Genomic DNA, 57,671 nt, shown 5'->3' on the forward strand with positions numbered 1-57,671 from the left:
ACATGCCTGGTAGCGAGGCGTTAGCCCGCCAGTTTGTCGAGGGCAAACAATTCTTCATCGACGAGTTCGGAATCAACCCTCGGGAAGTATGGCTCCCCGACTCCTTCGGCTACTCAGGCGCGCTTCCCCAGATCGCGCGCGCTGCCGGAGCGAACTACTTCCTCACTCAAAAAATCTCATGGAACGAGGTGAACCACTTCCCCCACCACACCTTCCAATGGGAGGGCATCGATGGCACCCGCATCTTCACCCACTTCCCCCCGATCGACACCTACAACTCCACGCTCTCCGGAGGGGAACTGGCCCACGCCGAGCGCAACTTCCGCGACAAGCGCTACGCCAATACATCCCTTGCACCATTCGGATTCGGTGACGGTGGTGGTGGTCCCACCCGAGAAATGATCGCTGCAGCCCACCGCACCGCCTCGCTCGAGGGATCACCGAAAGTCGTTCTCGGAACACCCAAGTCGTTCTTTGAAACCGCCGAAGCAGAGTTCCCGAAGCCGCCCGTTTGGGCCGGCGAGCTGTATCTTGAGTTCCATCGGGGCACCTACACATCGCAGGCACGCACGAAGCGTGGCAACCGACGCAGCGAGCACCTACTGCACGAAGCAGAGCTGTGGGCAACAACAGCCGCTATTCGCCTCGGCGCCCGGTACCCCTATGACGAGCTCAAGACCGCATGGCAACTCGTGCTCCTTCAGCAGTTTCACGACATCCTGCCCGGTACCTCCATCGGATGGGTACACGACCAAGCCGTCGCCAACTACACCGACCTAGAGACGAAACTCGGTACGCTGATCGACTCATCGCTCTCCTCCCTCACCGCAGATCAGGACCCCAGCCAGCACGTTCTACTGAACAGCGCCCCGATGGAGATCGACGGCGTGCCAGCCTTTGGCGCGGCAACCATCACGGACAGTGATGGCGTCACCCTCACCCAAGAAGGGGGTGACTACATCATTGACAACGGACTGCTGCGCGTCGTACTCGACGAAAACGGATTGATCACATCCCTCATCGACCTGTCCAACCACCGTGAGACCGTGCCCCCAGGACAGAAATCTGGACTCCTCCAAATGTTCCGAGACACCCCCACCCAATGGGACGCTTGGGATGTCGACATCGAATACCGCCGATCAGGTAAAGACCTGGCGGCTGCCGACTCCGTATCGATCATCGCCGACGAGGCTGGTCGAGCGGCATTGCGTACGGTCCGTACCGCCGGATCATCCACCATCACACAGACAATCAGTCTTTGCGCCGGCCGAAACGCCGTCGACTACGAGACCCACGTCGACTGGCACGAGCGTCAACAGATGCTGAAGTTAGCCTTCCCCATCGATGTCCACACTGCCGCTGCTGCATCCGAAATCCAGTTCGGCCACATTGTGCGCCCCACACACACCAACACCAGTTGGGATTCCGCACGGTTCGAAACACCCGCCCACCGATGGGTACACGTCACAGATGCCACTTTCGGTGCCGGGATCGCGAACGACTCCACCTACGGCCACGACATCACCCGCCATGCACGCGACGGCGGCGGCACCTACTCGCTGGTACGTCAAACACTTCTGAAGGCGCCCCTCTTCCCTGACCCCGAAGCGGACCAGGGCGAACACACGCTACGGAGCGCCATCGTGGTAGGCGGCATCAATGAGGCCATCCGCCATGGCTACCGCCTGAATTTGCCACTACGACAGGTGGAAGGGGCGGCCACAGACAACCTCGCCCCTTTGATTTCCTCCGATAGTGACGCGGTGCTGGTTGAGACGGTGAAACTCGCCGAAGACCGCTCAGGAGACGTCGTCATACGCCTGTACGAGTCGCTCGGTTCACGAGCCAACGCTCGCATCCGTTTCCATTTCCCGCACAGTGCTGTCATTGAAACCGACCTGCTGGAAGAAGAAGTAGCCGCAGTGGCCATAGCGTCGGCCGACGACACAAGTGTCACCATCACCATGCGACCGTTCCAACTCGTCACTCTGCGCGTCACACCTGCATGACAGACAATCCAATGCCCACACTTCACCAGAGAGCAACCCATTCGGGTCTGCTGCACGAGCAGGTGACAGACTGACCTGCCCCACCGTTTGGGTGCCAGATTTCGTAGCTAAGTGGTGCCCTTTCCGAAAGGCTGTCCCACATGCCCGTCTGTATCCTCCGGAGTTCCGGGCCCGAGCGAATCACTATGGTCCGACTCGGCAAGCAGCAGGGCTCGGCTGTGCTGTCCGGCGAGAGAGTTCGGCTCTACCTCTGCGACTTCGAGTGAGGGAGCATCGCCGGAGCGGCGCCGGGGGCCATGGCGCCTGAGGCGTCGCGTCCCGCTCATCACTAACTAGCGCCCATGGACAGTTGCGAATGTCTTGGACTGGGCAGAAGGAGGCTGTCGCGACTGCATCACTATTGGAATCGCGGTGTGGTTGTGATCCCTAGTGCCTCAGCGCCCAATGGAAAGTACACCTCAGAATGAACGCTCAGCCTACAGGTCCGAAGCAGGCCGAGAGTCTCATGAACACGGGTGGCCACGCGCCTAAGCAAGGCGTTTCACCGAGCTGGTGGGGCAGGTCAACCTGACACCAAACCCTGCATCAGTCCCGGACGCTCACGTGCAGCCGCGCCTCCCGCTGGATAGCAAAGGTCCGTCAAGGGCGAACGGCGACACGCCGAGCGAGCTACTCAATGCCGGGGGCGCTGCGTGCTATAAGAGGGTGATAGGCGCAGACGCGCCTGCGCAGGCTGGCGTCTTCACCCGCCTAAGGCTGGAGGAGGTCGTCATGGCCGGAGTGGATTACCACCCTGGACGCACGCAGCACGCTTGCGAGTGCCGTGCACTCGCCGCACGCTACACGCACGTGACTTTGTTGAGCGACATTAACTCCGTGACTGTGCCACGACGGGACCGGTCTGGCCCTCATGGACGTCCGATGGGCCGCGAGCACCGTCAAGGGCAGACAGGCAGGACCCCATGACCCGGAAGGTCTTCACCCGGAAGAAGCAGCCCGCGGACACTCCTCCCCCGGAGTTCATCGAGGTCCCCGCCAACGTGCCCAACAACCTGATTCCCGTCGCCGAGGAGATCTCCCGCGTCGAGGAGAGCGCGCGACACTCAGCCCAGGTGCAGTTCGAGGCCGCCAAGTCCTGGCACTACTGGAACCTGTCGCTCGGCGTACCCGCCAGCGTCTTCGGTCTGCTCGCGGGCGGCGCAGCCTTCACCGAAGCGCTTCCCTCCTGGCTCATCGGCACGGGTGCGCTGATCGGTGCGGCACTCGCTGGCACCATGACCGTCCTCGGCGCCGAGCGACGCGCCACTCGGGCGAAGATCTGCGCCAACACGTTCCACGACATCCAGGACGACGCGCGGCGGCTACTGACCATCGACCTCGCAACCATGAAGCTGGACGAGGCGCACGCCGCGCTCACCTCGCTCTGCGACCGTTACAAGGAGACCCGCCAGACTGCGGATGCCCCGGCACGGAGGTTCTACCAGCGGGCCCTCCGCAACCTCCGCGAGGGGGGCCAGCAGTTCGCCATCGACGAGGCCAAGAAGAACAAGAAAGACTCGGCACCCACCCCCGTGGATCCGCCCGCCCTAGTCCCTATGGACCCAACCTACTCGGCCAACCCCAACAAGGAGAACTGACCATGGCTGAACTCGCCAGCAGCTTCGAGACCGCCCGGTCCAACATCGAGCCCAGCGACGACGACTGGACCAACGCCCCACAGTCGCACCAGGACATCGCCGACATCCTCGGCGCTGACAACACCCTCAACGGCTGGGGCATCAACCCCATCCTCATCGGCTCCTATGGTCGCCAGGTGTCAATCCGCCGGGTGTACGACGTCGACATGTTCTGCCGACTCGATGAGTACCCGGCTGGAGTCGGTGCTGACGAGGTCCTCAACTGCGTGTACGAGGTCTTGGTCGAGACCTACGACGAGAAAAGCGTCACCCGCGAGGACCGCTCCGTCACGGTTCTGGTCCCCGATGCAGACGGCCTCTACGTCGACGTGGTGCCCGCCCGGAAGTCGGGCATGGTGTGGGAGATCCCCACCGAGGACGACGAATGGATCGCCACCAACCCGGTCGAGATGACCGAGCTGAAGACCAAGAAGAACGAGGTGTTCGACGAGATGTACGTCCCGTGCGTCAAACTACTGCGCCAGGCCCGCCGCAACCTCCTGGGGAAGGACAAGCCGGGCGGGTTCGCCGTCGAGATGGCCCTCTACACCGCCTGCGAGGAGGGCTTAGTCACCAAAAACAACTCGATGACCCAGCTGTTCGCCTCCGCAATGGAGGGAGTCGCTGATGTCTTCCGCCGCATCGCCGACGACGGCTTCGCCGTTCCTGATCCATCCATGCCGGGCGAGGTCCTCAAGTTCGACGAGGACGCCGACTTCGACGCCGCCGCCGAGAAGTTCGAGTCTGCGGCTGCGGATGCCCGCAATGCGGCAGACATGAGCGACGACGCGGGCGGCAAGGCGGCGCTTCTTGTGCAGGGCGTCCTCGGGTCTAACGACGACTTCGAGAACGTGTTTCCGATGCCCGCCGGCTACGAGAGCGACGGCAACAAGCGTGCGTCCAGCACGCGCACCTCCGGCGACCGCAGGCCGACCCCGGGTGGGATGCGTTTTGGCTGACCCACCCCGACCTGACGAGGCCCAGGAGCCCGAGGGTTGGGCCGATCACGTCGCGTACATCCGCGAGACGTTCATCAACGCCCTGGTCGGACGAGGCTTCCGGCTGGTGCGCGACAACTCGCGCGGATCATGCAGCGACGCGGAACTGACCGACGGCCAGGCCAGCGTCCTGCTTGAGGACGGCTTTCCCTACTCGGCCCCTCTGGTCCGCACCGAAGTGGCCGTGCCCATGTCCTGGCACCGAGATTCCCTCGGCTTTCTTTGCCTGTACACCAGCCGTGACCACGACAATCAACCGTGGCTTGCGGTCGACGCGTTTCTCGCGCGCATCGAAACCTGGTTCGGAAAAAACGACGCAGGCTGGCCTGACGACCCGCCCGTCTTAGACCTCGAAGCCTACCTTCACCTTCCCGTCGACAAACGGTACGTCCTCTACTCGAGGCTTGATTCCTACACGGGCAAGTACCTGAAGCTGCGCGAGCAGGACGGCCAGATTCAGATCAAAGGCGTGGGCAAGGTCTCAAGGAAAAGCACCAAAGGTCTCCGCACCGGATACGTAGCCGACATCGGCCAAGTGGCAACTCCGCCCGTGAGTTGGGACGACCTCATCGAGAACTTGAACAGCACCCACAAGCTCCGCAGCGCAATTGAACGCGACCGGATCGACGTACTGTTCGTTCAGTACCAACGTCATGACCAGCGTGGAGCAGTAGTGGTGACCTTCCCGCCGACTACGGCTCGCCCCCGTGCCCGCAAGCAACGAGCGACCAACCAGACCACCCGCGTCCCTCACCTAGCGCTCTCGGCCTCTCTCGACGAGTCCGTGATGCGCTTCCGATCAGGCGTCACCGCGTCCGCGCTAGAGGACAAGCATGTCTACATCGTTGGCGCCGGGGCCCTCGGCTCCCACATCTGCGACGGTCTCGTTCGAGCCGGCATCGGCAGGCTGACGATCCGGGACTTCCAGCGGCTGACACCGGGCAACATGACTCGGCACCTCGTCGCAATCCTCGGCTACGCCGGGCACAACAAGGCAGATGCCCTCCAGTCGCTCCTCTCAAACAGGCCGTACAACCGGAGCAAGATTGAATCCGACTGGACCGGGCTTAGGAGCCCCGCAGAGGCGATCCGCGTTCTCCGGAGTCACGATTTAGTCGTGGACGCGACCGCGGACGGCTCGGTGCTCGCGATGCTCCAAGACGCAAGCGTGCTCACCGATTCTCGTTTCGTCACGACATGCCTCCAGAACGATGGCCGTTCGATGCGTGTTGACATCGTTCCCCCTCTGGACGGGGCCGACGCGATCCCTCCAACCGTCCTCAGACCCTCAAGCGCGCCGGAGGTGTTCGAGGCCGGGTGCGGCGAGCCAGTGTCTCCGACGCCGCCACACGCTGTGGCGGAGGCGGCCGCCGTAACAGTCAGGCACCTTGTCGGTCTCCTTACTGGAACTCCCGAGGCGCCAGCTGGCGAGCACCGCGACCTGGGTGAACTGCTGTGAGCGACACCGGGTCTGGATCATCGGCAGCGGCCTTTGTAACGATCAGTCCACAGGCACGCGACGCGCTCACGGTAGCCGCCAGGGCATCTTCGGAGAGAGAGCACGGCGGCATCCTTATTGGCTACCGCGACACCCATGGCATCACGATCGACGACATCATCGAGGTGACCGATACCACAGCGACCCGGACGCGCTATCTGCGGCGCGAGAACCCGGCACGACGGGCGTTGACTGCATACCTAGATCGACCGGGACTCGAGCCGACCCTCGGCTACGTAGGCGAGTGGCACACACATCCGGCGCCGGCTCCGCCCAGCTCCACCGATCACCACGCGATGCGCACCATGGTACGCCGCAACCGCCAGCCTGTGGCACTTGTCGTTGCCGCCCTTCAATCGGACCGCCGAAACGTGCACCTGTACGCGCTCATCAGCAACCCTGAGCGAATCCACTCACGGGTCTTCGGCCAGTTTGACCCCGCCGAGATCAAGATGACTGGGTCTCGTCCCTCAAGCTAGGCATCTTCCACGGATTAATGCTGGGTTCCGCTCATCGGCTCCGGATAGCCAACGGCCCCGCGTCACAGTGGGCGGTATGAGACTTGGTACCCCGTCTGGCGGGTACCTGAACGTCAACGCCACCGGGGTGTAGTTGTCATCTCGGGAGCCTCAGCGCCCAATGGAAAGTACACCTCAGAATGAACGCTCAGCCTACAGGTCCGAAGCAGGCCGAGAGTCTCATGAACACGGGTGGCCACGCGCCTAAGCACGGCGTTTCACCGAGCTGGTGGGGCAGGTCAACCTGACACCAAACCCTGCAGCAGTCCCCTACGATGTTGGGTATTCGGAGGAGTTTCGTTTTATTGCTTGATCGCGTTCCGCTTCAACATCCTGTCCGCGCGTGGGAGCGAACCCCGTTAGTCGACATCGTCGTGATTTTTGATCGCACTGCCGTCGCGGACAATGATGGTCTTCACACAGTCGTAGGCTAGGGGCCCGACCGGACTATGCACTGTCTGGATACGCGCCAGCAGCACCTGATAGTCCTGCTACTCCCGACGGGTCAACGCTCGGTAGCCGCGGCTCAGAAGATAGTGGACGTCGGTCGACGAACGATGACAAGTACAAGTACGAGCAATGCGAAGATCGCTGAGACCGTCGGTAGCCAGGCGAAGGATTGGCCGAGTATGAGTGCGCCGAGGGCTGAACCACTGGCGATGCCGATCTGGACTCCGGTGACGTACACCGCGGAGGCGCGATCGGCGTCTCGTTCTGCGATGCGCATGACGCCGGTCTGGAAGACCGGGCCGGTCGCGGCGAAGGCCACACCCCAAGCGGTAACGGCGATAGCCGCCAAAACAAGCGTGACGATGGCTGGAGCAGGGATCGGGGTCAGGGCGAGTATGACGAGCCCCGCGGTGAAGGTCGACATAGTGAGGATTTCTGCTCGCTGGGGACCCTTGTCGATGTAGCGGCCGATCAGGAATGTGCCGACGGCTCCGGCAATGCCGAAGAGCGTCAGGAACACTGTCTTCGGCCTCGGCGGCTTCGTCGGGAACCTGCTGATCGGCCTGCTCGTCGACAAGCACCTGCGGACCATGCGGCTGATGGTTCCAGCCCTGATCGCTAGCGGCATCGCCGGCCTGGCCGCCTTCCCCGGTTAGACGTGGCTCGTCGTCATCGCCGTCGGCGTGTGGGGGTTCGCGTTCGGTGCGTGGCTGATCGTCGCCGCGACCTGGATGGGACGCAACGCGCCCGAACGTATGGAAGCCGGAGGCGGGTTGCTGGTGGCGGGGTTCCAGCTCGCGATCACCCTGGGCGCCGGGCTCGGCGGTCTTCTGGTGGACGGCGGCGGCATCCAGCTGGCACTGACCATCGCTGTCGGCGCGAGCCTCGTTGGCGGGCTGCTGTTCGGCCTGGTCAAGGGACGAACAGACTCACCGCCCGCCAGCGCGTGAGCGTGCTCAGACGGCGGTCGCGACCGGCGGCACAGCACCGATGCGCCACTGGCTGGGCGTCGACCCGGTGTGGCGGCGAAACGCCCGACTGAACCCGGCCTCGGACTCATACCCCAGACGCCTCGCCGTCTCGGCGACACTCAACTCCTCGTGGACCAGCAGATCGGCCGCGACGTCCATGCGCACAGCGGCCAGGTAAGCGGCGGGCGACTGCTCCATCACGGCGCGGAACCGTCCGGCAAACGCAGAACGAGACATCGCAGCAACACGAGCGAGGCTATCGACCGTCCACGGCTCCCCCGGGTCGGCTTGGAGGGCGTCGAGCGCGCGGACGAGGTGAGGGTCCTTGGCCCGCTGCAGCCAACGCTGGGGGGCGCACCCCAGCTCGGACCACGAGCGGACCGCAGCCGACACGACTGTGAGCGCGATACGACCGCAGATCACGCCGTCTCCTGCCCGGGCAGGATCCGTGGCAAGCCACGGATGACGGGCCATGTTCTCAAGCAGACCGACCACGTTCGGCTCATGATTATCGAACCGCCGCACCACCAACCAGTCGGGCAAAATCTCCACCGACGGTCGCTCCCGAACCGACGGCGAGAAGGCGACGTTGAGCAGCTCGGCCTCGGCCAGTGCGCGCACCTGGTGCCGGCTCCCCCGGGAGAAGAACATCAAGTCACCTTCGACCACCGTTGTGGAGGCCGAGCCGACACGGATCTCAGCTGCTCCGTGGAGAACATAGGTGAAGCCTGCGCCCTCACCCGCAGCACTCAACTGCTCATCGCGGGCCAACCGATCTCGTCGCGCACCGCACAGGTGCCATTCGAGGGCGCCCAGAGCCCGATCGAGAGCGCCATCTACCATCGGAATGCGGCCTGAAGTCGTCAGCACATTCAGGTTGAACGCACAGGCCATTGGTGATATTCCTCAACTCGGAATCCTCGACACATACGTCACCCGTCACCTGTCACCCGTCAAGCCAGTGTGCCGCCGTCGACCCGCAGAATCGTTCCTGTCACGTAGGAGGCTCGGTCGCTCAAGAGCCACGCTGCCGCCTCGGCGATCTCGTTGGGGGAAGCAGCGCGACGCAGCGGAGTGGACGCGACGAGACTGTCGATGATGCCAGGTGAGGCCTCTTCCCATGATCCGAGCGTCTCGGTCGTGGTGGTGCCGGGAGCGATCGCGTTGACCCGGATGCCCTCTGGCCCGTAGGTGGCCGCTGCGGATGCGGTGAGGCTGTTGAGCCCCCGTTTCATCGCACCGTAGGCCGGGAGATCAGGATTGGCCATCAGGGCGCCGATGCTGGAGGTGTTCACGATGGCACCGGTGCCCGAGGTCGCACGAATTGCCGTGATCTCCGCGACCATGGCCAGCCACGGACCCTTGAGGTTGACGGCGTAGATGTGGTCGAAGTCGACCTCGGTCGTCGTATCCATCGGTCCCGGCGGGACGAGAGTGGCTCCATTGTTGAAGGCAATGTCGAGCCGCCCATGAAGCGCCGTGACGTGCTTGACGGCGGCGCTCACGCTTTCGGCGTCAGCGAGGTCGCACAGCACGTAGTCGGCGGTCCCGCCGGATGCCCTGACCTCCTGCGTCACCCTCCTCAGCTCGGACTCCGTTCGGGCTGCGAGCACCACTTTCGCTCCCTCGCGGGCGAACAAGTGCGCTGCGGCCGCGCCGATGCCGCGTCCGGCTCCGGTGATGAAGGCGACTTTGCCGTCGAGCAGGCCGAGGTGGGCAGATGAGCTATGTGCCGATGTCGTGGTCATGTCCTCCATACTCGTGTCGGGCCACAGACATAGGCAGGCACAGCCAGTACCTGCCTGCGACAGGTTCATCGGGGCACACTGGAGCAATGGACCGACTAGAGCTCGCGGACTTTTTGCGCACCAGGCGTGAGCGAATCACACCCGCCGACATCGGCCTGCCGGTCGGAACACGCCGCCGTACTCCCGGCCTGCGCCGCGAAGAAGTCGCACAGCTCGCCTACATCTCCGTCGAGTACTACACCCGACTCGAGCAGGCCCGCGCGCCACACCCGTCGCGCGAGGTGCTCACGGAGCTGACCAGGGCACTTCGCCTCAGCGATGCCGAACGCGACCACCTGCACCAGCTCACCGGCACTCCCCCTGCCCCGGCCCCTGGGCCCTCCCGCGTCGTGCGCCAGAGCATCCTCGACCTCCTGCAACGCCTTCCGCAGGTCGCCGCCATCGTGGTGTCCGCCGACTACGAGGTTCTGGCGTGGAACGATCTGGCGGCTGCCCTACTGGAAGACTTCTCCGCCCTCGCGAGGCGCGACCGCAACCTCATCAGGCGCTCGTTCCTGCATCCCCGCCCGGACGGCAAACGGTTGTATGGCGTGTCCAACGGCGACAAGTTCGCCCGTACCTCAGCTCAAAACCTACGAGTGACCGCCGCTCGCTACCCCCACGACCCAGAGGTGACCAGCCTCGTGACTGACCTCCTCGCCGCCAGCCAAGAGTTCGCCGAACTGTGGGCACAGCACGACGTCACCGCCGTCCCCACACTGTGCAGGACGTTCGAGCACCCCCTCGTGGGCCCGATCGCGGTCAACTGCGACGTCCTCGACATCACCGATCGCGACCAACGAGTCATCATCTACACGGCCACACCCGGGACCCCTGCCGAGGAGGCGATGCGTCTCCTCTCGGTCGTCGGCACCCAGCGGATGGACGCACCACTCTGACCGCATCAGATCAACAATGCACACCTCAGCGGCCGTGCTCAACGGTAGGTGACGGCAGCTCAACAACGCCATAGATCTCATGCCAGCTGCCGGGAGTTCCGCGCACTGAGCGAGCGCAGCAAATGGGATCAAAAAGCCTTGCAACCCATGGGAAACAAGAGGAGACCAGGCCCGCTTGTGGCCACCACAGGAGGACCAGGGAGGCGAAAGGCAGCAACCTCAAAGCCCTCGTTGGTCACGAACACGATCGCCCCTCAAAACAAGTACATCAATGTTTGATACAGTTTTGTCGTGGATGAGAATGCCGTCGGACCGCTTGCTACTTCCATCGAGGACTTCAACTCGGTGTTCATTCGTCTGCCATCGCAGGGGCAACTGAGTTTCTCGTCGCTGTCAGTGCTGCATACGCTTTCGCGCCGCGGTCCGAGCCGGTTGAGCGATCTGGTCGAGAGCGAGCAGATCAAGCAACCCGCCCTGACAGCCGCCGCGGCAAAGCTCGAACGAGACGGGCTCATCACCCGCCACCCAGATCCCGCAGACGGCAGAGCGACGCTGATTTCTCTGAGCAGCGCCGGTGCGGCAATCGTGGCGCAACGACGCAAAGGTCGAGTCGAACGCCTTGAGCAACTCGTCGCACGGCTCACATCCGCCGAACAAGCCCAGTTGCTCTCGATTGGCCCGGTACTTGATGAGGTTGTGCGGCTCTCCCACACAGCCACCCTTGAAGAAGAGGAATAGACAATGAGTGACGCACGCGACGATCTCGAACCGACCCCGATCACCATCAGCGACGAGGTTCTCCACGATCTCCGGTCAAGGATTCGAGCCACATCCTGGCCCACCGACGACGGCAACGACGACGGTCACTACGGCGTCCGCCGACCCCTGCTGCAGGAACTTGCCGAGTACTGGGCCGACGGATACGACTGGCGTGCCGCGGAATGCGCCATGAACACCTACGAGCAGTACCGCGTCGACATCTCAGGGGTTCCGGTTCATTTCATGCGCAAAGCAGGAGTCGGACCAGCACCCATCCCGCTGATCCTGAGCCATGGGTGGCCTTGGACCTTCTGGCACTGGTCGAAAGTCATCGATCGCCTCGCTGACCCCGGCGCATTCGGCGGCAATCCAGCCGACGCCTTCGACGTCATCGTTCCCTCACTGCCCGGGTTCGGCTACTCCACACCAACCGCACCAGACATGAACTTCTGGAAAATTGCCGACGTCTGGCACAACCTCATGACCGGAGTCCTCGGCCACCCGAAATACGCGGCCGCCGGCTGCGACGTCGGGGCGCTCGTCACCGGACAACTCGGCCACAAATACGCCGACGAACTCTACGGAATCCACATCGGGTCCGCCCTGAAACTCAACTTCTTCAACGGCGACCGCGCCTGGGACCTCTCCGGCGGCCGGCCCATCCCCGAAGACATGCCGGCACCACTGCGCGACCGACTGGTAACAATTGAGCGACGAAACGCCGTCCACCTCGCAGCCCACGTCCTGGCCCCAAGCACCCTCACCTACGGACTCTCGGACTCCCCCGTCGGCATGTTGGCCTGGCTCCTTGAACGATGGGACAAATGGTCAGACGACAACGACGACATCTTCACTGTCTTTGACCGCGATGACATCCTCACCCACGCCACCATCTACTGGACCGGCCGAAGCATCGGCAGTTCGGTGCGCACCTACGCCAATAACAACCGCTACCCCTGGACGCCATCACATGACCGTTCCCCCGTCATCGAAGCACCCACCGGCATCACCTTCGTCAACTATGAGAACCCACCCGGAGTCACCACCTCCGAAGAGCGCATCAACTCTTTTCTGAACAGCGACCGAGCCGCCTGGTACAACCACCGCAACATCACCAGCCACCCCAAAGGCGGGCACTTCACCCCCTGGGAAATCCCCGAAGACTGGGCCAACGACCTCGTCCGAACATTCCAACCGCTCAGGACCCCGCAACTTTAGCCTCGCGGCCCCTGCACTCACGATCACTACGCGCAAGAACCCTGATTACCACCTAATCGCCACCTGGCGCTCCCTCTGACGGGGTGGGCGAGACGCCTCGTAACCGCCCATGGGCTACCCGGCAGGTCGAAGCCGATCCGCCGGGTGCTCGATCCGTGTACCGCCGAGCACTAGCGGAGCACCGCCGCGACGAGGCATCTCGTATCACTTGGGGGCGTCACCCGAGTGGAAGCATGGACGCTCACAGTTCCCCGAGCGCATCAAGCGGCCACAGATGTCAGGTACCAGCCGCGTCGACTGCGTCATGCTCCCGCCACCCGCTCGAATCGATGCCGCGCAGTCACCCCACGCTGCGGGTAGGTCCAAGGGCCGACCTAGGGTCGAGTGCCCGCCGCCTTGTCGACTGCGTTGAGCACCACGTGATCGACTCCCTTCCAGCCCCAGTAGATGCGATGGTGTGCGATGAGCGGTCCGTCGAGCCTCAATACCTCGATCAGATCCAGCTGATCCCCCGTGGGGGTCTCGCGCGGGTATTCCCAGATCAGGGTGGTGCCGTCGAACATGTAATCCCCCGTCCGATAGAGCGATGGGAGGTCTCCGTCGACTGGTCGGGCGGCCACGACCTTGTTGACGAAGCGGTCCAGCTCGTGTCGGCCCTGAACGATCCCGCGCGTCAGGTCATCAAGCACCCGCGTCACCAGCGGACTCTCGATAGTTGCGTCATTCAGATACAGAGCGGCCAAACCGTCCGCATCACGCTCACTGATACGGCGGTGCCACTCAGTGAAGACAAACTGCGCGTCCTCGGCTGTTGCGGTCATGTGCACTCCTTCGCCCGGTTCGTCTGCTGTTGAGATACTTCCATCATAAAACGCCAATGCTTCGGCGCCTACCGAAGCGTGGGTGGCGTATCCTGATCGGGTGGGACGAGACTTCTCAACGATTGGCCACGCGCTGTCGGTGCCGACGCGATCGGCCATGATCGATGTCCTCATGGATGGAACTGCACGCCCTGCCGGCGAGCTCGCAGCCGTTGCGCGGGTCAGTGCTGCCACGGCCAGCGAGCACCTCGCGATTCTGGTCGCCGCCGGCCTGCTCCGCGGCAAACGCGCTGGACGCCAGCGGCTCTACAGCATTCTGGACCAACGAACCGCTGAAGCACTGGAAAGTCTCGGGCAGCTGTGTGTCGAGGTACCCATCTCATCATTGGTGCAATCACGGACTAAACACGACCTGGCCGATGCCCGGATGTGCTACGACCACGTTGCGGGGCGTCTGGGAGTCGAGCTCTTCGACGCGAGCGTGCGGCTGCGTTGGTTCGACTCCGAAGCGCACCTGACTGCCCGAGGTGAACGAGCGCTGAGTGAACTGGGTGTCGCCGTCCCCGCTGCCCGGGCGCAGCGCCGCCCCCTAACGCGAACGTGCCCGGACTGGACACAGCGACGCCCGCACCTGGCGGGCGCACTCGGCGCAGCCCTCACCGCTCAACTCCTCGAACGCCGATGGATCACCCGCAGATCGACAGGACGCGGACTTATCATCACGGCCGACGGTCTCAACGCCATACAGCGAACCTGGGGCATAGACCTCACGGCCGACTGACAAGACGCGCCTGCACTTCTCGCGCATCGAGCATCCATGGCCTGGTCCCTGGATCATCGTGTTTTGCCCGAAAGTTTCATCGGCTCAGCCCGAACGAGTGGGTACCACTTGGGTTGACATAGCCACGAGAGGCAACCCAGGTGGCGACACCCCTTGCCGGGGGTAGCCTCAGTGGGTAAAGTCCGGCGTCAACCAAGCGAGCGGTTGTCGAGACCTGTCGCAGAGTGAACAGGAGATCTCATGCTCAAATTGAGTGGAAGAATCGCCCTCGTGACCGGGGCCGCACGCGGTATCGGCGCAGCCATAGCTCGTGCCTTGGTCAGTGAGGGCGCAGATGTGATCGTCACTGATATCGACATCGAAGCCGGGCGAGCCACTGCTGATGCGATGGGCGCGGTCTTTGCTCGCCTCGACGTCTCCTCGGAGGCTAACTGGGCCGCCATCCAAGAAGAGTTTCCGGCTCTGGACGTGCTCGTCAACAACGCGGGCATCACAGGTCTGGAGGGGTCATTTGACGGGCCACCACCTGCGCACGACCCCGAGAATGCGCTCCTCGCAGACTGGCAGGCCGTCCATGCCGTGAATCTTGACGGCACGTTCCTCGGCTGCCGCTACGCAATTCGGGCCATGAGGGCGAAGGGGTCGGGCTCCATCATCAACATTTCATCGCGTTCTGGGTTGGTGGGGATTCCAATGGCGGCGGCGTACGCATCCTCAAAGGCCGCCGTACGCAACCACACCAAGAGCGTGGCGCTCTACTGCGCCAGCCAAGGCCTGAATATCAGATGCAACTCCATCCATCCAGCGGCCATCATGACGCCCATGTGGGAGCCAATACTCGGCAATGGCCCCGATCGGGCAGACCGTGAGGCGGCAATGGTCGCCGACACACCGATGAGGCGATTCGGCGAACCGGAAGAGGTGGCCGCGATCGCTGTCCTGCTGGCCTCTGATGATGCCGCGTACATGACGGGTTCAGAACTCAACGTGGATGGGGGCATCCTTGCGGGGTCTGCCGCAACGCCAGGTGGCTGAGGTCTCCGTCGGAGACACAACTCGCCGCCGTTCCAGCAATCGGCAGGACACCGAGGACTCGACGGTCTTCTGACAGGGGGTGCGTTTCGATACAAGGCAGGATCGTTCCTCACCGGCTGTCATTCTCGATAGTCGACTGCACTGAGTTGTGCGCATGGACTAGTCGCAGTGAACGGAACTTGCGACTTCCCAGATTGTCGCTAGACATGCTGTATAACCCATAAATCGTGTTCATCGCGGGTGTTGAGTGCCTGGTGGGGATCCAAGAATCCCGGAGCGTGTGGCTGGTGTTCACGTCGGTGACAGTAAAGCCATCCTTCTCTCGTGCGATGTTGCGTATTGTCGGTCACCCGCACGAACCAGAGCGATCGCTCTGGCCCGGAACTCTGAAGGATAGGGACGAGGCATGTGGGACAGCCTTTCGGAAAGGCCACTACTTAGTCACGGAATCTGGAACCCAAGAGGTAGGTCAGGTCAAGTTGTCACCTACTCGTGCAGCAGTCCCACCAGCTGAGACCTCCCATCGGATGCAGGATGGGAACGGTCTCCGAACGCCTGACCCGAAGTAGTACTCCCCGGATAGATTCGGCTTGCGTTCGAGCGCGCTCGAACCCCTACCGTCGCAAATATGGACATCGACAAGAAGACCTGGCTTATCACTGGCGCAAGCTCTGGCATCGGTTTGGCTCTCACTGAAGCGGCTTTGGCGGCAGGTGAATACGTGCTCGGCACGGCGCGGCGAATCCATCGATTCGATGCACTGAGTCAGCGATTCCCAGAAGCGTTTATAGCAGCGCAGCACGACGTACGAGACGTTGAGGGAGCCGCGGGGGTCGTGCAGAACGCGATTGAGAGTTTCGGTCGCATCGACGTGCTCGTCAATAACGCCGGGGTCGGTCAGCTTGGTGCGGCAGAGGAGGTTACCGACGAGCAACTGCGCGACATGCTGGAGCAACACCTCTTCGGCCCCGCGGCCTTCGTACGCGCTGTGCTGCCCGCCATGCGGCAGCGCGGATCGGGGGCAATTGTGCAGATGAGCAGCCAGGGCGGGCGCATGTCGTTTCCTGGTGTCGGTAGCTACTCGGCGGGCAAGTTCGCACTCGAAGGCTGGTCCGAAGCCCTCGCCGGAGAAGTCGCTCCGTTTGGCCTCCGCGTCCTCATCGTCGAGCCGAGTCGTTTTCGCACCGGCTTCAACGATCCCGACGTCCTGGTCTCTGTGGCGCAATCCTCGGCGTACGACACGGTGCTCGCCGCGGTGCGCGCGGATCTCACCGACGTCGCTGGCCGCCAAGAGGGCGACCCGGAACGCGGGGCGGCCGCCATCCGTCAGGTACTCGCCGCCGAGAAGACACCTCTGCGCCTGCCGCTTGGAGCGGAGGCCGTCCACAACCTCACCGGCGTCTACCGCCGTGATCTGGAACAAGTGGAGGCACTGGCCGAAATATCCGCCTCGGCCAACTTCCCTGACGTTCTGCCTACCCGGCCGCGCTCCGCGTAGCGTGGGGCCATGTCAACCGACGCGCTCATAGACCTGCTGCTCCGAGACGAAGGCAACGTAGACGTGCCAACCATTGATGCGCTCCATAGTCTGCTGGACGACAGCACGATCGACTCCTCCAACGCGCCCCTTGGCGTCGCCGAGGCCGCAGCACTTGTCAGGCTCACCGCCCACACCCTCCGCTACTACGAGCAAGAGGGACTGGTCTGCCCGCCGCGGAATACTGCTGGCCATCGCGAGTATGGCCCGGCCGAGCTGCGGCGACTCGTGTTCCTGACCCGGATGCGTCTTTCTGGGATGACCATGCATGATCTGAGGCAGTACGTCCGGCTGGTCGAGGAGGGCGACTCGACCGTCCCGGAGAGACGGCAGATCATGATTGCGCAGCGCAATCGCATCCGACGCCAACAGCGGGAACTCGCTTTGGCACTCGTAGCGACGGAGTACAAAATACGCACGTACGGTGGAGCACTTCCGTGCTCTCCTTCTTGAGCGCTCTGACCTTCTTGAGCGCTCTGACTGGTCGGCAGAGGGGCGTCAGCCCGCCCGTGGGCACGGTGGACTCGTCCGCACCCGCCAACTGCCCTTGACGTGAACCTAGTGGGCCTTGGGGACTGTGGTTCCGAAATACATGGTCCTGAGCACCATAGGGGCCACTGGAAGTGTCGATACCTAACATTCATGATCCTATGTTGGGGCCTCAGGACACTCCCTCGAGTCCTGATCGAGCCAGTGGACAACCTGGTTGTGATGCTTGCATCCCTGTTCGTCGGAGGTGCATCAACCGGTGCTGGCGCAGTGATCTGGGGAACGTTGCTGCCACGCCTCATCCCCATGGAGATGATCGGTCGAGTCGCAAGCCTCGACTTCTTCGTCTCCATCGCATTCATGCCCGTCTCCATCGCGATCGCTGGCCTTCTCGCGCTCATCGTGCCGGTGGAGACGATCTCTATCGTCGCGGGGATCATCCCGCCGTTCCTCGCCCTGGCTGCCCTCGTCGCCGGTCGAATGCGTCACACCGAGATACTGCAGCGGTTGTGCACATAGAAAGGGCGTGCGATGAGCCCGATGAGTACGCTCACCGAGCCCATCGCACACTTCTACTTTTGGTAGATCTTGCATTCGGCGATGGGTAGCACGCCAGCGCCTCTGCACAGCTGGCTGCGGTGGTCAAAACACGTCGTCGGGCAAAAGCACTGCGCGGACGGTCTTGAGTCGAAGCCAACTCGGTCGAAGGCTTGGCTGAACTGTCGACTAACCTGAGTGCCTCGAACCCCATGCGATCCACCTCCGCCGGGCCGTTCAGGTGCTGGTGCTGGCGCTGGTGCTGGTGCTGATGCTGATGCTGGTGCTGGTGCTGGTGCTGGTGCTGGTGCTGGTGCTGGTGCTGGTGCTGGTGCTGGGGCTGGTGCTGGTGCTGGTGCTGGTGCTGGTGCTGGTGCTGGGGCTGGTGCTGGTGCTGGTGCTGGTGCTGGTGGAAAGGTATCGCGTGACCCAGTGCTTCGTTAGCGTGCCGCAGGAGTGGGTGCCGCACCTGTAGCGGCAAGGGAACTGTCCCAGAGCCGTGCGGCCGAGTCGGCGTTGATCGCGTATTCGCGGACGCCACCATTGTCCATGTCGTCGTCTGGGGTAGATGTGCGTGCGATGTTGCAGTCCTCGAGGTATCGACCTCCCATGCCGTCGAGGAGTGTCGAGGTGGCCGCCCACAGGCCTGTCGCCGCGCCTTGAGAGGCAGTCTTGAAGTCGGCGCCGACGACGGTGCCATTCTGGTCGACCCATCCGCGTTCGATTTGTTCCTGGAGGGTCATCTCGCGTTGCAGACCGGTGATGATTTTCCCTGGGTGTAGCGCGAACGCTCGCACACCGTCCCGGCGTCCGAGCGTGTCGAGATGCACGGCGAACAAGCTATTCGCGGTCTTGGATTGTCCGTAGGCCAACCATTTGTCGTATCCGGTGCGGAAGTGGGGATCGTTCCGGCGGATATCGCTCAGGGCATGGCCTGCGGAGCTGTTGACGACGACGCGGGCGCCGTTCGCGGCGGCAAGAAGTGGGTAGAGCTCGCACGCGAGTGTGAAGTGGCCCAGATGGTTAATCGCAAACTGTCCCTCCCAGCCTGGTCCGATGCGACGCTCTTGGGTGGCCATGACGCCCGCACCAGCCAGCAGGAGATCGAGCTTCGTCAGGGACTCCCGGATCTGTGTGGCAGCGGCGCGCACGCTGCAAAGGTCGGCCAAATCCATTGGGATGATCTCGCACCCGTCGACGTCGGAGAGAGCTGCGCGCGCGACCTCGGGCCGTCGCGCCGGGACGATCACACGGGTGCCTGCGGCGGTTAAGGCTCGGGTTGTCGCTAAGCCGAGACCGGAGTATCCGCCGGTGACGAGCGCCGTTCTTCCCGCGAGGTCGATACCAGCCATGACGTCCTCGGCGGAACTGGCGGCAGAGAAGGGTGAGCGCAACGGCTGCTGTTCGGTGATGGTCATAGAAACGACGCTACGATCTAGAGTGTGGTCTAGGTCAAGTCCGGGAGCACAGAACATGACATCAGGCACCGCGGTCGAGCGGATGAGTATCGGTGAGGTGGCCGCGACGACTGGGCTCAGTGTCCACGCTTTGCGCTTCTACGAGAAGGAGGGTGTTCTTCTCGGCCCGGTTTCACGGAACTCCGGAGGCCGGCGGCGCTACACCACTTCCGATGTCGAATGGTTACTGATCTGCGGGAAACTGCGGGAGTCGGGGATGCCCTTGAGCGAGCTCACACGGTTCGCAGCGCTCGTGCGGCAGGGTCCCGGCAACGAATCTGAACGCCTCCATCTGCTCGACGCCCACAGGAAGAGCGTCGACGCTCAAATCGAAGCGCTTCAAGAGTGCCGCTCCCTCATCGCGTGGAAGGTCGGCGTCTACACCGAACATCTCGCGCGTAGCGACGCCGAAAACCTCTGGGCGCCCACGACCTGACCAATATTGGAGCCCGCAGACAGGTTGTCCTCGCGTTGCGAGAATGACTATCCACAACAGTCCCTGGAGTCTCGTGAGCGTCTGCGCGACGCAACATTCCTGATCTTGGCGCGGGATACGCGCATTCGACGCCATTGCTGAGCCCTTCGGTGAGACGGCTCATGACCCAAGGAATGCGAATACAGGGCCCGACCAGACACGCCCCAAGGTGACGTGATTCCGCTGCTGGTCCTGGCCTTGGCCACGGCCCTGGATTCGTTCACGCGTAGACCTCTCTCTTGACTTGGACCTGGGTTCAGGGTTGAGGCTGTTGCTCATGACGAATAATGCGGACCACATCGGATCACTTCCAGTCGCACCTATGGCACTCGGGACCATGTATTTCGGAACGACACTCACCCAACCCCAAGCATGGGAATGCCTCGATACGGCAGCTGCCCTAGGTGCAACATTCTGGGACACTTCGAACAACTATGCGTTCTGGGCCGGTGGCACCGGCGACGAATCGGAATCGGTGCTAGGCGAATGGTTCGCCAGCCGCGGGGCACATGCGCGGGATCAGATCGTCTTAGCCTCGAAGGTTGGTGCCCGTCCGTTGGCGGGTCACTCCGACCTCGACCACGTTGCCGGGCTGTCTGCTCCTGCCATCCGGGAGCAGGTCACGGCGAGCCTGCTGAGGCTGCGCACTGATCGTCTCGACGTTCTCTACGCCCATGTGGACGACCAGAGCGTCGCCTTCGAGGAGACCCTCGGCGCTTTCGCCGACCTGGTCGAGGAAGGGCTCGTGCGTGAAGTAGCCGCCAGCAACCTCACCGCGAAGCGACTAGCAGAAGCGCTCACAGTCACCACCTCTCACCCCTACCGTGCGCTTCAGCAAAGATTCACCTATCTCCAGCCTGCCGCAACGGCCGACACCGCGCCCCAAGTGGTGCTCGACGACGCCACCGAACTGATCGCAGAAACGGCCGGAATCACACTGGTCGGGTACTCCCCACTGCTCTCCGGCGCCTACACGCGCAAGGACCGACCCTTGCCGTCCGAGTACGACACCCCCGCCAATACCGTTCGCCTCGAAAGGCTCCGGGAAGTCACCAAATCCAGTGAGATGGACGCCGGGCAGGTCGTTCTTGCCTGGATGAAGCAGCGGCCTCGAGCGGTCATTCCCATCGTTGGCGTCTCCAGCCCTTCACAGGTCCGGTCAGCGTGGTCTGCCGTCACCACCGACATCCCGGCAGCCTTGATGTCCATACTGGGTCAATGACGACAACAGCGGACACGGATCCCTTCTTAGGGATCGGGACGGTCGCCGCGCAGGTAGGGGTCGCCGCGGACACCATCAGATACTACGAACGCCAGGCCATTCTTCCTCCACCACATCGTGACGCGTCCGGGCGACGACGGTACAACACCGCAGCCATTCATCTGATCGAGGTCCTCCTTCACCTGCGAGACACGGGGATGCCCCTGACCCAGATCGCCGAATTCACCCGTCTCGTTTCCCTCGACCCGGCAGGGGTCCACGACCGCCTGCACCTTCTCGAGCAGCACCGTGATGAAGTAACTCAACGGATCAAGAGCTGGAACGATTCGCTCACGATCATCGACCAGAAGATCGATGATTATCAGCAGCGCCTCTCAACCACAGCCACAGCCACCAATCAATAGACAAGCCCTACACATGGGATCAGGAACACCCATGGCGATGGCGACGCTCGAAAGCTGAGAACAGATGCTCAACAATCATTGTTTCATGGGTCATTGCAGGTTTGCATACATCTAGACGCGAGTCCTCTTCCGAACGTGTCACACAACCAAAAGTGCCTCAAAAGTGGCTTTAAGCCAGACCCTGACGGCACATGGCCACCAATCGTGACGTCACCCAGGCCGGGAGGTGTCCTTGTTGTTGGTGAATGTTGACGTCAGTTTCAGTTGCGCGCGGATCAGTGTGTCGAGCCGTTCCCACGCGGGTGACATGGCGTTGACTTCTTGTTGGGGACTGCTGCACGAGTAGGCGACACTGTGACCTGATCGTGCAGCAGACCCCTTACCCAGCTGAGCTGAGTCCTCATGCTGGAGTTTCGGCTCGGTGAGGCAAACCGCCGGACGCATCCTTTTGGATGCACTTGCGATCTTCTGCCGATCCTCCGTCACCGGGCCTTGACCACTGCTACCACCGTGGTTCGTGAGCAGGCCCGCCACGGCTGCCACGGGGCTCGCGCTCGGCAACGAACTCAATGGGCCTCTATTGACATAGGCGCAGATCCATCGTTGCGCACCACCGACTAGACCGTCGGGATCTCACAGGCGATCCTGATCGCCTGCCCGCGAAGCGGCGGCAGCGACTTTCCGCCAGCACTCTCCCTTGATGCTCTCCGGGTGGCCGGCAGGGAGCTACTGGTACAGCGGGATCAGCACGCACCAAGAAGGACACAGATCCATCACGCGAAAGGACGATCATGACCTCCACAAGCAATGCCGCTGTTGGGCAGACGTATGTGCTTCTCCGAGAAGCCGCGAAGCTAATGCGTGGCCCTGCAGGAGATGCCCTCCACAGCGATGTCCGAATCAAGATCGCCGCTTTGCAGTTGCTTTCTCTATCTCTGGTCGGGGACTTCAGGAACGACTGCGCGTTCACCCCACCCGCCACTGTTGCGGCGTGCCTGGAGCTGGCAGAAATCCAGACGTCCGCGTGGGACCTTGGTGAGTTGCCTGATGCGGCCATGGGTTTCGTGCTCGCTCTGGCGGAACTCAACCGTGCCTTGTCCGACGGGCGCCGGTCATGAGCGTGACCGTATCGCCATTTCGCGGCGCGATCACGGCTGGGATCGCGAGCATCAACGCACGTGGACTCACTCCCATCCAGTGGGCCGAGGCAGCCGCCCAGTGCGCGCAGGCGTTCCACATCTACGGAATAGGCGATCCCGTCGTGCGATCAGCTGCGGCGCTAGGAGGAATCATCGCCCTCCACAGCACCGCGTCAACCGATCCATCCTCGGTGATCACAGCATTCAAACTCTGCGCATCAGCCCCGGTCGACGCCGAAGGACCTGCCAGTATTCAGATGGAGGGACGGACCGCGCTGCGCCTCGCCACCCATGCCGCGATCCTCAACTCCCGTGGCCTCTCCAGGACCCTCCTGACCACGGTGGAGCGAGAGCTGACGGCTGCCATTGCAGGTCCGGCGCCCACGTCCATGGAATCGGCGTTGGAGAATTGGCGAACCGCGACAGCTCTTATTGGGGGCAGTCCCCTCGAGACCTCCCCCCATCTGGCGGTTGCTATCGCGAGCACCCAGATCGAGCTGCTGCGCCGCAGCCGAGACCTACTTTCCGTGGTCGACATCAACCCACAGATCCCAGGAAGCCCGGATCGATTACGTAGCAGCATCGAAGCCAACATTCAGGCCTGGTCGAAGGCGGCTGACCGCTGGTACGACATGAGCCTGACAACGGTGGCTCACGACGCCGCCCACACCACCACGCATCGCCTTGCACTGGCCGCTACTGAGCTCAGCACAGCACTGACAGACTGCCTTCCTCCCGGAAGACAGCTGGATGCCCTGGTCCGGACCGGGTTCGGCGGGAACCTGGTCGCTGGCATCGTGGCCTCTGGCAGGGCACAGCTCAACCACTCAGTGGTTGTTCCAACCGCGTGCAGCCTCGAGATGGTGGCTGCTCACTTCACGGAGCACCGCTACGGTCCACCCTTTCGTGACCGAACCACCTCTCCTTCGCCGGATCATCCGGCACTGGTGGATGACTCCCCCACGGCGATTCACATCCCCTCAGTCACTGCCACACTCCCCCACCACGACAAGGATCCGTCCGATACAGCTGTGACTGCTCCACATGCTGTACCAGTTCGATGGTTGACACGCCAGGAGGAAAACGAGTTGGCACAGCGTCGAGACGCCGGCACTATCGCCCAAGCCGCTCTCGACGGGGATCCCACAGCACGCAATCTGGCAGCTAACGCAACCCAAACGGAGCTGCAGGCGCTGGCGTTGGCTGGTCGTGGGGCTGTGGCTCAGTTGGTTGCCGCGATGATCCCGACGATGCAGTCAACGAACCGGTGGATCGCTCGTGATGAGCGGGCGGATGCGCTACAAAGCGCCGCTGTCGATGTCGCTGCCGCAGCAGGGAGGTGGGACCCGGCAAAAGGAGCGAGGTGGCTCAGTTTCGCCTGGAGCACCTCGTGGTGGGCATCGACTGATTCGAGGAAGGCAATCGATGTCAGACCTATCCCGCTCGACGTGGACCTCGACAGGACAGGCACCAGGCTACAGACAGAGCCACCGGGTCCGGAGCAGGCTTTGCTGGAGCACCTCGAAGCCTCGGAACAGCGGCATCTCCTCCACCAAATCCGGGCACTGCAGGGCGACGAGATCAGATCCGAGCTTCTCACAGTGGTGTTGGAGTACCACGGCCTCACAGGGGAGGCCCCCAAAACTTTCGCGGAGATCGCCCACGAGCGCGACAGCTCGACCAGCACCATCGTGCGGCGCTACCGCGAAGGCATCAGGGCGCTGCGCCGTGCCGTCCCAGCCAGCCCCACCACATCAGAGCCGAAACCGTGGCGACGACCAGAGCACACCCCCCACCGACAAGACAGCACGCCGCGTCGCTGACGACGACGCCCTTCCGTTACGCCGCCCCCCTGGGGGTAGGTCTGACAACGGAGTTGGGCTGCCGGTATTCGTGTCTGTAGTGGGCCGGTCGCAGACGTTTATGGTGGCTGATGCAACCCCTGTGGACAAGTTTCGGGGGTAGGTTACTCCACCCCTTGTCAACACTCATTTGAAGGCGTGTTTTGGGGTGGGGGTAGGTCGTTGGGGGTAGGGAAAGGTAGAGGTCCAGCAGGCAGGTTTCATCCACGAAGTTTCCTCTCGTGGAAGGAGTCCCGTCATGGCTGTACAGCACAAGTTGGGGATCGCGGAGTTGGTGGTGGAGGCGGATGCCACCTGGCCTGCGTGGAGCGCACCAGAGCCCGCCGTCGCCAGATTTGGATCGGTGGGCGAGGTCGAATGGTGGCGCCACACCGCAACCCATGACGAGATCGAAGAATTCTTCCGGGCGTTGGGCCGACTGACCTGCACTGAGGCGTCGCACCGTGCAGCGGCGGTGATGGTGCAGCTGCTGGTCCCTGGTGTCAAAGCGCTGACGTCGCGAAGGTGTACAGGAGAAGTGCCACGGGCTGATGTGGAGTCGGTGGTGGCCGGGTACGTGTGGACGGTGATCCTGGGCTACCCGTGGGATGCCCCCACCGATGCCTGGATCCCAGCGGCGATCTTGCGCACAGTTGGGCGGGCCGTGGACCGGGAGTTCGGGTGGGGTGACCGAGGCGAGGGGGCATGGCGCTCACGTACCTATCTGGGGTCCGACACCCTGGATCGGATGGTCACCGATTCTCGTAGCGACCAGCCGTTGCAGGCCAGTGGCGTGTACTGGTGGGCGGTGTCGACTGGGTTGGTGAGCGCCGCTGACCTGGACCTGCTGCTGCAGTTGGCGGTCATCGCCACCGACGAGGGCGCCCCATCCCGCAGCAGCGCCGGCATCACCTCACGGTCCGCGTGCGCACAGGTCGCCGCAGGCCGGGGGTTGACGGTCGACCAGGTTCAACACCGAGCCAGACAGGCGCTCGGGTCATTGCGCGCCACCACAGGCACCAACATCGCCCGGTAAAGATCTGTTGCGCTGTAGGGCCGGGTGGGTGGGCCTTCTTCACATATGGATGAGAACCACGATGCCTGAGGGTGAGGTCGAACTCCTGGTGGCTACCGCGAAGCAGGATGTCGAGGCTGCCCGCCAGATCAGCTACTGGGTCCAGCGCCTGCTGGCCGCCTACGACGCCCGCAGCCAACTAGCCGGGATGCCCCCTGCAGTGGTGCTCGACGCAATGAGGCGACGAGGATGACGACTACCGTGTACCCGTTGTCGGAGTTGAGGGCTGCGCTGCGAGAACTCGACGCAGGCACCTACACCCACCCTGCAACCAGCAGCGACTTCGCGCCGGGTCTGGACCGGTTGGATTGCGGCGTCGTCGCAGTTCTGGGAGTCAGTGGCGGTGTTGGAGCCACCATTGTTGGGTTGGCGATCGCGGAGACGATCGGTGCAGATCGGCTCATTGAGCTGTGCCCTGCGTGGGGTTCCGGGCTGGTGGAGGCCACCACCGCAGAACTCGGCCACGACCGGGGCTGGCGGCTGGGGAACCGTGGCGCACTGCTGATCGAGCGCCGAGAATCCGACGCGGCGGGGTTGCGGGACGTGCCGGGCCGGGCAGTTGTCGACGCCGGAGCCTGGATCGGTGGCACCCCAGCCCTGCTGCCGCATATCGCGGCACTGGTGGTGGTTGCCCCGTGCACCATTCCCGGGATCCGCCGACTCGAACTGCTGCTGAGTCTATCCCCCACTGACGCACTCATCATTCCGGTGCTGGTGGGTGCCACGACTCCCAAAGCGATGCCCCGAAGCGTTGTGGGGGCAGCGGGCCCTCTGATGCGGGCCGGCATTCAGGGTCGCCGCGTTGCCACCGTGCCGGTGTGCCCGTCATTGCGTCGCACCGGTATCACCGGTGACAAGTTGCCCAAAGCGTTGCTGGTTGCTGCCGCGACGCTGGCCCACCACCTGAAGGATGTGCTCCCATGATTGCTTTACTCATGACCCGATTCCCGCTCCTCCTGATGGAAGGGTGGGAGGCCGCCGGTGGGGCTGCCCAAGTGGTGATGGCCGGGACGGCAGCCGACAGGGGCACTGTGTGTCCGGTGGCGCCGGAGGGGGCTCAGCCGTTGGTGGATCAGTTCATTGGCTGGTTCGTCTGGTTCATCGTGTGGGTCGGGTTCCCCGCCAGCATCCTCGCCTCAATCGGGGCGATCCTGGTGGGGAAGCTGTTCTCCATGCCCCATGTCGGCAAGGGCGGCCTGATCGGGCTCTTCGTCATCCTCGGAGCCGCCCTGCTATTCCTTGTCGTGCCCGGGATTGTGGCCGGGTTCATCGGCAACGGCTGCATCCGCCGCTAACCCCACCCCCGACATCACAGCCCATGTCTCCCACAAGGACAGCAGCACTGAAGCTGCTGGCAGCCCTCGCCACCATGCTTCTCGTCCTGATCAGCGGTCTCGGATTCGCCCTCTACTTCGCCTTCGTCGACACCACCCCCACCCCGGCCAACTCGTCACAACCCCTCAGCTCACCCCCCGACACGAAGGCTTCGGATGCGGCGTCGTCGTCGTCTTTGCGTGACTCCATTGCGGATGCGCCGATGATGACCACCAACCCACAAGACGCCACGGGCGGTACACCTGCACTGACACCGCCCCCACCGCTGCTCATGCCGGCCTCCACCACGGTGGGGGCGTTGGGTGTGGGATCCGGGTTCCCCCACACCCCTGAGGGGGCGGCTGCGCAGCTCGGCCAGATTATGGTCTCCACACTGCAGCCCATGGACCTGTCCTGGGCCGGGCAGATGCAGCAGGAATGGTTCCAAAACCGTGCCGACAGCGGTATGTGGCCGGTGATGCTCCTGATCCAGGGATTTCTGGAGCGGGCCGGGATGCCGCTGGGGTTGGAGCCGGATGCGTTGATGAGTGTGGTGCCGGTGGCCGCCCAGATCAAAGGCGTCGACGGGCCGGATTGGGTGGTGGCGTGTGTGCTGCTCGATGTCACCTACACCCGCTCTGCAACAGCCCGGTTGGCGTATGGGCATTGCGAACGCATGGCCTTCACGGGTGGGCGGTGGTTGATCGCTGAGGGGTCGCATCCGCCGCCGGCACCCTCGACCTGGCCTGGCACTGACCTGGCAGCAGAAGCTGGGTGGGCTGCCTGGGTGGAGGGGGAGCGGCCATGAACCCGTGGGATTCGGTGGTGGGGATCTTCCAGGACCTTGCCGCGGCCGGTGGCCGGATCATCACTGATCTGTGGATCACGATCTGCATGGCGATCTGGGGTGCCGGGCTGTGGGTGTTTCGGATGGTGCTGCAGATCGGGGAATGGTTGATGACCCCCTCCCTTGCCGCCACCACTGCCGATGGGTCACCAAACGCCCTGACCTACACCTATGGCATCACACTGTGGTTCGCCCTCATGCTGGCGCTGATCCTGACGATGGTGCAGCTGATCGTTGCCCTCATCCGCCGCGACGGCCGCTCCCTGGGGATGTTGCTGTTGGGTGCTGCACAGTTCCTCCTGGCCTCCTCGCTGATGTTCAGCTACGCCGCTGCTGTTGTTGCTGCGGTGGGTGGGATCAATCAGGCACTGATGCGGGAACTGCTGGGCGTCAAGTCGATGCAGGACCTGCAACTGCCGGGCTTCGACATCGCCGAGGCCGCTGTGTCGGGGATGGTGGCCACCGTGTTACTGCTGTTGGGATTGGTGCTGTGGGTGGCGGCTCTGAGTCATGTGGTGGTGCTGCTGGGCCGCTCGGTGGCGCTAATAGTGTTGACCGCCACGGCACCGATCGCCGCCGCAGGGCTGATATACGAGCCGTTGAAGGTGTGGTTCTGGAAGACGTTGCGCTGGTTCCATGCCGCCGCGTTCGCACCACTGTTGATGACCCTGATGCTGGGCATCGGTGTTCAGGTCGCCAACGGTGTCGCCTTCGGAGTCGAAGATGACGCCCAGAAAGCAGCGGCGGCGGCCATCCCCGCGGTCGTGATGATCCTCGTGGCGTCCTGGAGCCCACTGGCCCTGTTCCGGCTCCTGGCGTTCGTGGATCCGGGCACCACCTCGGGTGCCAGCTTCCGCGCAGCCCTGCAACCAGCCGACTCCACCGGCCAAGGCCTCGGGCGTCTACACACCAAACTCACCCAACAGCTCCCCGAGAAGACCACCAGCGGAGGCAACTCAACCGGAGACAGCCCCGTGGAGAGCGGCACCACCGCACGCACCACCGCCGCACACACCAGCTCCATCACCGGCGGCACTTCGGCGGGTGGGGCCGGAGCCGGTACATCGGTCTCCACGGCTGGGGAAGCAGGGGCCGGGGGTGCTGCAGGTGGCGGGGTTTCGGCTGGTGCTGCAGGCGGTGTGGTTGCGGTGGGTGTGTTGGCCGGTGCTGCCGCGTTGGTGGCGGGCTTCAAGAAGGCGGGCGCCTACTCCACCGGGGTTGTGGCTGACACTGCCAGCGGCATGGGATCGGGCGACCCGTCGTATCCCTACGACCCCGCCGGCGACATCCGCCGCACACCCCACAAAGGTGTGACCGGCGAGAACAACCAGACACCGGTTGAAGTGATTCAGGAGGACGAGAATGCCAGCGACGACGTTTAGGAACTTCACCCACCCCACATCAGGGTGGCTGTTCGGTCTGGGGCCGGCCCAGCTCGCCATCGTGATCATCGCCTCCTTCCCGATCTGGATCTCGCTGAGCAACCAGCGCTGGGCGGCAGTGGGGATCTTCACCGTTGTCTGGGGGGTGGTTGTGGTGTTGACGGTGGTGCCGCTGGGGGGTCGCTCCAGCACTGGCTGGATGATCGCCGCCGCCGCCTACGCGATCGCTTCGTTGGCGAAGTGGTCAGTGTTCAGCTCCAGAGCCGAGCGTGGCCTACTCCACAGCCTGGGCGACCTTGACATGCCAGGGGTCCTGGCACCCATCGACATCCTCGAAGGCCCACCGGTGGGTCTCGATCAGCGGCGGATGGCTGTCATCAAGAACACCGCCGCCCGGACCTGGGCGATCACCGCGAGCATCCAGCACGGCGGCACCGCCATGTCGGATGAGCCAGAGCTGGCACGGTTCGCCAGCGCTTTGACTGAATTGGTCGATGTCGCTGCGCGAGGGGAGATGGTTGAGGAGATCCACCTGATGGTGCGGGCCACCCCCGACGACTGCGCCGAGCGGGAGCTATGGCTGCGCGAACACATCACCGACACCGCACCGAAAACCTCCGTTGCCACCAACATCGAACTCCTGCGCTGGGGACAAGCAGCAACCCGCACAGAGACCTTCCTCACCCTCGTGATCCCCGAAACCCGGCTCGCCCGTGAAGCCAAACACCTCGGCGGCCAACTCGCAGGCCGGATGAACACCCTGACCACGATCGCCACCGAGGTTGACACCGTCCTGACCGGGGCCATCGGTGCCACAGACGTTGCCTGGCTCACCTCCCCCGAACTCGCAGCAGCGGTGCGCACCGGCTTCGCCCCCGCAGACCGCGTCTCACTGATCCACGCCACAGCCCGCCACAAGAAGGACCAGACAGTGGTCACCGATGTGCCGTGGGCACTGGCAGGCCCCACCCACACCACCACCGCTGTGCGGCACTACACCCACGACGCCTGGCACACCATCACCGCCACCCTCAAACTCCCCGAAAAGGGCACCACCATGGGCGCCCTGGGAGCGGTACTGTTCCCATCCCAGGCCATGGAGCGGCGCAGCATCACGGTGGTGTTCCCCATCGAGAAACAATCCACCGCCGACCGGAAAGCCTCACAAGCCGAGTTCACCACCAGCCTCGGGCAAGGCCTCCGGGACCGCCTCGGGGTCCGCACCGGAATCAAAGACCGAAGGAACAAAGACAAGATCGACCAGGTCGAAACACAGCTCGCCCTGGGTGCAACCCTGACCCACCCGTATGTGGTGTGTTCCACCACAGTCCCCCAGACTGCACCGATCAACGAGTTCGGGCGCAGACTCGACGCCGCCATCCGGCAAGCCGGATTCGCCCCGCAACGCCTCGACATGTCACAGGACTGCGCCTTCGTCACCGCCAACATCCCGCTAGGTATCTCGCTGACACGCAAGGGGCTGCTGTGATGGGACGCGGCGTCAAAGAGCTGCTCTCCGACTTCGGCCATGACCTCCCCCACCACCCACCATCCCCCACCGCCACGGCGGTGCCCGGGCCGTTCACCCACGCCACCTCATGGCGGGGACCGCGCCGGGCCGGGGCGGGATGGGCAGCATCCCGCCCACCGGTGAGGCAGTACCGAATGACATCGGACCAGGTCGGCCTGTACTGGCCATTGACCACTGCCACCCCCATGGCAGCCACCGGCGCACCCATGGGTGTTGATGTCCTCAACGGGTCCACCTTCTACGTCGACCCCCACGGCTGGATCCAGGACGACCAGATACCGGTGACCAATCCCAATATCTTCATCTTCGGGAAACCCGGCAGAGGCAAGTCCGCATGGGTCAAAGCGTTCTGCAACCGCATGTTCGCCTTCGGCTACCAAGCCCTCATCTTGGGGGATCCGAAAGATGAGTACGAACTGCTCTGCCGCCACTTCGGAGTGGAGCCCTTCGCGATCGGACCCGGCATGCCCGCCCGCCTCAACCCTTTGGACCCCGGACCGCTGGCCGCAGGCTGGAACAAGCTCACCAGGGCCGAGCGGGACCACAAGTCAGGTCTGATCTTCGGCAGGTGGCTGGTGCTGCTGCGCAGCCTCATCGGCTGCCAAACCATCGGCGACCACCGGGTGCCAGTGGGCCCCACCGAAGAACAAATCCTCAAAGCGGTGCTGGACACCCTGACCCGGCATGACACCGACTCCAGAGAGCTGCGCCCCATCGTGTTGCCCCAAGTGTGGGCGGTACTGAACAACCCCAGCTCAGAACTCATCGACGCAACCCGGTTCCCCGATCGGTGGCGGTTCCTCGAAGAGACCCGGCTCCTGCGAGACGCCGTCGCCCAACTCACCACCGGCGCCTTGGCAGGGATTTTTGATGCCCCCACCTCCATCACTATTGACTGGCAAGCACCCATCCAGTCGATGTCACTGTCCAGGCTTGCCGGGTTGGGTGACCAGGCCACCGGCATGGCCTTGGCCTGCCTCTCCTCCTGGGGATCGGCGATGCGAGAAGGCGGAGGGCACCGGATCAACATCCGCGACGAGGCCTGGAAACAACTCCGCCTCGGACCCGACGCCGTCGCCTCCTTCGACCAAGACCTCAGACTGAGCCGCGCCCACGGCGACATCGAAATCGCTGTCTCCCACAAACCCTCGGACTACCAAAGCGCCGGTCACGCCGGAACCCAAGCCCAACAAATCGCCAAAGACCTGCTCCACCTCGCCGACATCAAAGTCCTCTACGGCCAAGACGCCGACGTCGCCGATGACCTCGACCACCTCCTCGACCTTCGCCCCCTGGCCCGCGACGCCATCACCGGCTGGGCCATGCACCGCACCGGCCGCGCCCTGATCTGCGTCGGACCCCACACCCACAAAGTTCACCTCGCCCTCCACCCCGACCTCGAGCTCCCCCTGACCCACACCAACCACAACCTCGCACCCTCATGAAAACTGCCGCCCTCCTCACCACCCTCAGCGCCGTGGTGTTCGTACCTATCCTCGGCCTCGCACTACTCATCCCCCTCCTGACCAGCGGCGCAAGCAACGCCCCTGCCGGACCAATCGGAACATGCGCCAGCCAACAGGGAGGCCCTGCGGGGGCGGCCGGCCTCACCGATTCACAACTGGAACGTGCCGCCATGATTTTTGCTGTGGCCACAGAGACTGCGGTAGGGGCGCCCGGGGCGGTAGTCGGGATCGCCACCGCCTTGCAGGAATCCGACCTTGGGGCCGACCCCACCGCCGGCATACCCAACGCTGGCGGGGACATCGGGTTGTTCCAGATGCGCACCCTCATCGGCTGGCACGCCGACGGCACCACCATCGCGGAGAACGTCACCACCCTCCTCGATGACAGGTACCAGGCACGGGTGTTCTTCCTCGGCCACACCACCCTGACCGGTTGGCACATCCCCGGCCTGGCCGACATCCCCAACTGGCACCACCTCACCCTCACCACGGCCGCACAAAAAGTACAACGCTCAGCCCGCCCCAACGCCTACGCCCGCCACGAAGCAACCGCACGGGCCATCATCGCCACCCTCCTCCAACACCAGCCATCCGCCACCCCGGCCTGTGGGATGCCCACAACCGGGCTGGAATGCCAAACCACCCCCGCTGATGTGGGGAGTGAACTGGGTCTGACCGCGGATGCGGCCCGGGTGATGCGCTGCGTGGCCGCGGGCTGGCCACAAATCCGCACCATCGGCGGGCTACGCCCCGGCGACCCCAGAGACCACGGCACCGGCAGGGCCGTCGACGTCATGATCCCCCACTGGAGCACCCCGGCCGGGGCAGCCACCGGCCAGGAGATTGCTGAATGGGCCCGCACGAACGCCACCCGGTTGGGGGTCACCTACGTCATCTGGCAACGCCGGATCTGGAGCGTCGCCCGCACCAATCAGGGATGGCGCAACTGCTCCGAAGGGTCCTGCTACGACGGACCCAACCCTTCCAGCGCCCACCTCAACCACGTCCACATCTCAGTCAACGGCACCACCAACGCCACAGCCCTCAGCAACAACGGCGGTGATGGTGCTGTGGTGTTACCGGTAGCCCAAGGCACGTACAGGATCACAGCCGGGTTCGGGCAAACCGGTACCCGCTGGGCGAGCATCCACACAGGCTTGGACTTCGCCGCCCCCACGGGCACCCCCATCCGTGCCGTCACCGCCGGCACCGTGACCTACGCCCAAGCCAGCGGTGGGCCCTACGGCAACCTCACCACAATTCGAGCCGCCGACGGCACCGAAGTCTGGTACGCCCACCAAAGCCGCATCAATGTCCGTCTCGGCCAGGCAGTGGCTGCCGGGCGAGTAATCGGTGCCGTCGGTGCCACCGGCAACGTGACCGGCCCCCATCTCCACCTCGAAGTCCGCATCAACAACCACCCCACCAACCCCCGAACCTGGCTCCAGCAACACAACCTCAACCCATGAAAGTCGCCGCGCCCCACGCCTGATGCTTCACATCTTTCGCCTGTTGTTCGCGCCACAGCACCCCCGAAGCGGGCCTATCCCCCACATGGAACACATCAGCCAAGGAGGCGTGTCGTGATGAAGGATGCCCAGCACGAGGATGGCTACCCCTGGACGTGGGAACCCGCAGCCCTGACCGGGATCCTGCTGCTCATCATCGGGATCCTGGCGGTACAGATCGGACGCACTGCCGCACTCCTGTTCACCGGCTCAGGGCTCTGGTGGCCCACCAGTGAGCACCTGGTCACCAGTTGCTGGGCCATCCTCCGCGGCAACACCACGGCAGGCCTCCCCACCCACACCGCAGTCGGTTCGCCCATGTGGCTGGTGTGGACGATGACTGCCGCGGCAGCCGCCGCCATGTGCGGCACATCCGGATGGGCCTTGATGCGACTCCGCGGCAGGGCCATCAAAGGCATGGCCACCGCCGACCAAGCTCAGCATCTCCTTGGCCTCCGGCGGCTGCGTCTCACCCGAGGAATCATCCGCCCCGACCTGTATCCAAAGGGACGGCAATGAGATTCGACCCCACAGACATCGGATGGAAGATCGGACGCAGCCACACACCGCGCGGTGTTGATCTGTGGCAACCCTGGGACCGCACCGCCGGAGTAATCGGCCCCCAAGGATCCGGGAAAACCCTCGACATCCTCACCCCCGCCCTCCTCCAGGCGCCCGGAGCCGCACTGGTGACCATGACCAAACCCGAAGACGTGCTCCTGACCTGGACGGCCCGCACCGCAGGAGGTCGGCCCTGTCACGTCCTCGACCCCTTCGGAACCGCCCCCGACCTCCCGCCCCTGGTGTGGGACCCCATCGCCGGCTGCATCGACGCCCACATCGCAGAGCGCCGCGCGAAAGCCTTCTGCGCCGGCACCCTGACCACCACCAACACCAGCAGCAGCGCTGCCGCCCAGTTCTACGCCGCTGAAGCCGCCAAAGTCATCCAGTGCTACCTCCATGCAGCAGCCCTCACCGGCTCCACCCTCAACGACATCCTCCACTGGGTAGCCAACCCCCGAAAGGCCACCCTCCCCACCGAAGCCCTTCTCAACCACCCCAACGCTGAGCCCAACTGGCACGGACTCCTCATTGGCGCCATCCACAACCCAGATGACCGCACCTCCGGCAACACCAAAACCACCGTCGAACAAGCACTCGCCCTGTTCACCACCCAACAACGACGCCAACGCTGCATCCCCGGACCAAACAGGCCAGCCACCGACATCGCCGACGTCATCCGCCGCAACGGAACGATCTACCTTCTCGGCCGGGAAGACCCCTACATCTCCGCCTCTCCCCTCATGACAGCCGTAGCCGAAGACATCCTCGACACCGCCCTGAACCTCGCCCACCACAGCCCCTGGGGCAAGCTCTGCCCACCGCTACTGGCCTGCCTCGATGAGCTCCCCTCCACCGCACCCCTCCCCACGCTGGCGACCCGGATGGCCAACGAAAGAGCACTCGGGATCAGCATCGTGTGGGCCTCCCAAACCCGTGCCCAACTCGACCAGGCCTACGGCCCCCACCACTCCCGATCCATCCTTGGCCTCACCAACACACTCATCGTGTTCGGTGGCTCCAAAGACCAAGGATTCAACAAAGAACTCTCCGACCTCCTCGGCACCCGCCGCATCACCCGCCACAACCACCAAAACGGCCGCACCCCCAACCGCTCCAGCCACGGCGAAGACACCCCCGTCCTCCGCCCCGAGACAATCCGCGAACTACCCACCGGACGTGTCCTGGTCATCGCTGAGAACGGCAAACCCATCATCGCCACAGTTCACCGAGCCATCAACGGAAAACCCGGACGCACGCTCCTGACACAACAGGCTCAACTCCGGCCCGCCACACCAAAGGCAGCACCCGCCAGTGACCTCCAACACCGCACCGCCGCGGCTGTTGCCGCCTCCCATCAGCTCGGCCTCAGCACCCCACCAACACGATAGGAGCACCCCAACGTGGACACACCCTCAAACCTGACAGAGTTCCCCGAGGCCACCCCCCGCATGGCCAAGGTCTACCAACAACTCCACATGCTGGCCATAGGTGGCCGTGCCGCCGATGAAATCTTCGGCGCCGGCGAAATCATCCCCCGCCCTTGGGACCTGACATCAATCCACGACCCCGACTTACGCTTCGACACCTGGAAATGGCTCGAAGCATTCGTCTACTGGTTCAACACCCAACACACCTGGTACTCCCAAGACCAAATCCCACCCTGCTGGCCCGAACACCCCCACCTCGTCCGCGACATCTCAACGCTGGCCGATCAACGCCGCACCGCCGGCGACGCACCCACCAGCACCCTCCTCGACGAATGGCACCGCTACACCATCCCCAACTTCCTGGAGCGCACCCACACAGCCCGCCAAGGATGCGAAAACAGCCACACCCCATGGCCCGGACAGCCCGCCCACACGAGACACATCAATCAAGGCAACACCACCAAAAGAAACGACACCCTGCTCGCCGACGTCAACACTCTTCCACGATGCAATGCGCGCGGACTTCGCGCACTGCGTCCCTAGTTTTCAGTGACCAGACCCGCGAGAAAGGATTGCCGCCAAATGGATCGGATTGGAACTCACATACACATCGGGGATATTTGCCGGCCAGCTTCGACAGTTGACGAGCCCACACCGCACTCTCAGGTCGTTGGCTGACCGTCCACCGGTTCCCGGAGGTCCATGTAGAGCAGCCGCCCCAGGAGCGCGTTCAGCTTGATCTCGACTCCGCTGCGGGTGTGGAACAGGTCCACCATCTTGGAGTGGGCACCGTGGGTCTCTGAGACGGCAATCGTCACGGCATCGCGAAGGGTCGGGCTGGCGAGGAACTGTTCCTCGTTGTTGACAACGGCCTGGGCGACGAGATCCTCATCGTGCTTCATCGCCACCACCAACTCCTCCACCCAACTCTGTTGCTGATGATCCTGGAACCCCTCCCCTGCGAACTGTTCATTCAGGCTCGCGATGATCGCGGCCATGAGCGCCAGACGCGGATCATGGGGCTTCCTCGATCCGGCTGCTGTGAAGCTGGGACCCAGAGGGACGACCTCACCGTCCCCGAGCTTGATCTGTACCGTCTCGCCTTGGCTGTGCTTGATGCCCTCCAGGGTGACGTCGGAGAGGTCAACCGTCTCGGAGCGCTCCTCGGGGCGGATCTGGGTGGCGAGGTACCGGGAGAAGATGGCCTGCTTCTCGATGCTGGTGTCTTCGAAGTTGATGATCTGTGACAGGAAGTCGTAGAGCCGTACGAAGGTGGAGACGTCGCTGCGGAACTGCTCCAGCTCCTCCAGCTTCGATGCGTCCTTGGCTTCCCTGGCTGCGTTGCGGGCTGCGATGAAGCGTTGCTTGACGGGCTGCACCGCAGCGGTCAGTGCGTTGTTGCCCTTGCCTTGCACGTAGGAGGTGGCTACGGCTTCGACTTCCTCGGGGCTGTAGATCCCGGTGGCGTCGAGTTTGGTGGCAAGGTCGTGCAGCAGGTTTGGGTCCGTGGTGGTCGTGATCTCGGCTTCTTCGAAGTACGGCTTGAACGCGGCGAGGATGTCCTCGGCCTTGTTGGCGAAGTCGAGGACCATGGTCGCCTTGCCTGGCATTGCCCGGTTCAGTCGTGACAGTGTCTGCACCGCAGCCACCCCGGCCAAGGGCTTGTCCACGTACATGGCGCACAGTTTGGGCTGGTCGAATCCGGTCTGGAATTTGTTGGCCACGATCATGACCCGGTACTCGGGTGTGTCGAAGGCGTTGCGTAGGTCCTTGACCCCGGGGTTCATGGAGGCTTCTGTGAACTTGTCCCCCGAATGGATGGCATCGCTGGGGTAGCCGTCGAAGTCGAGGTCGGTGAACGTCACCTCGCCGGAGAACGCCACTAGCGAGGTGGCGTCACTGTAGTGGTGCTTGGCGATGTAGGCGTCGATGGCCTTCTTGTACTTGATGGCCGCCTTGCGGGAGCCGGTGACCACCATGGCCTTGGCCTGCCCACCCAGCAGATGCTTCACGTTGGCCTCGAAGTGCTCGACGATGATCTGCACCTTCTGGGCGATGTTGGTGGGGTGCAACTGCACCCAGTTCATCAGACCCTTGCGTGCCGCCTTCTCATCCACGAGGTTGCCGTGCTGGTCAAGGGTGGGCAGGGGCTTCATCTGGCCCTCGTCGACCTTCTGCGCGAGCTGGAAGGCTGTGTCGTAGGTGGTGTAGTTCTTCAGGACGTCGAGGATGAACTCCTCCTCGATGGCCTGCTGCATCGTGTACAGGTGGAACGGGCGTGACAGGCCCGTCGCCGGGTCAGGGGTGCCGAACAGCTCCAGGGTCTTGGACTTGGGTGTGGCCGTGAAGGCGTAGAACGAGATGTTGGGTGTCTCGGCCTTGGCTGATGCCGTGGCCGCCAACACGGACTCGACGTCGATCTCCCCGCCATCAGCCACATCGGCGGCCTCTTGGTCAGACAGTGCCTTCTTCAGCTCTGCGGAGGCTTGTCCTGTCTGGGATGAGTGCGCCTCGTCAGCGATGACAGCGAAGCGTTTCCCCCGCAGCGACTTGCTCTTCTCGATCTCCTTCAGGATGAAGGGGAACGTCTGGAGCGTCACGACAACTATGAGTTTGCCCGCCGCCAGGGTCTGGGCCAGCAGCGCCGACTTCGACGTCAGCCCGTACTTGGCTGCTTCCTTCGTGTTGATGGTGGCGACGATGCCGGTCTTGGTCTCGATCTCCTTGACCGCCTCCTGTAGCTGGTCATCCAGCACGGTGCGGTCCGTGATGATGATGACGGAGTCGAAGATCTTCTGGTTCTGTACGTCGTGCAGGGTGGCGAGCCGGTGCGCCGTCCACGCGATGGTCCGGGTCTTCCCCGACCCGGCAGAGTGCTGCACCAGGTACCTCTGACCGGCACCCATGGCCTTGCTGTCCGCAACCAACGCAGTGACCGCCTCCAACTGGTGGTAGCGGGGGAAGATCAAGTTCGTTGTCTTCTTCTGCTGACCGGTGACGGGGTCTTTGGTCTTGGTGGTTTCGTAGTGGATGAACTTGCCAACGATGTCCAGCCACATGTCACGCTGGAGCACGTCACGCCACAAGTACGTGGTGGGTGAACCCTCAGGGTCCGGAGCATTGCCTTTGTGCCCGTGGTTCCCTCGGTTGAACGGCAGGAACCGTGTCTTCGGACCCTCCAGCTTGGTGGTCATCCACACCTCGTCGTTGGACACCGCGAAGTGCACCAGGGCACGGGTACCGAATCCCAGCAGCGGCTCCCCAGCCGGGAGTCGGTCGCGCTGGTACTGCTTCCTCGCATCCGCGACGCTCTGCGTGAAGTCGGTCTTGAGTTCCAGTGTCGCCACTGGGATGCCGTTGACGAACAGCACCAGGTCGATCGAGTTATTGTTCTTCGACGAGTAGTGCACTTGCCTCATGACACGGAGCCTGTTGGCTGTGTACTTGGCGTTGACGTTGGGGTTCACCGCTTGCTCGGGGCGCTTCTGCATCATGTCGAAGGCCGCTGGTGCGTCCTTGAACCCCGACCGCAGCACCTTCAGCGCCCCACCCACCGGCTGTCCCTGGTCCAGTAGCTTCGAAAGCCTATCGATCACCCCATCCTTTGCCTTGTTTTGGGCTCCGGGCGTCTTGGTTTGCTTGACCTTATTCGCCAATTCCTCGGGCTGCGTCTCCTCCAGCCAAGCGAAGATGTCATCGGGAAACAAAGCACGTTGACGGTCGTAACCAGCGTCCGTGGCTGAGTACAGCCAGCCACGTGCAGCCAAGTACTCGCACAACTCCTTCTCGAACGCCGACTCATGGTGCTGCGCCATCACGCGACCTCTTTCCTGGTGACATCGAGCTGGCCGGTGACAGCTGCTGTGATGAGTGCAGCGCGTCGCTCACGGGCAAGTTCGATGAAGAGTCCGGACCTGGCTATAAGCTCATCGACCTTGGAGGTCTCGCGTTCCAGGAAGTCAACAATGCGTGTCTGCTCTTCCAGGGGCGGAACCAGAACAGGCATCTGTCGAAGCAGCAGGTTGTCAATTTCAGCTTGACCCGGACGGACCCCGCGCGAATTGGCTGCTAGTCCCTCACGGTACTGAGGTGAGCGGAAGAGCCAATTGAGGAAGTCCGGCCTCTCGCTGTGCATGGGCCTAAAGCAGATGTAGTGTCCAGAAGAAATTCCGCGGATGGCACTTATCCCGAGAGATCCCTGCCAAGCCTTCATACGATTGACCACAAGCCATCCAGGCTCGACAAGTTGATAGATTGAACGGTCCTCCGCAGTGACGTTCAAGTTGTCGAAGTCCCCCTTAAAAACCACGCCAAACTCTCGGAACACTGAGACCATCGGCTCGTCAACGAACCCGGTTCGCTTCTCACGGCGGAACATTGACCAGAGAGGGCGTTGAGACCAGTGCTCCGGAACAGGGCCGAGCCATGACTGGCTTCGACGCTCCAGCGTTCCCCCCGTGGCACCTCCCCCGATTGCGTGACGGATAAGGGCAGTACGTCGCTCGACCAACGTTGAGATCAGGTTGCCTTGCTTCTCGATGAGCGCATCGATCTGCGCGGTCTCCCTGTCCAGAAAGTCAGCGACATGGCGCTGCTCGTCGAGCGGTGGCAGCGGAACACGCATGGCTCGAAACTTCGCAGCACTAAAGTTGTCAATGGTCGAGCGGGTAGCTCCGACCGCGATCTGATCCTTGTGGTCTTGGGAGGAGGCCCACCAGGCCAAGAAGCGGCCATCAGTTCGCTTGAGGTCCGGACGCATACGAACCAGATACCCTGCGAAGCACACAGGCTCAGACGACTGGTGAAAATAGGAAGTGCCCAACGAGCCAGACCTCGTCATGAGGATGTCGCCAGTTGTCGCCAACGCTGCCTCAGCTTCGCTCGCGCTCACGCCTACGGCCGATTCATCGGAGGTGAGTGTTTGCAACGTCTTCACGTCTGTGGTTCTTACATATCTAACGTCGTTGGGCACCCGTGGCTGCGCTACGTAATCCGCGCCCGCTGTGATCGGGCGGGTGGACAATCTGGACATCGCGACGCGCCGCCATGCCGCTGGAAGGTGAGCAAGCACAACTTGCATCACGCTTCCACCACTCGGAGCAACTCAACTATCTCTTCAGTGAGGGCGTTCAACTCGGCGTCAATTTCGGCCAGTGGGCGCGGAGGCACGTACTTGTAAAACAGCCGGGTGACCGGGATCTCACAGCCGACCTTGGTCTTGGACTCATCGATCCACGCGTCAGGAACGAACGGCAGGACATCACGCTCGAAGTAGTCATCGATGGTGTCGTGGAAGGGTACGAGCTCGGTATCACGGAGGCCGATGTCAGGCTCAGGGTTGCCCTTTGTGTCGGAACAGATGTCGGCGTTCTCGTCTCGCTCGCCTATGACCGCGACCAGCGCCTTGACGACTGGCAAAGCGAGTCCGTTGCCTGTTGCCTTGACCGCGTAACGAAGAGCCTTGGTGAACTCATCTCGGTTCCCGTATGGCTTGCCCGCGACCGAGATCAGTGCAGTTCGCAGACCGGTGAGGACTCCTTCATCCAGCTTGGTCAACTGCTTGACAGCGAGGTACTCGTCGATGCGCTGGGCATCTACGAGAAAGCGCAGTCGTAGGGGTTGTTCCACGGTGATCTCCCAATAGCCGAAGTCGGCGCTGTCCAGAATCTTGCTGTGGTCGTTGTCCTCGTAGTCGTCGTAGAGCTTGAGGATGCGCTCACGGTCGGTGTCGCTGATCTCGCGGTTCTTGGATCCCAGGTTCTTGCGGAGCTTGGTCCAGAACGAGGTTGCGTCGATGAGCTGGATCTTGCCCTTGCGTTCGGCGGGCTTGTGGTTGTCGAGCAGCCACACGTAGGTGGCGATTCCGGTGTTGTAGAACATGTTGGTGGGCAGGGCCACGAGGGCATCCACCAGATCGGATTCGATGAGCCAGCGCCGGATCTCTGACTCCCCGGAGCCTGCACCTCCGGTGAACAGCGGTGATCCGTTGAGCACGATGGCAGCCCGGCCCCCGGAGTTCTCCTTGCCCGCGTGGGCAGGGCGCATCTTGGACACGAGGTGCTGCAGGAAGAGGGTTTGGCCGTCGCTGATTCTGGGGAGCCCGGCGTCGAAGCGTCCGCCGCCCTTATTGTGTTCGTCGCGGACCACCTTCTCAGCGGACTTCCAGTCACCGCCGTAGGGCGGGTTGCTGAGGCAATAATCGTATTGGGTGCCGAAGTGGTGATCGTTGCGGAGGGTGTCGCCGAGCTTGATGGCATCCACGGCCTGGCCTTTGGCGATCATGTCTGACTTGCACACGGCGTAGGACTCGTCGTTGAGTTCCTGCCCCGACAGTGCGACCTTGGCCTTGTCGTTGAGGTCCATGATCCGTTCTTCGGCGACGGAGAGCATGCCTCCGGTGCCTGCGGCGGGGTCGTAGATGGTGCGCACGGTGCCCGGTGTGGCCAGGACGTCTGAGTCGGGGGCCAGCAGCAGATCCACCATGAGCCGGATCGCGTCTCGGGGGGTGAAGTGTTCACCGGCGGTCTCGTTGGAGGCGGTGTTGAACCTGAAGATCAGATGCTCGAACAGTTCACCCATCTCGGCGTTGGAGAGGACGTCGGGGCGCATGTCAACGTCTGAGAACTGCGAAACGAGCAGGTAGAGCCGGTCGTTGTCGTCAAGCTTGCTGATGGACTGCTCGAATTTGAAGCTGGGGAAGATGTCGGCCACGTTGTGTGAGAACGCTGAGACGTAGTCGATGAGGTTGGCAGCCAGGTTGTCCGGATCACCCAACAACGACTTGAGGGTGTAGTCCGAGCTGTTCCAGAAGTGCAGGCCCTTGCTGCGGAGCTTGGCAGCCAGCGCTCCTTCGTGGGGTGTGGTGGCGATGAGGTCGTGGATCATCTCGCGATGCCCTTCGAGGATGCCCTCCATGCGCCGCAGGATCACGAACGGCAGAGTGACGGTGCCGTACTGGGCTGGCTTGTACACGCCCCGCAGTTGGTCGGCAATCCCCCACACAAAGTTGGCAAGCTGACTCACAGCGTCTTCTCCTCGGGTACTACTGGGAACGTCGATGCTCCCGGCTCGAAGGTTACTGGAAGGCCCCATCTTGCCCGGACTCAGGTGAGGTTGCACGTCAGCTGCGCATAGGCGGAGCACATCTGCCACCCACGCAGGCCTCCCAATCTGCTGCCTTTCCTCACCTGTCGAAAAGAACCTATCCAAGTGAATTAATATGCTATAGTTATATATACAGAGACCAGTGATTCAACATTTTCTCTTCAAGCCCTTCGCTCCATGCGGGGGGCTTTCTTCATGCCCGCTGAAATGGGCATTCCCGTCACTGATCACCAGGTTGCCGGAATCAACCATCTTCCCAACCCGAAGTGCTGACGACTGGCAACTTTCCCGGCTCCCCGCCTTGTCCTGTACAGGAGGCGGGGCACCACCGGCCCGCACCACACGGTGCGGGCTTTCTTCATGTTCAGACAGGAGTTCCTTCCATGACCACCTTCAACCTGTTCCGGTCCTACCCGCCTCAGAGGCCACCGGCAGTCCGCTTCGCAAGGGCACGGTGGGTGGCTACCTTGATGCCTGGTTGGCCACCAAAGCTGCTCTGCGGCCCTCAACGCGCTTGGGCTACCCAGATTCACATCAACAGGTTCCTCAAGCCCTCCCTGGGCCACCTACGGCTGGCACGGCTCACCGTGGGGCACGTCGCGCACATTCACTGATCCGCTCCGGCAGATACGGAACCGTGTCGATCGCGACCCTCCACAGGATCCACGCCACGTTGATGTCAGCCCTCAACACCGCTGTCCGTCGAGGCTTGCGGCCCACCAACCCAGCAGCACTCGTGGAGCTACCAAGGACCGAGCGCCACGAGATGACGATCTGGACCACCACCCAAGCCCAGACCCTCCTCCACAGGACCCGTGAGCACCGATGGCACCTCGTGTATCGACTGCTGCTGATCTGCGGGCTCCGCAGAGGGGAGACCCTGGGCATCCAGTGGCACGACCTGGACCTCGAAGCCAAGACCGTTCACATCCGCAGGCAGCTCACGCTGGTTGCAGGACAGACTGCCGTGGGATCCCCGAAGTCAGCCAAGGGGGTTCGCACCGTCCACCTCGACGACGACACAGCCGCCGTGCTGGACACCCACCAACGGGCAGTCGGTGACATCTCGCCTGGGGCGTTCGTGTTCCAGGACGAAGCAGGCATTCCCTTAGACCCGGCTGCGGTATCAAGGCAGTTCACCATCTTGGTGAAGGAGCTGGGGTTACCACCGATGTGGCTCCATGACCTGCGCCACACCTCCGCCTCCCTGGGGCTGGAGGCAGGAGAACCCATCACCCAGGTGTCCAGACGGCTGGGGCACTCCACCATCGCGATCACCGGAGACATCTACACCCACGTCTCCTCCCAGGCCGCACAGGAGGCCGTGGACACCCTCGCGGGACGCATCGGATCACATCTCCGATCACCCAACCGGTCCAACACTTACTGCCACCACCCCCGAGGAGTACGGCGTCGGCCGGAACGAACGTTGCTCTGGCTACCCTTCATTTCGCGTCTTTTCTGCTGAACCTTCATCGACGAGGGGCAGTAGTCGGGCTGGGGCCTATGCGGTGGTGGCGGTGACGCCCATCGGTTCTGGTCTGCGTAGGCGCAACCGGCTGCAGGAATCCTCCAAGATCCCGAAGGACAGATTGATCTGGGTCGTTGAAGTCGCTCAGGATCGCCAGAACCAAGTTCGACGGGGACTGACGGAATCGTTGGGCTAGAAAATTGATGTTGACACCGGTGAGGTCGAGTTTGTCCAAGTGGGCGGCGATCGCAGGCCAGTGCTCGCTCTGGAGCAATGCTTGATTGGTGTGCACGGCCCAGTCTTTCCACCTGATCTCGGGGGGCTGTTGAAGCCGGTGGCGCAGTTGGCGGGTTTGCTCGCCTGCGGTATCGGCTGCCTCGATTGGGGTGGTTGTCCACGTCGTGGCTGCTGTCAGTAGTGCACGTTGTGCCGTGCCGCGGTCTTCGATGGCCAGCGACGCAAGCTCGGGCCAGGTACCGGATGGGCGAGCGGCGAATATTTTGGCCACTTGGGCAATGGCGTCCAGGCGCGGCAGGTGGGCGAGTCGTTCCTGAGTCATGTGGTCGGCTTGGGGCCGGGCTTGGTCGAGAAGCTGAACCAGTCGAGCGGGACCCAGGGCTTGGAGGATGGCTGCTGGGTCGCTGCCAGCTGGCAGTGCAGCCCGGGTGGGGTCGAGGCGGTGCGCCGCTAGCAGCCAGAAAATGTTTTCGGCGGCGACGATGCCGGCGGTATCGGCGTCTGTGGCGATGATTGGTGTTCGTCCGCCCGAGAGTGTTAGGCATTGTTCGTGGGTGAAGGCCGTGCCCAGGGGCCCAACACCGATGTAGTGGCCTTGTCCGGCGAGGGTGATGGCGATTGCATCGATGGGGCCTTCGACGATGACGGGGATCGTGTTAGGGGTGAGGTGGTCGTGGACGAAGAGGACATCACGTTTGCTGAACAGCGGTGTGGTGGCGGTGTTGAGGTACTTCGGGGCTGCCGTGTCGTCGGCAGAGTTGGGGTTGCGTCGGCCGACGAAGCCTAGAACTCTGCTGTCAGCTGTGATGGGGAAGATGAGTCGGTCGCGGAACTTGTCGATGAGCCGTCCGTCGCGAGTGAGGGTCGCTACACCAGCGGTCAGCATTTCGTCGTCGCTGATGCCGTAGCGGCGGAGGTGGTTGACCAGGTTCGTCCAACCATGGGGTGCGTAGCCGGCACGGAACCGTTCGTCGCCCGCGATGTCGGTGCCGAGGCGCTCTATGAGGTGGGGGTGTGCCCAAGACCCAGGCAGGTGGTTGGTGTAGAAGGTGGCGGCCTCATCGTTGACCAGGGCCAGGCGCTCGGGGGTGTGGTGGGTGTCGGTCCAGCGGTCGGCTGCGGCGAAGTCCCGCCGGAGCTCGATGGCGGTGAAGTCAAGCTCAGTGGCTTCTCGAAGCCGGGCAGCAGAGCGTAGAGCCTCACCGAGACTGGATTCGGTGTCGCTGTGGTACTGGTCTTCTGGTGGGAGGTCATCGGGGTGGGGTGGTTCGTCTTCGGGGTTGTTCGGCGGGGTGGTGGTGAGTTGTTGTGCCCGCCACATGAGGGCTTGGCAGTGGTCGTCGAAAGCTGAGATGTTCATCTCATGGTCGGTGGTCAGGAGTTCTCTGAGTGGGATGCCTTGTTCCAAGCCTTGGGTGACGGAGTTGACCAGGGTCGGCCACCACGGGCTGCGTTCCAGTTCAATGGCCTTCGCGTCACCGACCAGTGCCCGGAGCTCCGTGCCCCAGCTGATCGGGGCGGGTTGTGTGGTGATGGTGTTGTTGTGGGTGTGGGTGAGGTGGCGGGAGAGCCGCCACCACAAAGCCGCGGCGGGTTGCTCGGCCGGGAGGGGTCCATCGGCTGCGGCTTCGGCCAGCATCTCAGTCACGGGGACCCCGGAGGCATGCAGTGCGGCGATTTTGTGGGTGAGGGAGATCGCGAACGGATCGGCGTGGACTTCGGGGTGGAGGTCGCTCAGCATGTCTGCCCACACCGAGGCAATATTTGGTCGGAGCCTCTGCTCTAGCTGGCGTTGCCAGGTCCGTGCTGTGGCGCCGAGTTGCAGCGGCCCAAGCACCCTCCTGTCGTCAGCTTCCACACCAGTTGCTGCGCGAAAGACTTCGACGTCCTCGATCAGCGCCGGGGTGAGTGTTTGTCCGGGCAGCGCCCATCCTGGACTCACCAGATGACTGGCTACTTCTCGCACTCCTGCGGCGGCGGATGTGACCAGTTGTGTCCGCGCAGTCAGGTAGGGGCCCCAGTCTGGATGTTTCGTCAAGGCTGTGGGGATGGGCGGCAGCCACGGCAGGGTGCCCGCGCCCTCAGGGGGGTGGATGCGCCACGTCAGCACCGCAGCCGGGTCCTGGGCTGACCCCAGTTCACGTGCAGCAACAGCGCCGCGGAGTTCGACCAGCGGGTCTCGACCATCAAGCGTGTTGAGGAGCAGGGCGGCACGCAACGCAGGCCACGCCGCACACGATGTCAACCCATCCACCACAGCGTCGGCCCCCCTGTCCAAGGCGGTGATGGTCGAGGGTTCTATAAGGGTTTCAGCAGCGACGTGGAGGGCGTCGACGTAGCGTCCGGCCGCGTGGGTGAGCCGGATCGCCGGTGCTGTCTGCTCGCGCGTTTCGGTGGTGGCCGAGCGTGCTGCACCGTCACGCGCAAGGATGGTTTGCAGAATGTCTACGGCGGTTTCGGGTCGCAGGGTCGTGGGGTGCACGAGGCTGTGTTCATCACCATCGCCGACAACGGGCACATAGAGGTGATTGGCGAGGCGGCCACGGGTGGCCATCACATAGAGCTGCTGTCTCGTCTCAACCCCGGTCAGCACGCCCCGGGTGACATCCACGGTGAGGCCTTGCGCGGCGTGAACGGTCACGGCGTAGCCAAGCTGCACGTATCTGCTCACGTAGTCCTGCGGCAATGTCACTCTCAGCCCGGAGTCGCAGTGCCTGGCTTGGACAACCCCACGATCAGTGACCCGAAGTACAATCCAGCGGTCGCCGTTCTTGACCCAATCCGTCGCCGACATCGGCAGGCGGCGGTCATTCATGCGGGTGATGATGACATCCCCAACTGAGGCCCGGTTCCCATCCACCAACCCCACTTCTACCTCGTGGCGGGCGGGATCATCGTTGGTGGTCAGGCGGTGCGCTCTCGCCCGCCGGTTGAGATCAGTCACCGTGTCTCGGGTGCTGGCCAACATCAGGCTGTCCCAGCCTTCGGCCCGGTCCGCAGTCCAGTGGGCGAATGCCGTCTCCAGGCTGGATTCCTGGGTTCCGGGGTGGATCCGCTCGGCGTCGAGATAGAACCCCAACGCCTCCGGCCGCCCCTCCCGCAAAGCGAGGGAGGCGCTGGCCTCTGCCATGTCCTGGAAGCGCATCAGCTCGGTAAGTTCAACAGCTCCGTGGATCTCGGCGATGTCGCGCAGCACCCCACCGGCACTGATCGCCGCCAACTGCTGATCATCACCCACAAGACGCACCGAGCCGCCGCAGCCCACAACATGCTCGATCACAGCAGCCAAAGAGATGGTGTCAGCCATCCCCGCCTCATCAACGATCACCAGCGCGCCTGGACCAACCTCCCCACTCATACCGTTTCGGCGGCCGTGTTCAAGATCCCACACGTACTTCGCGACCGTGGTGGCATCCCCGGTCTGGTCCCGCAACACACTGGCCGCAACAGCCGAGGGCGCCAACCCAAGGACAGTGCCGCCGCCCTCACGCCACGCCTGAGTCAACACCTTTATCGCTGTGGTCTTCCCCGACCCCGCGGCAGCAAGCGCAAGCTGCACCCGTGCCCCGCTAGTGGCCATCTCCCGCACCAAGTTCGTCTGGCCGGCATTGAGTACCACACCGTTGGCGGTCGAGGCCAGCAAAGCCAGCGACACCTCCATCTCACCAACCCGCCGCCCACCCGTGCGGCCGGACAGTTCCACCATCAGACTCTCCGCGGCCAGCACCTTCCCGGAGGTATAGAGCTGCGCCCCGGCCACCGTGTACACCGACGCCCCATCCCTGCGACGCAACACCGTTGGTTCGCTCAGACCGTCACCACCTGCGTCCCCGACGAGCTCACTCAACCTGACAGCTTCCCGCAGCAGATTACCCGTCAGTACTTCTGCCATCGCCGGGTCGGTGGCGCGCTCCCTTGCCCTGCGGGAGGCCTCCGCCCGAAGATGCCACACCTGCCACGTGGCCCGGCCGCCCTCTACCGCCGCCACCACCTCCCCCGCCGTCGCCGTCGCCCACCCAGCTGGCACGGGCAGAACAGATGCCACGCCTGCGGTGGCGGCCACCACCAAAGAGGTGATCCCAACCTCCCCCACCACCTGCTGTGCCTCCGCCCGCCACGTAGTCCGCTGCTGGGCGACAGAACGGGGTTCATGTTTGGCGTCGCGGGTCTCCAACGTTGCTTGCTGCGCCAATTTGATCGCTTCCACAGGTGTCGGCGGCCGACCATGATCATGCTGGAACCGGGCCGCCAACTCCCCCTGGCGGGCCACAATCGCTACCCGGCGGGAGGACCACCGCTCAAGCAATGCAGCTGGCACACCTACCACTTCCCGCACCGGACGCTTCCCCGGCTCTGTGTCGGGGCGCTCGTGGAATCGGATTCCCAATTTGTTTAGGTGGGCTTCGAGTTGGGTGTTGTAAGTCTCGCTGACAGCCACCTTTGCCTTGAAGATCAGTCGCCCGTCAATGGCCAACCATTTCCCGTCCAAGGTTTGGACCTTGTTCGCCACAGCAACATGGGTATGCAGGTTCGGATCCCCAGCCCTGGAATCGCGGTGCACAAACATCGCGGCGACGAGTCCCGTCACATCAACCTGCCGCACCCCGTCAGCCCCGCAACGGGTAAACAATGCCCGCTGCTCCAAGAACCGCAACGCATCCGCCACGGCGGCGTTGTGCGCCTCCTCAATTCGGGCTGCCAATCCCACCGGCGCTACCGCCCACAACGCAGACACCGACTTCACCGGCGTGAACGTCACGTCATACCCCGCACACGCCGTCGACGGATCCCGCGACAACCTCGCGACCTCCGACGACAACTCCAACCCGGACGGTGCCCTGCCGAACCGCTCGACGAAATGCTCCGTGGCGATGTCATTGCGGATTTCGGCCCTCACCCCCGTTGGCACCTCCACCCCCGCATGCGCCAGCTCCCAATCAGAGCAGCGAATAGCCACCTCCTTCTGAAAAGAAGTAGCACCAGAAAACACCTTGAACGGCGCCCCCAACCGCGAGGCCTCCCGGATCTCCCCCGGCGAAGCATCCATCGGCAAGGCCGCCATCCGGTTGGCCATGTTCGGGTGGAGACCTCCCCCGAACAGGGCCTTCATCTGCTCCGCTGACACCTGATCACCAACAGCCAGATCACCCAGCCCAACCAGGCCGCTCCCCCACCACGAACCGGGAACCTCGCCCTTCTCGGAGTAGTACGACGCAAGACTGGCGTGCCCCTTCTCCGTAGAGTCCTGGGCAGCAACCTGCCGGGTCAGGTAGTCATACCCCGACCCAGCCGTCAGCTTGTGCAGCGATGCCGTCATACCCAAAGACAGCCCACCAACCAGCCGCCACAGCGCAACAAAATCCGGAATGCACTAGGTGTGTGCCACTTCAAGAATCAGGGGGTAGGTTCCGAATCGACACTGCAGCGGTCAGCATCGTTGAACGAAGCTGACAGTGAAGTCGGACGGTGCGGCGGAGAGTGCGACAGATGATGGCGGTCAACGGGCTTAGTAGTCCCAAACTCCTTGGACGAGCAGCAGGAGTACCTTGATTCGATCAGCCGGCGAAGTTGGCTCCTGTGGCGTTGCTGTTTGGGCCGCCCCAACGGCACCGGCAGTCGCCATGTCGGAGATCGCTTGACAGCGCCTATTTCGTCGTGATGAACTGATTCGACGAAATATTCACTACGTCACGGGAGGCTGTCCGTGCCGCGACCGACAATTACTGACCGGCGCAGCAAAGTCCTTGCTGTTGCCCGGGACCTTCTTGTACGCGACGGTTTCAAAGCCATGAAAATGACCACACTCGCTCAACTTGTGGGAATCGGCACGGGGGCGTTGTACCTAGAGTTTGAAAGCAAATCGTCATTGGTGGAGGAATTGCTCCGAGATGGCACAAGAGTCATGGCACAGGATGTTGCCCGTCGGCTGTCAATGGGAAAACATGACCCCACCAAGCTATCTGATGTCTACTTGGTGGGCGCCGAGGTCCTGTTCGCCGACCCGTTCTACACAGCAGCCTTTCTGGATCCTGATGGCGTGCTCGGGGACGCCGTGGCGTCAATGCACCAGGACCGCTACAAAACGCGACACGACGGCCTGCGTGACTATCTCCACGAACTATCAGAAGCGGGCCTCCTCAAGGAGGGCGTCGACCTCGAAGGCCTGGCGCTGACGATGTCGAGCTACACCATCGGACTGCTCACAGCCGCACGGATATTGGGCCCCATTTCCGCCGAGCACCTTCGAGCCAGCCTCATAACGATGGCTGATCTGCTCGGCGGCCTGGAGCGCATCCCATCGGCTCACGTTGAAGTCCCTGAGGCGTATTCCCAGATGTTAAACAGGCTTACAAAGGAGAACCTCGATGATTGAGATCGACTACACAACCTCACATCCAGCCCTGGCACCCTTCACCGTCGACCGGCCCGGATGTCGGATCCATGCGTGGGAAGCCGGGCCCGTGACCACAACCGCTGTAGTCATGCATCACGGAGCAACCGCAGATCACCGAATGTTCAATGCACAAGTGGGACCGCTCCTCGACGCCGGCTACCGCGTGATCGTCGTGGATGGCCGCGGTCACGGACAATCGCGACCAATGCTGCAGACACCCACCATCGACGACTACGCAGAGGACTATCTCGCGGTACTCGACGACCGCAACATTGATCAGGCCGTGTACGTGGGACAGTCCCTCGGCGGCTACGTGGCTCAGCACGCCATCACCCGTAACCCTGAACGATGCCGCGCCTTGGTCGTGGTGGGCAGCACTCTCATCAGCATCCCTTTGTCCCGGCTCGACGCGATGGCGCTACGCGCCACCATTCCAGTATTCCAACTTTGGCCCTGGAAAAGCCTGGTCCGCCTCACCGCAACCAGCACCGCCCGACGGACAGCCGCTCAGGCCTACATGGCTGAATGCCTTATCTCCCTTGGGAAGCGCGACTTCTTGCGCATATGGCGTGCAGTCAACACGTCCGTCTCCACGATTGGCTTCCCCCCACTGCCCAACGACCTACCCATCCTGTGGACTCATGACCAACTGAATCGCCCTGGGTTTGAAGGAGACCCGGACTATTTGATTCCGGCCAGTTGATTGCTGGTGGTTTCGTCAGCATAGATCGTGTTCTCGTACTCCACTGGTGGGACGTCTCCGAGGTAGCCGTGGAGACGCTCGTGGTTGTGCCAGTACACCCACGTCAGGGTCCCCAGCTCTACTTCCTCGACCGTTTTCCACGGGCCCTTGTGGGTGGGTCCGTAGATGAGTTCTGCCTTGTAGTAGCCATTCACCGTCTCCGCGAGGGCATTATCGAAGCTATCCCCGACGGCCCCAATTGACGGGGTGGCCCCGATCTCGGCAAGACGCTCCCCGTAGCGAATGGATGTAAATTGCGACCCCGCATCGGAGTGACACCGCAACCCGCGGTGTTGCCGGCCTCTGGACCAACGGGCCATCTCGATCGCATCAAGCACCATCGGGGTACGCATGTTCGAGGCAACACGCCACCCCACAATCATCCTCGAGTAGGCATCCGTGATGAAACACACATACGCCACCCCGGCCCACGTCGGCACGTAGGTCAGATCCGTCACCCACAACTGATTCGCCCCGGTAGCGGTGAAATCCCTCTTCACCAAGTCCGGATGCCGCACGGCCGCCGGATCCGCACGGGTGGTCCTGACCCGTCTGGACCGGGAAGCACCCTGAATGCCAGCGACCCGCATCAGCCGGGCCACTTGGTCGCGGCCAACTTCCAGCCCGGCCCGTTGGGCGGCCTTCCACAGTTTCCGGGCTCCGTAGACCTGAAAGTTGTGTTCCCACAACGCCACCAGCTGCGGCACCAACACCTCATCCCGCAGGGATCTGGCCGAGGGGACACGGTTCTTCGCCGCGTAGTACGTGCTCGGAGCCATCTGCAACACGTGGCAGATGGGCTCGACTCCGAGCCCTCGTCCCTCAACCTTGTCGTCCTTGTTCACGTCGATGAACACGACTACTTCTGCTGTTGGCGGTCGAGCTCCGCCCCGAAGAAAGTCGCTGCCCGCTTCAGGATTTCATGGGCGCGGCGCAGCTCCCGAACCTCCTGCTGGAGCTCCCTGACCCTGACTGAGTCCTGCGAAGTGACACCCGCGGTCACGCCGTCCTCAATGTCGGCTTGCTTAACCCAGGCCCGCACCGACTCGGCACCGTAGCCCAACTGCGTCGCGACCCGACCCACGGTGTTCTGGCTCGACCCCAGCTCAGCCCGCAGCGCCCTGACCATCCGCACCGCTGCAGCCTTCTCCTGCTCTGAATACCGACGCGTCGTCGTCTTACCCGCTGATCCCTCGTTCGGCATGACCCCACCCTCGTTCCAAACTCAGGAGTCTCCAAGTATCCCAGTGCGATTCAAGCACGCTCAGGTGGCGGAGTCGTCGGTGCGGGCGTTGGTGGCGCAGTTGCGCTACGAGATCGGCGTCAAACAGGGCGAGGTCGCTGTCCCGCAAACCCATCCGCCGGCGGAGGAAGCCGAGGTCGATTTCGGGGAGTTCACCGCCCGCATCGCCGGGGTAGTGATGAAGGTGTGGATGTTCGTGTTGCGCCTGTCACACTCGGGCAAGGCGGTCCATGTTGCGTATGCGAACCAGTCCCAGGAATCCTTCCTCGACGGCCACGTCCAAGCCTTCGCCCGCCTCGGTGGGGTCCCCACACGCAAGATCAGCTACGACAACCTGAAACCGGCGGTGACCCGGGTCGCGTTGGGCAGGGAACGTCTCGAGAACCCACGCTTCATCGCGATGCGCTCCCATTACGGGTTTGACTCGTTCTTCTGCATCCCCGGCATCGAGTGGGCGCATGAGAAGGGCGGGGTTGAGGGTGAAGTCGGACGGTTCCGCCGACGGCATCTGGTCCCGATGCCCGAGTTCGCGTCGTTGGCGGAGCTGAACCAGCACATGGCCAAAGCTGATGCCACCGATGACTACCGCCATATCGCCGGGCGGGCGGAGAACGTGAAAACCGCCGCCGCCCGGGAACTCCTCATCTTGCGGCCGCTGCCTGAGGCGGGCCCGTTTGATGTTGCGGCACAGCTGTCGTGCAGGGTTGATGGCAAGGCCCGGATCTGTGTCCGCCAGTCGTACTACTCGGTCCCGGCCCGCTACGCCGGCCGACGACTCCAAGTCCGTCTGGCAGCATTCACGCTCACCGCAATCGTTGACGGCACCGTCGTCGCCGAGCATGTCCGCTCGGTCCACAAGTACACCGAGACACCCTCCAACTGGATCACTACTTGGAGACCCTGGGTCGGAAACCCGGGGCCCTGCCCGGCGCCACTGCCCTGGTCCAGGCCCGGGCCGCGGGCACCTTCACCCCGATGCACCAGAAGTTTTGGGACGCAGCCCGGGCCGCCGCAGGCGATCAGAGCGGCACCAAGGCACTGATCTCGGTGTTGCTGCTGCACCGCAGCCTGCCCGTGCCGCCGTCTTCGCGTTCTCCGCCAACGTCGCAACAGTCCTGGGATTAACCTGTCTCACCACAGCACTCATCGGTCGAACGTTAGGGCCGATCAGTGGAGTTGTGTGGTTCAGCCTGCTACTGATCGCCCAAGGCCACCTCAAACTCCAACTGCTCGTAATGCCGGAATACGAGATCCCCACCCTCGAGACCGACGACATACTCCTCGTCGCCGCCATCATTACCATCAGCCTGATTGCCTACTACCTCACCGCAGCAGGCACACGAGCGCTCCTCCACCGGCTGACCCCATAGTCAAGCGCAGGAACCCGGCGCTGCCCCCGGACCACCCTCAAAGAGATTCCGAAGCCGGAGAACGACACACGGAACAGCCCCATGAAAGATCGGCCTGGCGGCCAAGTCGGATCTAGCCTGAATCCGTGGATTGACTGCCGGACGGGTCCCGGCCAAAGCGCCTCGAGGCAGGGCTCATACGGTCACCTCACCACAGCTAGTCCTGAAACGTCGATCGAAGACGCACCCCACCAAGAGGGCCGCACTCACCGCAGACACATGTTGCACGTATGACGCACGAAATCCTCCACAGAAATGATCCATCAACAAAAGTACTAGTCAAACTACATTTCAAGGGTACCGAAGAAGGGACTTGAATCCGCCGCTTTCGCGTCTTATGTCCAAGAAGGCACGCATCGACCAGGTAGCCGCCGCCGGTCAGGCAGTCTTACGGAGGTTCTTGCCCATCAGGATCTGCCTAGCGCGGTCGCTGGGGTCAATGGGGTCACCGTCAGAGCCATCGGCGAGTGCACCGGTGAGAAGTTGGTGGGCGGCTTCGGTGTTGCCTTCGTTGACCAAAATGCGCGCCAGATCCATGCAGGCAGTTTCCGATTCCGAATCCGCTGTCAGCCCAGTTTCGGCTGCTTGGCGGGCCGCGGCCAGGTTGCCTGCGTGGAGGTGGTGGGTGACGAGGATGTGGGCGACATCGCCGATGGCGCAGGTCATGTGGTGGTCGATGCGGTCTCCGTTGGCCAGCCACGCCCAGCCTGTGGGTCTGAGTTGGTCGAAGGGGCGCCCGGTCACCAAGGTAAGTGCAGTTTCGAGGTCGGCGATACCGTCGGGACCTTTGGCGTGTGCGCGGGTATTGAGCCTCCGAAACAAGTCGGCATCGATCAGGAGGTTCTCCACCAGGTAGAGGCCGATGCCGCGGGCTTCAGCCTGGGGAGATTTTTTGGCCTCGGGGATGTAGGGCTGCTTGGTCTGGGGGTTGGTTCCGACCCATTTCCGCAGGTTGGAGATGATGGTGTGTGCTCGCTCGCGGGTGATCGTGAACGCGTCGACAAGCTGGTCGTTGGTGACCCCGTCGGGGTGCGCGGCAAGGAAGGACATCGCCTCGACGTAGTAGGCCTTGGACTTGGCCGGCGGTGTGCCGTGACAGCGTGCAGTGACCGGTCCCAGCCACGTCAGTCGCGGTTGGCGGCAGCGCGGCGAGAACCAGGCTGCGACGTCGCGGTCCAGAGTGGGGTCGCTCGACAGGATCTGTTCAGCAGCCTCGGCTAGGACTTTAGGAGCGAGGAGTTGCAGGTCGACGCGGGTCACGGGGGCAACCTCCATGTACTCATCGTCGGGTGCTGGGAGGATCGGATCGTAGGCGGCCGTGTGGTTGTCGTATCGATCGACGGTGGTGCAGGGCAGGAGGTTGCCGGTCTTGTCGCTGATGGTGTCGGCCGGCTCGACTGGTTGACCGGGGTCGGTGTTGTTTGCTGCCTCAAGGAGGGCGGCACAGCCCGCGGCTTCATCCGCGGTGAGGCCCACGGGGATCAGGTTGAATCCGCACCCGATGAGCCGCCCTTGGCCGGTGAGCTCCAGGTCAGCAGCCTTTCCAGTGCAGCGGAGAAGAGCGGCACCTGTCAGGCGTGGATGGGATTCGATGAGGTGCTGCAGTTCCTGCCCGGTGGTGGTGTGGGCGGCAGAAATTGCCGCGACTGCCGGCCAGGCCTCATCCTCGAGTTGGTGGAGGCGCCCGGCGGCCGCGGTGGTGCCGGAGCGTGAAGCACGCTCCACATTGCTCGTAGCCAGTGCCGTGGCTTGCTCTTCGGTGAGGTCTAACCTGTTGGGTGCCATGGGTACGGTTTCTGCGGCGATGCCCAGGCAGGCGACGTTGACGTCGCGGGACCAGGGGTTGACGGCCAGTTCAGCCGCCACGTAGCGCAGGAAGTCATCCCGCATCACCTCATTCCCACCGACCGTGAGCGTGCCGCGATGCTCCAGATTCAGCAGCCACGCGATGCCGTCGTCGTCGACGCCGATGGTGACCAACAGCGGGTACGGGGCCGGCGCATCAGGGTTGAGGGGGCCGACCGGCTCCGGTGTGGTGTCGGGGGGCAGAGCACAGCCGCCACTCACGCGCTGCCAGGGTCCTGGCAGTTCAGTGGTGGTGTGGAGCGTGATGGTGCCATCCCGACCGACCCCGACCGCAGATACTTCAGGGACGTCCATGACGGTCCTGACAGTGGCACGCAGCACGTCATCGACACGGCCCAACAAATGGGCTGACAGCCCAGCGGCAAGGGTGGCGGTCATTTCGATGGGGGCCACGATCTTGTCGGGGATATTGATCATCAGCCCGGGTTGACGGTGCCGGAACTGGTCACTGCGTCGTCGGCGCAGCACCGCAAACACCCCAGCACCGAGGAAGAGTCCCGCCCCGGCCAACCCGGCGACCTGCCACACCGGAGACGCCCCCGACTCCCCCGACTCCCCCGACTCCCCCGACTCCCCCACACCCTCCGTGGTCTCACCCACCACCGCTGGCTCGGTGGTCGTGGGGACAGCTGGCGTGGTCGCGTCGGGTGATGGAGAGGCAAGTGGTGGTGTCGGGGGAACCGCCACCGCAGGTGGATCGTGCGTGGCTTCCTTTCCGGGTGAGCTCGTGGGGGCTACCAAACCCGGACTGGGTGGGATGTCGTCACCGGCCGGGGTAGATGTGATGGGGGTAGGTGCGGCGGGCTGGGTATCGTGCCTTGTGGGAGTGGGAGTAGGGGTAGGCGAGCCGACGGGGATGGTGAGGCGCCAGCCGTCAAGGATCAAGTCTGGGTTGGTGAGCGCACCCCCCTCGTCTTGCGGTTGGCCTTGGTTGGCGCGGTAGATCTCGGGCCACCTGCTCCCATCCCCCAGGAAGGTTTCGGCGTAGCCCCACAACGTGTCGCCAGGTCCGACGATCACCTCCCGCTGCGCGAGCGTGACCGGTGGCGGGGTGGGGGTAGACAATCCGGTAGGGACGGTGAGTTGCCAGCCATCCCGGATCAGATTCGGGTCGGTGAGGCTACCCCCATCAGCTTGGAGTAGGCCCTGGTTCCTCTGGTAAATCTCGGGCCACCTGTTCCCGTCCCCGAGGTAGGTCTCGGCGTACCCCCACAAGGTGTCACCGGGGACCACCACCACCTCGGCTTGGTTCGTCGTCGATGAATGCGGATTCTGGGTATCCGAGTCGGCGGTAGGCACGGCGGTGTCGGTGGCGACGGGCCCCGGGTCGGCGTGGGCGATCTGAGGGGTCGGGGCGTTGGGTAGCGCGATGAATAGCAGTGCCGAGGCGGCGACGAGGCGTCTGGCCATCCCTTGAGGAAGGGAGACGACCGACAGGTGCGGAGTCTGAATGCCGCGGATGGTGGCGGCGACCTCTCGCAGGATCAGCCATGCCATCATCGCCCAAACGATCCAGGCAGCGGCCCAGATCACCACGATCAGGAGACGGCCGTCATCGGGTGCGCTCAAG

Annotated in this window: 49 protein-coding genes and 1 other annotated feature (2 of these 50 cut by a window edge); of the genes, 38 read left to right on the top strand and 11 right to left on the bottom strand. The window is 63.3% G+C overall.

What is annotated here, in order from left to right; translation table 11 throughout:
• The 5 genes from EAX62_RS15305 to EAX62_RS15325 form a co-directional block, all read left to right on the top strand.
• Positions 1-2,009: the 3' portion of an alpha-mannosidase gene (locus EAX62_RS15305; RefSeq protein ID WP_121902599.1), read on the top strand. 1,024 nt of this gene lie to the left of the window's left edge; the window shows 2,009 of its 3,033 coding nt (coding positions 1,025-3,033); its start codon lies beyond the left edge, outside the window; its stop codon occupies positions 2,007-2,009.
• A gap of 962 nt (positions 2,010-2,971) precedes the next feature.
• Positions 2,972-3,646: an SLATT domain-containing protein gene (locus EAX62_RS15310; RefSeq protein ID WP_121902600.1), complete on the top strand. Its 675-nt coding sequence runs from the start codon at positions 2,972-2,974 to the stop codon at positions 3,644-3,646.
• 2 nt (positions 3,647-3,648) lie between these two features.
• Positions 3,649-4,644: a nucleotidyltransferase domain-containing protein gene (locus tag EAX62_RS15315; RefSeq protein ID WP_121902601.1), complete on the top strand. Its 996-nt coding sequence runs from the start codon at positions 3,649-3,651 to the stop codon at positions 4,642-4,644.
• Complete coding sequence (locus EAX62_RS17345) at positions 4,637-6,142, top strand: ThiF family adenylyltransferase (protein WP_121902602.1); 1,506 nt, start codon at positions 4,637-4,639, stop codon at positions 6,140-6,142. Before EAX62_RS15315 ends, EAX62_RS17345 begins: the two co-directional genes overlap by 8 nt.
• Positions 6,139-6,660 carry a Mov34/MPN/PAD-1 family protein gene (locus tag EAX62_RS15325; protein WP_121902603.1) on the top strand — a complete coding sequence of 174 codons (522 nt, stop codon included), beginning with the start codon at positions 6,139-6,141 and terminating at the stop codon, positions 6,658-6,660. The genes EAX62_RS17345 and EAX62_RS15325 overlap by 4 nt, the downstream gene beginning before the upstream one ends.
• A gap of 565 nt (positions 6,661-7,225) precedes the next feature.
• Here EAX62_RS15325 and EAX62_RS15330 read toward each other — a convergent pair.
• Positions 7,226-7,669 (bottom strand): MFS transporter, encoded by a 444-nt coding sequence (locus EAX62_RS15330; RefSeq protein WP_147454132.1) that lies wholly within the window; start codon positions 7,667-7,669, stop codon positions 7,226-7,228.
• On the opposite strand from EAX62_RS15330, the gene EAX62_RS16765 reads away from it, so the two are divergent.
• Positions 7,647-7,805 (top strand): hypothetical protein, encoded by a 159-nt coding sequence (locus EAX62_RS16765; protein ID WP_158600701.1) that lies wholly within the window; start codon positions 7,647-7,649, stop codon positions 7,803-7,805. The two genes, EAX62_RS15330 and EAX62_RS16765, sit on opposite strands and share 23 nt — an antisense overlap.
• 27 nt (positions 7,806-7,832) lie before the next feature.
• The gene (locus EAX62_RS15335) at positions 7,833-8,099 is read left to right on the top strand and encodes a hypothetical protein (RefSeq protein ID WP_121902605.1); all 267 of its coding nucleotides are present in this window, start codon (positions 7,833-7,835) and stop codon (positions 8,097-8,099) included.
• Positions 8,100-8,105: 6 nt separating this feature from the next.
• Here the strand turns inward: EAX62_RS15335 and EAX62_RS16960 are convergent, their stop codons facing one another.
• Positions 8,106-9,014, bottom strand: a complete 909-nt coding sequence (locus tag EAX62_RS16960; RefSeq protein ID WP_199711327.1) for a helix-turn-helix transcriptional regulator — start codon at positions 9,012-9,014, stop codon at positions 8,106-8,108.
• 59 nt (positions 9,015-9,073) lie between these two features.
• Positions 9,074-9,868 carry an SDR family NAD(P)-dependent oxidoreductase gene (locus EAX62_RS15345; RefSeq protein ID WP_121902663.1) on the bottom strand — a complete coding sequence of 265 codons (795 nt, stop codon included), beginning with the start codon at positions 9,866-9,868 and terminating at the stop codon, positions 9,074-9,076.
• An 86-nt stretch (positions 9,869-9,954) separates the two neighbouring features.
• Between EAX62_RS15345 and EAX62_RS15350 the strand changes: the two genes are divergently transcribed.
• The 3 genes from EAX62_RS15350 (at position 9,955) to EAX62_RS15360 (ending at position 12,783) form a co-directional block, all read left to right on the top strand.
• Entirely contained in the window at positions 9,955-10,806 is an 852-nt protein-coding gene (locus tag EAX62_RS15350; RefSeq protein WP_121902606.1) for a helix-turn-helix transcriptional regulator, read from the top strand.
• Positions 10,807-11,097: 291 nt separating this feature from the next.
• The gene (locus tag EAX62_RS15355; protein ID WP_121902607.1) at positions 11,098-11,544 is read left to right on the top strand and encodes a MarR family winged helix-turn-helix transcriptional regulator; all 447 of its coding nucleotides are present in this window, start codon (positions 11,098-11,100) and stop codon (positions 11,542-11,544) included.
• A gap of 3 nt (positions 11,545-11,547) precedes the next feature.
• Positions 11,548-12,783 (top strand): epoxide hydrolase family protein, encoded by a 1,236-nt coding sequence (locus EAX62_RS15360; RefSeq protein WP_121902608.1) that lies wholly within the window; start codon positions 11,548-11,550, stop codon positions 12,781-12,783.
• A 374-nt stretch (positions 12,784-13,157) separates the two neighbouring features.
• On the opposite strand, the gene EAX62_RS15365 is transcribed toward EAX62_RS15360, so the two are convergent.
• Complete coding sequence (locus tag EAX62_RS15365; protein ID WP_121902609.1) at positions 13,158-13,604, bottom strand: nuclear transport factor 2 family protein; 447 nt, start codon at positions 13,602-13,604, stop codon at positions 13,158-13,160.
• A 100-nt stretch (positions 13,605-13,704) separates the two neighbouring features.
• On the opposite strand from EAX62_RS15365, the gene EAX62_RS15370 reads away from it, so the two are divergent.
• From EAX62_RS15370 to EAX62_RS15395, 6 genes are all read left to right on the top strand, one after another.
• The gene (locus EAX62_RS15370; protein WP_199711328.1) at positions 13,705-14,385 is read left to right on the top strand and encodes an ArsR/SmtB family transcription factor; all 681 of its coding nucleotides are present in this window, start codon (positions 13,705-13,707) and stop codon (positions 14,383-14,385) included.
• Positions 14,386-14,625: 240 nt separating this feature from the next.
• On the top strand, positions 14,626-15,420 hold the full coding sequence (locus EAX62_RS15375) for an SDR family oxidoreductase (RefSeq protein WP_121902611.1): 795 nt from the start codon (positions 14,626-14,628) through the stop codon (positions 15,418-15,420).
• Between the two features lie 628 nt (positions 15,421-16,048).
• Positions 16,049-16,918, top strand: a complete 870-nt coding sequence (locus EAX62_RS15380; RefSeq protein WP_121902612.1) for an SDR family NAD(P)-dependent oxidoreductase — start codon at positions 16,049-16,051, stop codon at positions 16,916-16,918.
• Between the two features lie 9 nt (positions 16,919-16,927).
• Entirely contained in the window at positions 16,928-17,410 is a 483-nt protein-coding gene (locus EAX62_RS15385; RefSeq protein ID WP_121902613.1) for a MerR family transcriptional regulator, read from the top strand.
• A 258-nt stretch (positions 17,411-17,668) separates the two neighbouring features.
• On the top strand, positions 17,669-17,965 hold the full coding sequence (locus EAX62_RS15390; protein WP_199711329.1) for an MFS transporter: 297 nt from the start codon (positions 17,669-17,671) through the stop codon (positions 17,963-17,965).
• 265 nt (positions 17,966-18,230) lie between these two features.
• Positions 18,231-18,458 carry a hypothetical protein gene (locus tag EAX62_RS15395; protein ID WP_147454133.1) on the top strand — a complete coding sequence of 76 codons (228 nt, stop codon included), beginning with the start codon at positions 18,231-18,233 and terminating at the stop codon, positions 18,456-18,458.
• On the opposite strand, the gene EAX62_RS15400 is transcribed toward EAX62_RS15395, so the two are convergent.
• Complete coding sequence (locus EAX62_RS15400) at positions 18,424-19,401, bottom strand: SDR family NAD(P)-dependent oxidoreductase (RefSeq protein WP_121902615.1); 978 nt, start codon at positions 19,399-19,401, stop codon at positions 18,424-18,426. The two genes, EAX62_RS15395 and EAX62_RS15400, sit on opposite strands and share 35 nt — an antisense overlap.
• 55 nt (positions 19,402-19,456) lie before the next feature.
• On the opposite strand from EAX62_RS15400, the gene EAX62_RS15405 reads away from it, so the two are divergent.
• From EAX62_RS15405 to EAX62_RS15480, 17 genes are all read left to right on the top strand, one after another.
• A complete protein-coding gene (locus EAX62_RS15405) occupies positions 19,457-19,876 on the top strand; it encodes a MerR family transcriptional regulator (RefSeq protein WP_121902616.1) in 420 nt (139 codons plus the stop codon).
• Between the two features lie 361 nt (positions 19,877-20,237).
• Positions 20,238-21,137: an aldo/keto reductase gene (locus EAX62_RS15410; protein WP_199711330.1), complete on the top strand. Its 900-nt coding sequence runs from the start codon at positions 20,238-20,240 to the stop codon at positions 21,135-21,137.
• Positions 21,134-21,541: a MerR family transcriptional regulator gene (locus tag EAX62_RS15415; protein ID WP_121902618.1), complete on the top strand. Its 408-nt coding sequence runs from the start codon at positions 21,134-21,136 to the stop codon at positions 21,539-21,541. The genes EAX62_RS15410 and EAX62_RS15415 overlap by 4 nt, the downstream gene beginning before the upstream one ends.
• Before the next feature lie 791 nt (positions 21,542-22,332).
• Complete coding sequence (locus tag EAX62_RS15420; RefSeq protein WP_121902619.1) at positions 22,333-22,659, top strand: hypothetical protein; 327 nt, start codon at positions 22,333-22,335, stop codon at positions 22,657-22,659.
• The gene (locus tag EAX62_RS15425) at positions 22,656-24,503 is read left to right on the top strand and encodes a hypothetical protein (protein ID WP_147454134.1); all 1,848 of its coding nucleotides are present in this window, start codon (positions 22,656-22,658) and stop codon (positions 24,501-24,503) included. The genes EAX62_RS15420 and EAX62_RS15425 overlap by 4 nt, the downstream gene beginning before the upstream one ends.
• A gap of 277 nt (positions 24,504-24,780) precedes the next feature.
• Positions 24,781-25,557: a hypothetical protein gene (locus EAX62_RS15430; protein ID WP_121902621.1), complete on the top strand. Its 777-nt coding sequence runs from the start codon at positions 24,781-24,783 to the stop codon at positions 25,555-25,557.
• A gap of 61 nt (positions 25,558-25,618) precedes the next feature.
• Positions 25,619-25,789 (top strand): hypothetical protein, encoded by a 171-nt coding sequence (locus EAX62_RS16770; protein WP_158600702.1) that lies wholly within the window; start codon positions 25,619-25,621, stop codon positions 25,787-25,789.
• On the top strand, positions 25,786-26,520 hold the full coding sequence (locus tag EAX62_RS15435; protein WP_121902622.1) for a hypothetical protein: 735 nt from the start codon (positions 25,786-25,788) through the stop codon (positions 26,518-26,520). The genes EAX62_RS16770 and EAX62_RS15435 overlap by 4 nt, the downstream gene beginning before the upstream one ends.
• Positions 26,517-26,891, top strand: coding sequence for a hypothetical protein (locus EAX62_RS15440; protein ID WP_121902623.1), 375 nt, complete (start codon positions 26,517-26,519; stop codon positions 26,889-26,891). Before EAX62_RS15435 ends, EAX62_RS15440 begins: the two co-directional genes overlap by 4 nt.
• Positions 26,892-26,914: 23 nt before the next feature.
• A complete protein-coding gene (locus EAX62_RS15445) occupies positions 26,915-27,718 on the top strand; it encodes a hypothetical protein (RefSeq protein ID WP_121902624.1) in 804 nt (267 codons plus the stop codon).
• Complete coding sequence (locus EAX62_RS15450) at positions 27,715-29,139, top strand: type IV secretion system protein (RefSeq protein WP_121902625.1); 1,425 nt, start codon at positions 27,715-27,717, stop codon at positions 29,137-29,139. Before EAX62_RS15445 ends, EAX62_RS15450 begins: the two co-directional genes overlap by 4 nt.
• Entirely contained in the window at positions 29,120-30,628 is a 1,509-nt protein-coding gene (locus tag EAX62_RS15455; RefSeq protein ID WP_121902626.1) for an SCO6880 family protein, read from the top strand. Before EAX62_RS15450 ends, EAX62_RS15455 begins: the two co-directional genes overlap by 20 nt.
• 176 nt (positions 30,629-30,804) lie before the next feature.
• Complete coding sequence (locus EAX62_RS15460) at positions 30,805-32,115, top strand: ATP-binding protein (protein WP_233558003.1); 1,311 nt, start codon at positions 30,805-30,807, stop codon at positions 32,113-32,115.
• Positions 32,112-33,605: a M23 family metallopeptidase gene (locus EAX62_RS16965; RefSeq protein ID WP_199711331.1), complete on the top strand. Its 1,494-nt coding sequence runs from the start codon at positions 32,112-32,114 to the stop codon at positions 33,603-33,605. The genes EAX62_RS15460 and EAX62_RS16965 overlap by 4 nt, the downstream gene beginning before the upstream one ends.
• A gap of 114 nt (positions 33,606-33,719) precedes the next feature.
• Entirely contained in the window at positions 33,720-34,163 is a 444-nt protein-coding gene (locus EAX62_RS15470) for a hypothetical protein (protein WP_147454135.1), read from the top strand.
• The gene (locus tag EAX62_RS15475; RefSeq protein ID WP_121902629.1) at positions 34,160-35,596 is read left to right on the top strand and encodes a type IV secretory system conjugative DNA transfer family protein; all 1,437 of its coding nucleotides are present in this window, start codon (positions 34,160-34,162) and stop codon (positions 35,594-35,596) included. Before EAX62_RS15470 ends, EAX62_RS15475 begins: the two co-directional genes overlap by 4 nt.
• Before the next feature lie 12 nt (positions 35,597-35,608).
• Positions 35,609-36,178: a hypothetical protein gene (locus tag EAX62_RS15480; protein ID WP_121902630.1), complete on the top strand. Its 570-nt coding sequence runs from the start codon at positions 35,609-35,611 to the stop codon at positions 36,176-36,178.
• 119 nt (positions 36,179-36,297) lie between these two features.
• Here the strand turns inward: EAX62_RS15480 and EAX62_RS15485 are convergent, their stop codons facing one another.
• Genes EAX62_RS15485 through EAX62_RS15495 form a run of 3 tightly spaced genes read right to left on the bottom strand, consistent with a single transcriptional unit; the run spans position 36,298 to position 42,658 of the window.
• Positions 36,298-39,450 carry a type I restriction endonuclease subunit R gene (locus tag EAX62_RS15485; protein ID WP_121902631.1) on the bottom strand — a complete coding sequence of 1,051 codons (3,153 nt, stop codon included), beginning with the start codon at positions 39,448-39,450 and terminating at the stop codon, positions 36,298-36,300.
• Positions 39,450-40,715 (bottom strand): restriction endonuclease subunit S, encoded by a 1,266-nt coding sequence (locus tag EAX62_RS15490; protein ID WP_121902632.1) that lies wholly within the window; start codon positions 40,713-40,715, stop codon positions 39,450-39,452. Before EAX62_RS15490 ends, EAX62_RS15485 begins: the two co-directional genes overlap by 1 nt.
• A complete protein-coding gene (locus tag EAX62_RS15495) occupies positions 40,715-42,658 on the bottom strand; it encodes a type I restriction-modification system subunit M (protein ID WP_233558004.1) in 1,944 nt (647 codons plus the stop codon). Before EAX62_RS15495 ends, EAX62_RS15490 begins: the two co-directional genes overlap by 1 nt.
• Before the next feature lie 718 nt (positions 42,659-43,376).
• Here EAX62_RS15495 and EAX62_RS15500 point away from each other — a divergent pair.
• Positions 43,377-44,207: a tyrosine-type recombinase/integrase gene (locus EAX62_RS15500; protein ID WP_147454137.1), complete on the top strand. Its 831-nt coding sequence runs from the start codon at positions 43,377-43,379 to the stop codon at positions 44,205-44,207.
• 4 nt (positions 44,208-44,211) lie between these two features.
• Here EAX62_RS15500 and mobF read toward each other — a convergent pair whose 3' ends face one another.
• Complete coding sequence (gene mobF / locus EAX62_RS15505) at positions 44,212-49,764, bottom strand: MobF family relaxase (RefSeq protein WP_121902635.1); 5,553 nt, start codon at positions 49,762-49,764, stop codon at positions 44,212-44,214.
• Between the two features lie 387 nt (positions 49,765-50,151).
• Between mobF and EAX62_RS15510 the strand changes: the two genes are divergently transcribed.
• Positions 50,152-50,820 carry a TetR/AcrR family transcriptional regulator gene (locus tag EAX62_RS15510; protein ID WP_147454138.1) on the top strand — a complete coding sequence of 223 codons (669 nt, stop codon included), beginning with the start codon at positions 50,152-50,154 and terminating at the stop codon, positions 50,818-50,820.
• A gap of 88 nt (positions 50,821-50,908) precedes the next feature.
• Positions 50,909-51,544: an alpha/beta fold hydrolase gene (locus tag EAX62_RS15515; RefSeq protein WP_158600704.1), complete on the top strand. Its 636-nt coding sequence runs from the start codon at positions 50,909-50,911 to the stop codon at positions 51,542-51,544.
• Here EAX62_RS15515 and EAX62_RS15520 read toward each other — a convergent pair.
• A protein-coding gene (locus tag EAX62_RS15520; protein WP_233558005.1) for an IS3 family transposase occupies positions 51,523-52,787 on the bottom strand; the annotation gives its coding sequence in 2 pieces (ribosomal slippage) (positions 51,523-52,484 and positions 52,484-52,787; 1,266 coding nt in all). The genes EAX62_RS15515 and EAX62_RS15520 overlap by 22 nt on opposite strands.
• Positions 52,354-52,488: a sequence feature (AL1L pseudoknot), on the bottom strand. (Overlaps the previous gene by 135 nt.)
• A gap of 43 nt (positions 52,788-52,830) precedes the next feature.
• Between EAX62_RS15520 and istA the strand changes: the two genes are divergently transcribed.
• Together istA and EAX62_RS15530 are read left to right on the top strand one after the other, a co-directional pair.
• Complete coding sequence (gene istA / locus EAX62_RS15525) at positions 52,831-53,868, top strand: IS21 family transposase (RefSeq protein WP_199711332.1); 1,038 nt, start codon at positions 52,831-52,833, stop codon at positions 53,866-53,868.
• Positions 53,869-54,004: 136 nt separating this feature from the next.
• A complete protein-coding gene (locus EAX62_RS15530; protein ID WP_121902638.1) occupies positions 54,005-54,196 on the top strand; it encodes a hypothetical protein in 192 nt (63 codons plus the stop codon).
• Positions 54,197-54,613: 417 nt separating this feature from the next.
• Here the strand turns inward: EAX62_RS15530 and EAX62_RS15535 are convergent, their stop codons facing one another.
• On the bottom strand, positions 54,614-57,671 hold the 3' portion of the coding sequence (locus EAX62_RS15535) for a tetratricopeptide repeat protein (RefSeq protein WP_121902639.1). It continues 137 nt past the right edge of the window; only the last 3,058 of its 3,195 coding nucleotides appear in the window; the start codon falls outside the window, past its right edge; the stop codon is at positions 54,614-54,616.

Origin of the sequence: Tessaracoccus antarcticus (assembly GCF_003688855.1) — a bacterium.
In the GTDB taxonomy this organism is placed as follows: Bacteria; Actinomycetota; Actinomycetes; order Propionibacteriales; family Propionibacteriaceae; genus Arachnia; species Arachnia antarctica.

Excerpts from the sequence above, each read along its gene's own strand:
- EAX62_RS15460 (WP_233558003.1), top strand. The coding sequence starts at position 30,805 with ATGACATCGGACCAGGTCGGCCTGTACTGGCCATTGACCACTGCCACC.
- EAX62_RS15345 (WP_121902663.1), bottom strand. The coding sequence starts at position 9,868 with ATGACCACGACATCGGCACATAGCTCATCTGCCCACCTCGGCCTGCTC.
- EAX62_RS15440 (WP_121902623.1), top strand. The coding sequence starts at position 26,517 with ATGATTGCTTTACTCATGACCCGATTCCCGCTCCTCCTGATGGAAGGG.
- EAX62_RS15365 (WP_121902609.1), bottom strand. The coding sequence starts at position 13,604 with ATGACCGCAACAGCCGAGGACGCGCAGTTTGTCTTCACTGAGTGGCAC.
- EAX62_RS15310 (WP_121902600.1), top strand. The coding sequence starts at position 2,972 with ATGACCCGGAAGGTCTTCACCCGGAAGAAGCAGCCCGCGGACACTCCT.
- EAX62_RS15400 (WP_121902615.1), bottom strand. The coding sequence starts at position 19,401 with ATGACCATCACCGAACAGCAGCCGTTGCGCTCACCCTTCTCTGCCGCC.
- EAX62_RS15405 (WP_121902616.1), top strand. The coding sequence starts at position 19,457 with ATGACATCAGGCACCGCGGTCGAGCGGATGAGTATCGGTGAGGTGGCC.
- EAX62_RS15455 (WP_121902626.1), top strand. The coding sequence starts at position 29,120 with ATGCCAGCGACGACGTTTAGGAACTTCACCCACCCCACATCAGGGTGG.
- EAX62_RS15420 (WP_121902619.1), top strand. The coding sequence starts at position 22,333 with ATGACCTCCACAAGCAATGCCGCTGTTGGGCAGACGTATGTGCTTCTC.
- EAX62_RS15490 (WP_121902632.1), bottom strand. The coding sequence starts at position 40,715 with ATGCAAGTTGTGCTTGCTCACCTTCCAGCGGCATGGCGGCGCGTCGCG.
- EAX62_RS15375 (WP_121902611.1), top strand. The coding sequence starts at position 14,626 with ATGCTCAAATTGAGTGGAAGAATCGCCCTCGTGACCGGGGCCGCACGC.
- EAX62_RS16965 (WP_199711331.1), top strand. The coding sequence starts at position 32,112 with ATGAAAACTGCCGCCCTCCTCACCACCCTCAGCGCCGTGGTGTTCGTA.
- EAX62_RS15485 (WP_121902631.1), bottom strand. The coding sequence starts at position 39,450 with ATGGCGCAGCACCATGAGTCGGCGTTCGAGAAGGAGTTGTGCGAGTAC.
- EAX62_RS16770 (WP_158600702.1), top strand. The coding sequence starts at position 25,619 with ATGCCTGAGGGTGAGGTCGAACTCCTGGTGGCTACCGCGAAGCAGGAT.
- mobF (WP_121902635.1), bottom strand. The coding sequence starts at position 49,764 with ATGACGGCATCGCTGCACAAGCTGACGGCTGGGTCGGGGTATGACTAC.
- EAX62_RS15360 (WP_121902608.1), top strand. The coding sequence starts at position 11,548 with ATGAGTGACGCACGCGACGATCTCGAACCGACCCCGATCACCATCAGC.
- EAX62_RS15380 (WP_121902612.1), top strand. The coding sequence starts at position 16,049 with ATGGACATCGACAAGAAGACCTGGCTTATCACTGGCGCAAGCTCTGGC.
- EAX62_RS15350 (WP_121902606.1), top strand. The coding sequence starts at position 9,955 with ATGGACCGACTAGAGCTCGCGGACTTTTTGCGCACCAGGCGTGAGCGA.
- EAX62_RS15315 (WP_121902601.1), top strand. The coding sequence starts at position 3,649 with ATGGCTGAACTCGCCAGCAGCTTCGAGACCGCCCGGTCCAACATCGAG.
- EAX62_RS15425 (WP_147454134.1), top strand. The coding sequence starts at position 22,656 with ATGAGCGTGACCGTATCGCCATTTCGCGGCGCGATCACGGCTGGGATC.
- EAX62_RS16960 (WP_199711327.1), bottom strand. The coding sequence starts at position 9,014 with ATGGCCTGTGCGTTCAACCTGAATGTGCTGACGACTTCAGGCCGCATT.
- EAX62_RS15475 (WP_121902629.1), top strand. The coding sequence starts at position 34,160 with ATGAGATTCGACCCCACAGACATCGGATGGAAGATCGGACGCAGCCAC.
- EAX62_RS16765 (WP_158600701.1), top strand. The coding sequence starts at position 7,647 with ATGCCGAAGAGCGTCAGGAACACTGTCTTCGGCCTCGGCGGCTTCGTC.
- EAX62_RS15430 (WP_121902621.1), top strand. The coding sequence starts at position 24,781 with ATGGCTGTACAGCACAAGTTGGGGATCGCGGAGTTGGTGGTGGAGGCG.
- EAX62_RS15390 (WP_199711329.1), top strand. The coding sequence starts at position 17,669 with ATGCTTGCATCCCTGTTCGTCGGAGGTGCATCAACCGGTGCTGGCGCA.
- EAX62_RS15385 (WP_121902613.1), top strand. The coding sequence starts at position 16,928 with ATGTCAACCGACGCGCTCATAGACCTGCTGCTCCGAGACGAAGGCAAC.
- EAX62_RS15415 (WP_121902618.1), top strand. The coding sequence starts at position 21,134 with ATGACGACAACAGCGGACACGGATCCCTTCTTAGGGATCGGGACGGTC.
- EAX62_RS15435 (WP_121902622.1), top strand. The coding sequence starts at position 25,786 with ATGACGACTACCGTGTACCCGTTGTCGGAGTTGAGGGCTGCGCTGCGA.
- EAX62_RS15445 (WP_121902624.1), top strand. The coding sequence starts at position 26,915 with ATGTCTCCCACAAGGACAGCAGCACTGAAGCTGCTGGCAGCCCTCGCC.
- EAX62_RS15450 (WP_121902625.1), top strand. The coding sequence starts at position 27,715 with ATGAACCCGTGGGATTCGGTGGTGGGGATCTTCCAGGACCTTGCCGCG.
- EAX62_RS15410 (WP_199711330.1), top strand. The coding sequence starts at position 20,238 with ATGGCACTCGGGACCATGTATTTCGGAACGACACTCACCCAACCCCAA.